This is a genomic window from Stenotrophomonas sp. STEN038 (assembly GCF_056759895.1).
Genome location: NZ_JBRRDW010000006.1, coordinates 1 through 57,671, shown reverse-complemented (window position 1 = coordinate 57,671; position 57,671 = coordinate 1). Strand labels below are relative to the sequence as shown.

Here is a 57,671-nt window from a genome sequence, read left to right as displayed (position 1 = left end):
CTTCGGATTCGCCATCGTCCAAGGTGATGCCGCGCATGGCATCGCGCGATTCCTTCACCCGATCGAAACCGCTCAAGACTTCGTAAGCCCCCTCAATGACCAGACCGGCCACGTCGCCTTTATGGGGCACTCGCACATCGGCCACGGTGTTGCCGCAGACAAGGCCATTGCTGCACACGAACCGGAACATTCCGGCCAGCATCTGATAGCTGCTGGTGCCGTCGTGCGAGTTCAGCAGCACGATTTCGTTGGCCTCCGCGCCGTTGATCTGGCTGGCATGGCGCAAGCGAATCATGTGTTTGGTGTGCTCGCGCTTGCCTTCGTCGCGCACGCGGGTTTGCGTCACCATGAAAGGCTGGAAGCCTTCTTTGCGAAGCTCGGTCAGCACGGCGGCGGTGGGGATATAGGCGTACCGCTGCGAACGGCTCTCGTGCGGGGCATCCGCGAAGATGGACGGGGCCACGCGGTGAATCTGGTCGTCGGACAGCGGGTAATCGCTGCGCAGCGAGGGGGAGCGGAAAGCGAAACGGGATGCGAGTTGCATGGTCTTTCTCCTGACAAAAGAGGTTTGCTGTTCACACCGCACACCGGATTTCTAGATTCGGAGCCCAGCCTTTCGGCTGTTTGGTGCGGTCGGCACGAGGAACCCGGTTGGCCCTGTTGCCACCGTCTTTCCTGAGTTCATCGCCCGCGCCCAAAGGAGCGCGCGGACGGGGGCCGTCAAGGAGCCAAGCGCAGGGTTGGTGCGGCCCGCAGGCGCAGCCGAGGACACGGCCCTGCGCGCCTTGACGGCACACGGTCGCGGGCTACGGTCGCGGGTAAGGTGATGAAGTCAGGGGAGACGGCTGGACAAGGCAACGGCCATCCCTTTGTGCTGACCGCACGCAAGCGAAGCGCGCAGGCCCGAAGCTGGAAGCCGGGCCGTAGGCGTCAGCGATGCGGAAGGCTGGCGAAGCCAGTCCCGCCAGGGATGAGCGACTAGCGAACCTGGAGCAGCGCGATCCGCGAAGCGGAGACGCAAGAGGACTCTTCGTTTACCATTTGTTTCGCAAGCAAATGATGGGAAAGCAAGAACACGGAGATATAGAGATGATTGTCTGCATCAACCGCCTCAAACAGTTCGGAATCTTCAGCGACTTCAATGGAACGAAGATCCAAAAGTTCGGCCGGTACAACCTGGTCTATGGTTGGAATGGAACAGGCAAGTCAACGTTATCGAATCTATTCTCTTGCTTTGAGCTTCGCTCGATGGTTCCCCGCTTCAGCACGGGCCAATTTTCAGTAGTTCTGGAGGATGGCTCAACGATCACGGAATCCACACTCCACTCATCCCAATTGAATATTCATGTTTTCAATCAACGCTTCGTGCATGAGAACATTGATTGGGACAAATCCGTAAAGAGCATCCTTCTTATTGCGAAAGAGAAGATTGATGACTTGCAGAAGCTGGAGAAGCTGAAGAGCGAGCTTCAGTCGAAAAAGAAGGCTCACGACGACAAGCAAAGCGATATCAAGAAGCAGCGTGAGGCATTAGAGAAGTTCCTGACCAATGCTGCCAAGAAAATGAAGCTTGGACTTCAGGCGATTGATACGAGCGACAGTTATTACTTGAATTACGACCGCCGCAAGCTCTTCAACTTCATACAGAATAACGGCGAGACAATTATCAAGGCGGAGTCGGTTCTTCCAGATGAGAGGGTTATCGACCTTACGAATGCCGCCAAGCCAGATCAGCTTCCAAGCATTGCTTTCGCCTCAACGGCCATTGAGCCGGACTACTTTAAGAAAGCGGCGGGCCGCATCAGAGATTTGATTGGGACTACGGCGGTCAATCAAGCAATCCAGCGGCTGACCGATAACCCGGAAATCCGCGAATGGGTTCAAGCAGGCTTGGAAATCCATAAAAACCACGACTCGCAATCCTGCGAGTTCTGCGGCTCTCCGTTCGCCCAGCTTCGTGCCGAGGCGCTTGCTGCCCACTTCAGCAAGGAGTTCACGGAGTTTCAGAGCCGACTTCAGAACGCGGCGACATGGATTGAATCTCAAGGCGCTCCAGCTAATCAGTTTCCCGCATCGACCGAGTTTTATAAAGAACTATCGGCCGAGGCAGAGAAGCTTCAAAAGGACTACGCAACTGCTGCTGAAAAGATCGACCAGCAAATCGACGCCTGGCGGGAAGCCCTGAAGGCCAAGATCACAGACCCTGGGAAGACAGACATTCAGATCTCGGATGTGGTTGAAGACGATGTCACCAATTTCAATGACATCCTGAAATCGATTGTTGCTCTCGTTGGAAAGCACAACAATAAGACTTCAAATTTCAAATCTGAGACCTCAAAAAGCAAGGTGGCACTGGAGCTTCACTTTGCTGCGGCTGAGGTGCAAGAGTTTGACTATGCTGGAAGTGAGAAGAAGTGCAATGACCTTGAGTCAGAAGCAAAGAACGACCATAAGGAAATTGAAAAAATTAGTCTAGAGGTCGGAGCCATAGAAGCGGCGCTCTCGAATGAAACGGTCGGGGCAAAGGAGTTCAATGACATCCTGCATCGCTTCATTGGCCGCTCTGAGCTTTGCCTGAACTTCAATCAGAAGAAGAAAGGCTATGAGATCATCAGAAACGGGGTTGGTGAGCACGATGGGAATTTGAGCGAAGGTGAGAAAACTGCGATTGCATTTGTCTATTTCATCACGAAGCTCAAAGAAAATGGAAATAACATCAAGGATACGATCGTCGTCGTTGACGATCCGGTCTCAAGCTTTGATTCTAATCACTTGTTTCACGCCTACTCGTTTTTGAGAACGCAATGCACTGAAGCCAAGCAACTTTTTGTGCTGACTCACAACTTCACTTACTTTAAGCTAGTGAGAGACTGGTTCACTGGCACCAATAGGAATCGAGTCAAAAAAGGCAACGCCGAGAATTGCTTCTTTTATCGCCTGGATGCGCCACCTGGCTCCCCTCGTCACTCCCTACTTGTGGATGCCGACGACTCACTCAAGAACTACGGTTCCGAGTACCACTATATCTTCAAGAAGCTCTACGAATATAGGGCGCACACAACACTCAATCGAGATGAGGCGTTCTTGACCGCCAACCTCGCCCGAAAGCTTGTTGAATCGTTTTTCACCTTCAAATATCCAAGGCGTCGAAGCGACATTAGTCAATTGATGGAGGCTGGCCTAAAAGATTGCACCATCACGACACCAGAGCTTAAAGAAAAAATCTACCGCTTTATCAATAAGTATTCACATAGCGACGTTATTGAGATAACAGAGGAATCCGCAGAAAACTTGGCAGGCGAAAGCCACAGCGTCATCGGGAACATCTTCCAGTGGCTGGAAGAGGTGGACAAGAAACATTACGACGAGATGATTCAGGTTGCGACGGCCTGAGCATCAGGCCGCGAGGGCCATAGCTATGCCACCAGGCGCAGCAAAAAGGGGCCGAAGCCCCTTGGGCTAGATCAGCCCATGCTCGGCGAACGATGCCGTTTCGTTGCCCGCAACGATGATGTGATCGAGCACGCGCACGTCCACCAGACCCAACGCTTCCTTGAGCCGCTGGGTCAGCGCCCGGTCAGCCGCGCTCGGCTCGGGGTTTCCGCTCGGATGGTTGTGCGAAACGACGACCGCCGCCGCATTGAGCCGCAGCGCCTCCTTGACCACTTCGCGCGGATACACCGACGCACCGTCAATAGTGCCGTGGAACATCTCCCTGTATTCGATCAGACGATGGCGCGTATCCATGAACAGCACTACGAACACCTCATGCTCGAAGCTGGCCAACTTTGTACGCAAGTATTCCTTGACCGCCGCCGGCGAAGTGAACTCTGCTCCGCGCCGCATTTTCCGGTCAATGACCTGGCGCGCAGCTTCCAGAATGTCGTCGGCCGATGCCGGTAGATAGCGCCCGTGCGCGTCGCGCACCAGCAGACAGGAATCGAACGAGGGAAAGGACAGTTGCGACATGATCGTGCTCCGGTTGCTCGGGCGGAATTGCCCGGAACCGGCGGCAGCACGGCGCAGCGCAAGCAGTCAGGGGTCGCAGACGGCCGCCAGGACGCAAGCGCGCATGGCGCGCGCCGCCCTTGACGGCGAGAACGCCGTGATACGGTGAAGGGAACAGCAAGACCGCCCACACCCGCCCACTGCACAGAGTCGATTTTTGGCAAGCGGAGCGCGCAGGCCCGGATCAACGAGCCGGGACGGAGGCGTCAGTGATGGAAGCCCGACAGGGGCGAGACTCGCGCAGCGAAGCTCGATGCGCAGCACGACAGCGCGACGGCGGCACGCCGGGACGCCCGACTGCTTGGGACAGGACTACTCGTTGTCCGTCTTGCGCTGCTCGATTTGCAACTGCGCCCGTTGCGTTGCCTGTTGCAGCCGCTCCACCAGCACGCCCCTCGGCGGCAAGGCGGTCAGATACTCGGCAACGTGGATGCCGGACTTGTCCAGCTCCAGCAATTCGATCTGCTCGCGCTTCTTGCCGGTGCAAAGGATGATCCCGAGCGGCGAGGCTTCCTCCGGCTCCCGTTCGTGCTTGTCTAGCCACCGAAGGTAAAGCTCCATCTGCCCTTTGTAGGCCGCCTTGAAGTCACCTACCTTCAACTCCACCGCAACCAGCCGCCGCAGCTTGCGGTTGTAGAACAGAAGGTCAAGGTGGAAATCCTCGTCGTCGATCGGAATGCGCTTCTGCCGGGCGACGAATGAGAAGCCCGCGCCCAGCTCCAGCAGGAAGGACTCCATTTCACGGATGATCGCCGCTTCCAAGTCGCCTTCCTGCCAAGTGTCCCGCAGGCCCAGGAAGTCGAGGATGTACGGGTCGCGCATGACCAGGGCCGGCGACATGCGCTGCGCATCGCGCAGGGTCGCCAACTCCTGCGCTATGGTTTCTTCCGGCTTTTGGGAAAGCGCCGTGCGCTCGTACAGCATCGAGTCGATACGCTCGCGCAGCGTCCGCACGCTCCAGCGTTGGGTGCTGGCCATCTGTGCGTAGTAGTCCCGCTGGAGCGGGTCTTTCAGCGGCATCAGGGCGATGAAGTGCGTCCAGCTCAATTCTCGTATCAGTGATACGAGAATTCGCTCGTCGGGGAAGGTGGCGGCGAACTGCACCATGCGGCGCAAGTTCTGCTCTGCAAAGCTGCTGCCGTACTCCTCCACCAACTGCGCAGCCAAGGTGGGCAGAACTTCCTTGCCGTAGGCGCCCCGGCGCCTGTCCAAGACCTGCGTGTGGATGCGTTGGCCGATGCGCCAGTAGAGCATCGTAAGCTCGCTATTCACCGTCGAGGCGGCGCGCAAGCGCGCCGCCTCGATCAGTGCCCGAATGTCGCCCAGCAGCGCCGCGGGCGCTGCGAGCGATGCTGCTGATGGCCGGCGCCCGTTCATGCCACCGCCTCCGCAAGCTGCCGCGCGCCCGTGATGGCTTGGCGGCGGCTGGCCACCAGCTCGGCCGCCTCGCGCACCGGCTTGTCCTCGGTGTGGACGTAGTGCATGAACATCGCCACGGTCTTGTGGCCCGTCAGCTTCATTCCCACTTTGGTCGGCACACCGGAATTGGCAATGTCGGTGGTCGAGCGATGACGGATGCCGTGCGTGCCTACGTGCGGCACGCTGGCGGCCTTGAGCGTCCGGCACCAGCCGCCATAGTGCTCGCCAAAGGTCAGGTGCTTGGCCGGGTCGTTCGGCGACGGCAGGACGTAAGGGCAGCCTTCCAGACGCGGCGCCGTCGAAAGCAGCCGATAGGCTTCCTCGCTCATGGGCTTGGAAATGCCGCCAACCTTGCTGTCGGGCCACACCACGCGCCGGTTCTCGAAGTCCAGCCAGCTCCATTCGAGCGGGCAGATTTCGGAGCGCCGCGCCGCAAACTCGAATTGCAGCCGGATCGCCAACGGGATGACGTAGTTCTCCAGCCCCTCCGCCTCCAGTTTCTCCAACTGGCGGAAGATCCGCACCATTTCCTCGTCCACGATGAGCCGGGTTTCCTTGCCCGGCGGGTACATCGGGACGTGGCGGCACGGATTCGTGCCGTCCGGGCGGAAGCCCCAGACTTCGGCCAAGTTGAACATCTTGCGCAGCACGCCGAAGGTCTTGTTGGCCTCGGTCGGCTTGTAGGCCAGCTTTTCCATGAGCCCCGCAATGTCGGGCCGCTTCACGTCATGCACCTTCTTGCGGCCCAGCAGCGGGATGATGTTGCGGTCGATGACGCCCTGGTAGCCGTCCTGCGTGCTGACCTTGTTGCGCTTCTTGGAGTAGTCCTCCATGAACTTTTTGCACAACTCGGCCATCGTGGGCGCCTTGCGCGCCTCGGCCTTGGCACCGCCGGGATCACCACCCCGGCGAACCTCGGCCAGCCAGTCCTGCGCTTTGACCCGCGCCTGTTCGACGGTTAGCTCCCCGTAGAGTCCCAGCGAGGGCTTGCGGGGCTGGCCAGAGTTCGTGCGGTACTGGAGCATGAACACCCGGCGTCCCGTCGAGGTAATCTTGCAAAGGAAGCCGGGCACGACGGTATCCCGTAGTTCGATGTCCTTCGCCTGGGGTTGCGCCGACTCTACGGCGGTCTTGGTGAGCTTGATCTTTGCCATGATGACTCCTTGGAACGACCCGGATTCCAGGAGCCAGATAGGAGCGGCGCGAGGGAGAACCGGGTCAAGTTTCAGAAAGCACCGGCATATGATGGAAGCGCGTAAGCTATTGATAAACCTGCTGTATCGGGCTACGTCGCAGTCCAGCGAACTACCGGGCTGGAGTCATCGTGAAACAAAAAAAGACCCGCATCTCGCGATGCGGGTCTTCAATCAAATCTTGGCGCCCGAAGTTGGACTCGAACCAACGACCCCCTGATTAACAGTCAAGTGCTCTAACCGGCTGAGCTATTCGGGCGGGGAGGCGCATTCTATACGTTAATTACGCGCGATGGTAGGGGTGATTGGCCAACATCGCTGCTGCGCGATACAACTGCTCGGCTACAACAAGCCGAACCAGCATATGCGGCAAGGTCAGCGGGCCTATCGACCACTTCTCATCAGCCACCGCAGATACTTCCGCCGCGTGCCCTTCAGGGCCGCCAATCAGGAACGCCAGATCGCGACCCTGCGTGCGCCAATGTTCCAAGCGCTGTGCCAACTGCTCGGAACTGAGCTGCCTGCCAGGCACGTCCAGGGCCACCACATAGGGATTCTTGGGCAGCGCGGCCAATACCCGCTTGCCCTCGTCCTCGATTGCGCGCTTTGGATCGCGGCCCTTGCCGCGCAGGCCCGGTTCAATTTCAACCAACTCCAGCGGCAACCAATGCGACAGCCGCTTCTGGTACTCGGCAAAACCCTGCGCAACCCAGGATGGCGCGCGTTCGCCGGTGGCGATCAGTCTGGCTTTCATGCGTGGCCTCCTATCAGGCTGCACAAACGAAGACGGCGCCCTGCGGCGCCGTCACAGAAACAGAAGCTGCGGCCGTCAGGCTCAGCCAGCATCCTGCTCGTCTTCATCGTCGTAGGCCGAACGCGGCTGGTCGCCGACGGTCCACAGACGCTCCAGCGCATACAGTTCGCGCACGCGCGGCAGCATGACGTGGACGATGACATCACCCAGGTCGACCAGCACCCACTCGGCTTCGCGCTCGCCTTCCACGCCCAGCGGCATCACGCCGAGGTTCTTGGCAAAGCGCACCACTTCCTCACCGATGGACTTGACGTGACGGGTGGAGGTACCGGAGACCACCACCATGTAGTCAGCCACGCTGGACTTGCCACGCACATCGAGCTCGACGGCATCCCGGGCCTTGATCTCCTCAAGGGCGGAGTGAACGGACGCCAGCAGGGCCGGTACGGAGGGTGCCGGGCTGGGCATTTGGGTCTTGATGACTTGGGCTTCGGTGGTCAAAGCAGCAGAACTCGATGAATTAAGGGGGACGATTATAGAGAACATGCCCGCCGCCGGCATTCACGCCGGCGCGGCACTGCCATACAGGCCTTGCGCAAGGATGTACCCGGCCACCGCCGAAGGCAACAAATCCCGCCATTGCCCGCCGCTGGCGATGGCGGCACGCACCTCCGTCGCGGACTCGGCATGCAGCGGCTGGCGCAGCCGCCAGACCCGTCCAGCCGGGCTGGCGGCCAGAGCCTCCGCCGAGCTGGCCCAGGCCCCTTGCAGGCGTTGCGCCAGTTCTGCTGGCAGATCGCCATCCAGACCGCTGCCCGGTCGTTCAGCCACCACGATATGCGCCAGATCCAGCAGATGCTCCCATTCATGCCAGCTCGGCAGGCCGAGCAGGCTGTCAGCGCCCATCAGCATCGCCAGGGGTCGTTGCGGGCCGATCTGGACACGGATGTCACGCAGGGTGTCCACCGTCCACGATGGCACACCGGGCTTGCGCTCAGCGCGTTGCAGCTCGCGGGTATCTACCAGCAGATTGGCCTCGCCAGCTACCGCCAGCGCCAGCATGTGCGCGCGCTGGGCGGCATTGGCACCGGGCGGCGCACGGTGCGGCGGGTCGGCGGCGGGCATCAGGTGCACAGGCACCTGCAGCTCGGCTGCGGCGCAGCGGGCGATGGCCAGATGGCCGTTGTGAACCGGATCGAAGGTGCCGCCGTACAGCAGCCACAAGCCGTCGTCTGCGGCAGCGTCTGCCGGCGACAGCACAGCACTCACTTCAGCGCACACCACGGACAAGCAGGCGCACCGCACGGGCTTCGGCCAACGCAACCAGCAGACGCTCCAGCGCAAGCCACGGATCGCCTTCAGCCCGCCCCTTGGCCATGCGGTCAACCTGCGAGGCCTCGGCGACAAAGCGCTCCCAGCGGCGAGGATCGGGGTGACGCTGCAGGGCGCGCTTGAACGGCGCCTGGCGCGACTCCCAGATGCCCTTGGATTTCATTTCCGCGGCCAGATTGCCACCACTGGCCTGCACCCGGGCCAGCCCGGCGGTGATCAGCAATTCGCGGATCAGGATCGGCATCAATGCTGCCACCGCCTCACCCTCGGCACGCAAACCAGCCACCATCCGCAGCACAGCCTGGGCCTGCCCGGAGAATGCCGCCTCACTCAACCTGAAAACGTCGTAGCGGGCGGCATCTGCGACCAGCGACTCCATCCTGGCAACATCCAGCGGCTGGCCATCGGCCAACAACGCCAACTTGTCGATTTCCTGGGCTGCGGCCAGCAGATTGCCTTCCACCCGCTCGCTCAAGCGTTGCACGGCAGCAGGATCGGCACGCAAACCCTTGCTGCGCAGGCGCCGCTCGATCCAATCCGCCAGCTCATGCGGCTTGATCGCCCAGGCCACCGACAGCACGCCAACCTTGTTGACTGCCTCGGCCCACTTGCCCTGGTGCGCCTTGCTCCATTCGCCAGCAGTGATCAGCAGCACCACATCCGGAGCCGGCCGCGCGCAGAAGTCGCTGATGACCTCGGCGCCCTCCTTGCCCGGCTTACCGTTGGGCAGGCGCACCTCGACCAAGCGGCGCGCACTGAACAGGCTGGGCGCGTTGAAGCTGGAAGCCAACTGCCCCCAATCAAAATCGCGACCATCAGCATCAAATACTTCACGCTCGCCAATGCCATCGGCACGCGCCTTGGCGCGTACTGCATCGGCGGCTTCAATGACCCGCAACAGCTCGGGGCCGGCGATCAGATACACCGGCGCCAACGTCTGGGAGGCTATCTGGCTGGCCAGTTGTTCCGGTCGCAGCTCCATTGTTCAGCCCCTGTGCGTCTGCGTCGCGCCAGAACGCGCCAACTCAGTGCACCTCACCCGCGGCGTCCTCCGCAGGCTTGGGTGCCTGCAGGGCTTTCTCCACATCGGCGCGGACCACGCTGTCGATACGACGCAGGATCGAGGCCGACATTTCCCGACGCAACTCATCGGCAAGGATTTCCCGCTCGGTGGTGGTGCCGGTGGAATCCTGCGGCGGCGACACATAGTCACGCGACAGCTCCACCGCCTGTTCCGGCACGATCACGCTGCCATCCGGGCGCAGGAACGAGAACACCACCGCGTAGCGCAGGCTGTATTCCTGGGCACGGCCTTGGCCGTCGATGGCGATGGGCAGGTCACCCCAACGCTCGGAGCGGATCAGCAGCCGGGCGACGCCTGGCGTCTTGCCAGCCACAGCGAGCGTGTCGCCGGCTTCCACCACGGTGGCGCCGGAGGAGCGCAGACCGCGGTTGAGGATCTTGACCAGTTCGCTGTAACGCACCGCTGAATCCACCTGCACCGCCGGCATATCGGCAGGCAGCGCGAGCTTGTTACGCAGATGGAAGCCGCACCCGGTGAGGGTGGCAGCGAGAATCAGGGCAGTCAGGTATCGAGTCATGCACACAGTCTGGAGGAGCCGGCCGGGAGCGGCAACAGGCAGCAAGCCTGCCTGATGCCGCGTGAACTGCACTTGAGATACCCGTTGCGGCTTACGCCGCAACGATATTGACAATCTTGCCCGGCACGATGATGACCTTGCGGATCGTCAGCCCGACCAGGAACTTGGCCGTGTTCGGCTCGTCCTTGGCCAGGGTTTCGATCTGCTCGCGCGAGGTATCGGCGGCTACGTCGATGGTGCCGCGCAGCTTGCCATTGACCTGCACCGCCAGGGTCAGCGAATCCTTGACCAGCGCAGCCGTATCCACCTGCGGGAACGGCTGGTCCTCGAGCAGGGTCTGCGCGTGGCCCAGCAGCTGCCACATCGCATGACAGGCATGCGGGGTGATCGGATTCAGCAGCAGCACTGCCGCCTGCAGGGCTTCCTGGCGCACTGCACGGCCCTGTGCGCTGGCATCGTCGAACTTGGCCAGGGTATTGAGCAGCTCCATCACCGCGGCGATGGCGGTATTGAAGGCGTGGCGGCGACCATAGTCGTCACTGACCTTGCTGATGGTTTCGTGGGTCTTGCGACGGATCGCCTTCTGCTCGGCGCTCAGTGCAGCAACATCCAGCGCCGGCGCAATGCCATCGGCGGCGTGCTTGTGCACCATCGCCCACAGCCGGCGCAGGAAGCGCGCCATGCCGTCGACACCGGCCTCGTTCCACTCCAGCGACTGTTCCGGCGGCGCGGCGAACATCGAGAACAGGCGCACGGTGTCAGCGCCGTACTTGGCCACCATGGTCTGCGGGTCGACGCCGTTGTTCTTGGACTTGGACATCTTCTCGACGCCACCGATCACCACCGGCTGACCGTCTTCGCGCAGGGTCGCGCCGGTGATGCGACCGCGCTCGTCGCGCACCGTGTCCACATCGGCCGGGTTGAACCAATCCTTGGAACCGTCGCTGTTCTGGCGGTAGAAGGTTTCAGCGATGACCATGCCCTGGCACAGCAGGTTCTGCGCCGGCTCGTTGCTGTCCACCATGCGCGCATCGCGCATCAGCTTGTGGAAGAAACGGAAGTACATCAGGTGCAGGATGGCGTGCTCGATGCCACCGATGTACTGGTCGACCGGCAGCCAATAGTTGCCGCGCTTGTCCACCGCCTCGCGTGCCCCCGGCGAGGTGTAGCGGGCGTAGTACCAGCTCGACTCCATGAAGGTGTCGAAGGTATCGGTTTCGCGCTCGGCCGCGCCGCCGCAATCCGGGCAGGTGGTCTTGCGCCATTCCAGGTCGGCCTTGATCGGCGAACCGGTGCCGTTGAGCGTCACGTCCTCGGGCAGGATCACCGGCAGCTGGTCTTCCGGCACCGGCACCGCGCCGCACTTGTCGCAGTAGATCACCGGGATCGGGCAGCCCCAGTAACGCTGGCGGCTCACGCCCCAGTCGCGCAGACGGTAATTGACCCGGCGCTGGCCCTGGGCCTTGCGCTCGAAACGCTCGGCCAGTGCCTCGAAGGCGCCCTGGAAATCCAGTCCGTCGAATTCGGCCGAATTGACCAGCTCGGTTTCGCGGGTCTTGTCGCCGTACCAGTCCTGCCAGCGGCTGTCGTCGTAGCTGCGCTCGTCGTCGTTCTTCGGCGACTTCAGCGCGATGACCTGCAGCTTGGGCAGCTTGTACTTGGTGGCGAACTCGAAATCACGCTGGTCGTGGCCCGGAACGGCCATCACCGCGCCGGTGCCGTAGCCCATCAGTACGAAGTTGGCGACCCAGATCGGCACCTGCTCGCCGCTGACCGGATGGATGGCCTTCAGGCCGGTGTCCATGCCGCGCTTTTCCTGGGTTTCCAGTTCGGCCTCGGAGACACCGCCCTGCTTCAGCTCGGCCAGCATGGCGGCCAGCTGCGGGTTGTTCTTTGCGGCATGCACGGCCAGCGGGTGTTCGCCGGCAATGGAGACGAAGCTGACGCCCATCACCGTGTCCGGGCGGGTGGTGAACACGCGCAGCGGATCCAGTGCAGCGCCATCCACGTCACGCACGTCGAACTGGATTTCCAGGCCTTCGGAGCGGCCGATCCAGTTGCGCTGCATGGTCTTGACCGACTCCGGCCAACCCGGCAGCTCGTCCAGGCCGTCCAGCAATTCCTGGGCGTAATCGGTGATGCGCAGGAACCACTGCGGGATCTCACGCTTCTCGACCAGTGCACCGGAACGCCAGCCGCGGCCGTCGATGACCTGCTCATTGGCCAGCACGGTGTTGTCGACCGGGTCCCAGTTCACCACCGAGTTGCGGCGGTAGGCCAGGCCCTTGCGCATCAGGCGGGTGAACATGCGCTGCTCGTGGACGTAGTAGTCCGGCGTGCAGGTGGCAAATTCGCGCGACCAGTCGATCGCATAGCCCAGCGACTTGAGCTGGCTGCGCATGTGGCCGATGTTGGCGTAGGTCCACTTGGCCGGCGCGGTCTTGTTCTTGATCGCAGCGTTTTCGGCCGGAAGACCGAACGCATCCCAGCCCATCGGCTGCAGCACGTTATGGCCGGTCATGCGCTTGTAGCGGCTGATGACGTCGCCAATGGTGTAGTTGCGCACATGGCCCATGTGCAGCGCACCGGACGGGTACGGAAGCATCGACAAGCAGTAGAACTTGGGCTTGTCCGAGGTTTCGTTCACCTCGAATGCTTTCTCGGCCTCCCAGAATTTCTGGGCGGCGGCTTCAACCTGCTGGGGATCGTAGATATTCGGTTCGACGCTGGACATGTCAACGCTGGGCAACGGCAAAGCGGCAAAGGGTACCGCAGTGCATCATTGCACTCCAATCGGGGCGCAGCCCAGCATCAAGCAACAACCGCAGGTCATTGAAATATAGGGCTTTTAAAAAACCACCGGTTTTCCAAGCCAGCGCCAGACGCGATGCTTGCGCGTACCCTGCCCCCCAGCACCATGATTGTGCTGCGCCGCTCAGCTGCGCGGCGGTGCCAGCCGGGCCGCGCCCAACAGCCATAGCAGCCAGCCCAGGAACGCCAAACGTTGCGCCATTGCCACCGGCATGGCGATCTCGAACAGGAAGGCACTGCAGACGGCCCAAAGCGCACAGACCACGGTCAGCGTCGACAAGGCGCGCCAGCCACTGGCCTTGCCCGCCCCAAAGCGCAAAGCGATGGCGGCGGCAGTGAACGCCAGCAACCACAGCAACCAGGCGCTGGCGTGGAACTGGCTGGCGCGGTTCTCGATGTCATCAACATCGAGCGGAAACAGGCCCATCGCGGCAAAGGCGATCGCAGCCAGCAACAGCATCTGTCCACCTACCCGCAGCGGACGCGGCGCGCTGGCCGGCATGCGCAGGATCAGGTCCAATGCCGCCACCGCAGCCAGCAGGCCCGGCACCACGAAGCCCAGCAGGCTGAAGGCGCTGCCAGCGGGGATGCCACGCGCCCCGAGCAGCGACACCGGGTGGCGCATCTGGTCATAACCCTGCAGCTGCGTGCCGAAACCAACGACTGCCGCCACGAAAACCACTGCCGCCAGTGGGCCGGCCCAGCCCATCAGATTGTTCCGCCTCAACACAGCACACCTTGTCCCGCTCTGGCCGGGGCACAGCCGCCACGACTACCGGCCGCTATTCTGAGGGCTGCGACCGACAATGACATCGGTCGCCAACCTCGGCAGCCTCAGCTCAAGCACCGGTCACCACGATTTCGACCCGGCGGTTCGGCGCCAGGCAATCCAACAATGCGGTGCCAGCACCCTCATCACATTGCACCAGCGGCGCACTGTTACCGCGCCCCTCGGCATGGATGGCAGCAGCAGGGATGCCCCGCTGCACCAGGTAGTTGCGAACGCTCTGCGCGCGCCGCCGCGACAATTCCATGTTGTAGGCATCACTGCCGATGCGATCGGTGTAGCCGATGATGTTCAGTGTCTGCGCCGCGTTGCTGGCGCGGAGATCCTGCGCAAACTCATCCAGCTTCGCCTGACCAATGGCTGAGAGGCTGGCGCTGTCAAAGGCGAACAGGGCGTCAGCCGACAACCGCAGCGGCGCTACTACCGGTGGTGGCGGGGGCGGTGCCGGCGCAACGGGGGCGGGAGCCGGTTCCAACAGGGCGGCACAGCTGTCCGGTTTCCAGCGCTGTCCACTGGCTACCCCCTTGGAATCGAAATTGACCTGGAACTGGCATTGAATCGGCTCAGCCCCGACCGAGCGGCGGAAGTTGAACACGTAATTCCAATCCCGTACGCCCCACAAGCCCTCGTTGAACTGCGGCGTGCCCAGCAACTCCTGGATCTGGGATTTGTTCATGCCTGGCGCGTACTGGCGCAGATTGTCCAGGTTCACGTAGGTGCCGCCCGCCGGATAGGCACGCGCAGGGTCCGGAAATTCCTCGCGTACCTGGCCTTTGCCACAGGCGGCCAGCATTGCCAGCAAAGCAAGTACGGTCCATTTTTTGTTCATAGCATCCTCGACGCGTAGCCAGGGTTGTATGCCTGCAGGTTCCCGTTGCACCACCTACCACTGGAAACCAGCTCCCAAGGTCACCCCGCCATCGCCGCGGGTATTGGCCGAACCACTGAGTTTGTAGATCCAGCGGCCGCCATCGGTGACCCCGGACACGCCCACCGCCATGCTCGACTCGCCGTGGAAGGTGCTGGCCGCCATCGACGCCATGCGCTTTCCTGCCTCGGTGGGTTGCGGCAACCCCGCCATCGCCATCGCCGAAGCGACACCTGCGGAGGCACGGTCATCGATGCGCTTCATGTCGCGGCTTACGTCATTGAAACGTTGATCGGTGTAGTTCTTCGACCAGTCCATGACCTCCCCCATGCCCTTGTTGAGCTGCGCGACATTGACGGCGTCGGTAGGCGCCACGCCCGTCCCCACGTTGTGGATGACGGTACTGGTGCCTGGGCGCCCCATCGTCACGCTTGCGTAGTTGGTGCTGCCGTCGGTGTTCTGGTCATAACGCACGGTGCCCTGCTGCGAAGCCTGTAGCTGACGCACATTGACCGCGTCCGTGGCCTCGGTGCCATCGCCTACGTTGGTGATCTGCCGTTCGGCACCTGCGGCACCCACCGACACGGTGTTGGCACGAGTAGCCACCGAGCCTGCACCCAACGCCACACTGCCGGCGGCCGACGCGTTGGCACCGTTGCCGATGGCCACCGCCTGGTTGCCACTGGCAGTTGCCTGTGGTCCGGCGGCCACACTGTCCTGGCCAGTGGCCGAGGCGGCTGCCTTGGTTGAGTTGACGGAGAAGTACTGGTTGCCGGCGCCTCCGTTCTGGATGTTGTCGATGCGCTTGTTGACGTTGACGATGGAACCATCCATCGCCGCCAGTGCGTCGGTGACATTGCCCAGCGTTTGCTGGGTGCCAACACCGCTACTGTTGATCGAAGTGACGTTGAAGCTGGCGGCGCTCCACTGCCCGGTGCTGCTGTTGTACTGCAGCGTGCCGCCGATGGTCGACGCAAGCGCCTGGTTGGTTGCGGCCAGTTGCCCACCGTTGATTGCATCCAGGCTGCCAGTGGTGACACTGCCAGCCGCCACATTGCCCAGGGCCACTGCGGCACCGCTGCCATCGCCGGTCAAACGTACCGCGTTGGTTGGATTGCCGGCAGCGTCGGCGATGTATTTCACCGCCAACGGATCGCTGCTGCCCGGGACATTGCCCGGCAACAGATTGCGCAGGTTGAGCAGCGAATCGCTGATTGAACTGAACGCACTGCCGATGTTTGCATACGACTGCAGCGAAGCCGCACCCAGTACACCAATGCTGTTGATCTGGTAATTCGGCGCGCCGAGCACACCACCGTTGAATGTCGCGCCGCCACCCAAGTAGGTCGCCATCGAGCTGCCCAGTCCAAACAGCTGCCCACCGTTGACCGCCTCCATGCTGCCCGCTGCAACCGAGCCGGCCGCAAGGTTCGCCAGCACCGTGCCACTGACTGCCTGACCGCTGCCCAGCGTGACCTTGCTGTAATTGACAACACCATTTGCGTCTTCGTCATAGACCACGGCGGCCAGCCCCAGATCATCGATCTGATCCAGCGCACCGCGCAGTTGCATGACGTTCACCGCATCGGTGTCCTGGCTGCCGGCGGCAACATGGGTGATCTGGCGCTCACGCCCCGCAGAACCCACCGCAACTTCGCCGATGGAGGTTTGGGTAGCGGTCAAGCCGAACGCGGTGTAGTTGTCCTGGCCACCGCGGGCAGCATTGGACTTGAAGCCCAGCGCCACACTGTTGGCCTTGTCCGAGGTTGCACCGGCACCGAGCAGGGTCTGTGCGTTGGCCGTGCCCTTGGCGCTGTCACCAACCACCACCGAATGACCCAACCGTGCATCGTAGTCAGCCGTCGGCAGACCGGTCTTGCCACCTGCGGCATCGATGAACACCTGGTCTGCCGTCTGCGTTGCCAACCGATGCTCGGCGTTGCTGCCGATCACCACTTCCTTGGAGCCATTTGCAAACGCGCCGTCACCGATCAGCACCTGGTAGTCCTGTGCTGCGGGCACCGCCCAGCACTTGGCAGTCACCGCTCCCAGCACGTTGAGGCAGTCGGAGGCCCAGCCCGGGGCGCCGTCCGGCAACACCAGGCCAAGCAGACCGCCCGGATCGCCATTGTTGATGTTGGTGATGTAGCTGTCAGAGGTCACCCCGCCGATCAGGGTCAGGTGCGAGTTGCCGCCAGTGCTCAAACCGCCCAGCCCATCCAGCAGGCTGCCTACCGGACTCAGGTTCACCACCGGCAAACCCAGCACCGATACCTCGGAATAGGTCTGCATCACGTTGGTGCTGTTGACCTTCAGACTGCCGCTGTTGATATAGCCATTGCCTCCGAGGATGGAGGTAAGCGGTGAATCCACCAATTGGTTCACCGAGCCGACCAGACCACCATTGCCGACGATCAGGCCTGATGGCCCTGCGCTGGGTGCCGGCGGTGCAGCGGGCACTACCGGATTGCCGGTGAGGCCGCCAACAACGTTCGACAACCCGCCGGTCACACCGCCGATCACGCCACTCAGTGCGCCGGTCACACCGCTCACACCCGACCCGGAGCCGGCGATGCCACCCAGCGTATTACCGGTTGCACCCAGCAGCGTGGACGCGGTGTTGTCGACCGTTTCCAACAGGTTCTGCACCGTGCCAGTCACGTCGCCGTTGGCCAGCGCGCCGGTCGTGTCCTGCAGACCGCCGGTCAGCGTGCCTACCGTATTGGTGACACCTGTGCCCAGCGTGTTCGAGCCTGTCACGCCGCCAACCACCGCACCGAGAAGATCGCCGACGCCGTCCAGCACCGGCGCAGCGCCATCGACCACGCCGTTCACAACACCACCCAGACCCGTGCCCGCGATCAGCCCGCCGGTCAGATCTTCGACGGCGCCCACCGCGCCGGTCACGGCACCATGCACCGGTTTGCCCCCCTGCCCTGCGCCTGGCAGCAACAGGTCACCCACACCAGCAACGCCGCTGCCCAGTTGGCCGGTAACCGAAGTCACCGTGGTACTGACGTGTGAAGTGAGCGTGTCCACCGCAGCGACGGACTGGCCTGCCAGCACCTCGCCAGTCACTTCCTTGACCGCTCCAACCGTCGAAGCCAGCGTGCCCTGCAATGGGCTTCCGCCCTGCTGGCCCGGCAGCAGCCCGCCGAGCAAGTCTTCAACGCCGCTGCCCAGATGCTGGCCAAGCGGCGTCAACGTCGCTCCCACGTGCGAGGTCAGCGTTTCCACCGCAGCCACGGGCTGGCCCGCCAGCACCTCGCCAGTCACTTCCTTGGCCGCTCCAACCGTTGAAGCCAGCGTCCCCTGCAACGGGCTTCCACCCTGTTGGCCCGGCAACAGCCCGCCGACCACAGCTTCGACGCCGCTGCCCAGATGCTGGCCAAGCGGCATCAACGTGGTTCCCACATGCGAGGTGAGCGTTTCAACCGCAGCCACCGGTGTTCCGGTCAGCACTTCGCCGGTGAGTTCCTTGACCGCACCAGCCGTTGAAAGCAATGTCCCGTGCAACGGGCTTCCACCCTCTTCCTTGCCCGGCAGCAGCACCGCGGCGATGCCTTGCAGTCCTGCACCGGTTCCGGTCAGCGGGCCAACCGTTGCAGTAACCGCAGCATTGGCCGAAGCCGCCAGCGGCTTCACTGCGAGCGCGGCATCCGTTACGACGGCCAGCGCTGCAGCAGGTGCATTTACCCCGCCATGTGGATGCAGCTTCGGCAGCGAGGCGCGCACACCCAGCCGTGCGCGCACCACGGCTGGCACAGTGGCAACCTGCGGCTTGATCGCGGCTGCCGCCGACACGTCCACCTGCAGCAACGCTGGCAACGTCACCGAAGCACCAAGCGCAGCACCGGCACCTGCTGTCGGCAGGGTGGTGGCGACGATCTGCTGCGCGTCGGTGTTGCTGTACTTTGCGACCAGGTCCTGCAGGTCGGCGAGCCTGGCGTCGGTTGCAGATGCGGGCCCGGCCATGGCCAGCGCGATGGCGCTGCCCAGGCCAGCCAGGCTCCACGACACCGACGGCGACAGCCTTGCCGGACCAGAACGTTTCCCCTGTGCGCTGGCCAGCTCGGAACCTACGACGAAGGCGTTGAGTGTGCGGTTCCAGACCAAACGATAGATGCGGTTCATGCGGAGCCTCCGGTTCGACCCTTCCAGGAGCGGACAGGTCTTGGTTCGTGAGGCCAGTACAACGCTTACATGCCCGCTTGTTTGCCCGCATCCGGCACATCCATACGGCAATTTGGCAAAGCGATACCCGTTAGCGGCACGCAAATGCACGTATTCGGCAACCACTGCAGTTAAGTGATGGGCATCACGCAGCAGCTCGACACAGCTCAGGCCGTGGAGTAGGTGCCGCGCATCAAGGTCTCGCTCGGCAGCTCACCAAAAACCTTGCGATAGCTGTCGGCAAAACGCGACAAGTCCCACAGGCCACAGCTCAACGCGATTGACTTGACCGACTTGCGACCAGCATCCGCGCTGGACAGGCTGCGGCACGCCTCGCACAGGCGCAGCATGGACAGATAGCGCACCGGGGAGATCCCTACCAGTTCCTCGAACGCATAGCGCAGCGCCCGCTCACTGACGCCTGCGGCGTCGCATAGTTCGTGCATATAGATATGGCGTCGAAGATTGGCATACATCATGTCCTCGGCGCGGCGAAAAATAAGATAGCGGGCGCGTCGACTGCGATTGCAGCCAGCACGTTCGGGCACGCCATTGGTCACCACTTCCTTGACGTGCGCATCGAGCATCGCATCGATCTCATCGCTACCGACTTCACCTTGGTGTATGCGCTCATGCAAGCCTTGGTAATAAGCCTGCAGCGGCACATGTGGGCGGTTGCTCAACACCGGCACGCCAGCCGCCTCCTCCAGAAGACCGCCCAGTCGTTGCGCTGCCGCTCGCTCCTGGAAACGCTTGAGCGGAACCAACACAAAGGTCATCCGACTGCCTGCACCCAAGGCGAATTCGGTAACACCTTCAGGCATTACCGATACGATGTTTCCCGATACCAATGGCACGCCATGGCACCAGCTGGTTTCCGGGTCCACGGTCTGCAGGCATCCAAGCAGGCACCAATCCAGCGGCAACATGAAGCGGCCACGTGTACGTGCGCCGACCTCGAAAGTGCACAACAAGGCCTGATCGTGAACAAAGGAGGTGATCGATGCCGTAGGTGGCTGATCATCGAGCAACACCAATTCAACGTGGCACACGCGAAGCGTGCCGCTCAGCGACGCCAGATCAAATGATCGCAAACCGTTTCCGCCGACTACCGCATCCATGTGAACGCCTTTGCGCCCCCGAGTCAGGGACGCGCTTCAGAAGCCCAGCCATCCATTGCAGGTAAACAAACAAAACCTGCAATCCCCTGCCGCACAGCCTGAAACTCGTATTACGGAATCGCAATGAAAGACGCATTCAACTGCCCCTGCGTCATGGATACTGACAAAAAAAAATGGCCTTCACGCCGGCTCCGCCACTACCTAATAGCGAAGTCCATCACATATATGAAAAACAATTCGTTCTTGCCGAATTTGCGCATCCGCGGCCGGGGCCGATTGCAATGATGTTTCCGGGCATGCCTTGCATGCCGACAGGGGACAACGGAAGCAAAGGTAGGGAACTGCCGGCACTGCCCGGCAACCTGAGCGACCGTCGGCACACTCTTGCCGGTGTCATGTGCATCCCAATGACCTCAATCGGGCAGCAATGCCCATCGCCCGGCTTTCTGTCGGTGCAACACCGACACCGGGTCATCAGGGAGAACACCATGAACGCACAGCTGCGCAGGTTTTTCCGGGAAGAAGACGGTGTTACCGCACTTGAATATGGGCTGCTGGCAGCCGTCGTGGCGGGCCTGATCATTTTCTTCGCACGCGATGGCCTGAGGGTCGTTTTCCAGACCGTCCTCACCAAACTTACCGAACTGGTTAGTGGCGCCGGCACCGGCACCGGCACCACCTGAGCCAAGGCTGCGGCCATGACCATCGCCTATCTGACGGCGTTGCTGCTTGGCGCACAGGTCGCGATCAGCGACCTGATGGCCAGGCGCGTCTCCAATCGGGCACTACTGGCCGTGCTGGTGTGTGTCATGGCGATGCAGCTGTTGAAGATGGGCAGCCCGCCGCCGCTTGCCAGTTGCCTGCTTGGTGGTGTGATCGGGCTGGCAGCACTGCTGCCCTTCTATGCCATCGGCTGGATGGGCGCAGGCGATGTGAAGCTGTTTTCGGTGATCGGGTTCCTGCTGGGCGGCAATGCCCTGCTACCCATCTGGATCATCGCCAGTCTGGCTGCCGGGGCGCACGCACTGGTCGCCCTAAGCTGGCCTACGGCATCCTCCTGCGCGCCGCTGCGCCTGCAACGGATGGTGCAGTCACTGCAGGGCTCCAGCCTGATGACGGATTGGCAGATGGATCTGCGCTCTGCGCGCGGTGGCCGCCGCGGCATTCCTTACGCCGCGTATCTGGGTCTGGCGATGATCATCATCGTGATCACCGGAGGTGACCATGTCTAGGCTGAGAGCCACTGCGCGACGGCGTGCGTACGGCGTTGTGACCATCGAATTCGCGCTGATGATGATGTTCGGCGTACTACCGTTGCTGTTCATCACATTCACCGGCGTAATGATTTTTGCCGCCCAGCAATCACTCGCCCTGGCAGCAGGTGAAGGGGCACGCGCGTCCTTGCGCTACGGCAATACCGCCGAACGGCGCAGCAATGCCTGCCAGGCAGCGGCACGCTCGATGCAGTGGCTGTTGAATTACTCCAAGACAGCGGCCAGCTGCAGCAGCGCCGATGCGGCACCGATCGCCGTGTCTCAACCTTATGCCTGCGCCGCCGATAGCAATGTCAAGTGCATCAAGGTAACCACGTCGTACAACCATGATGCACATCCCTTCATGCCGGGTACCGGCACGCTGATGGGCTGGACCATGGGCAAGTCATTGAGCAGTACCGCCGTTGTTCAACTGGATCTAGGCGACCGCTAAACGCGGACTCCAAGGGGGAGGAGCTTCGAGATGCCCAAGGCAATACGCATAGCTGCAATCCTGCTGCTGGCCGTGGCGGCACTGCTGATGGTGCTGGCCTTCGGGATCGGCCGGCGCGCAACACAACCCGCCGAAACCAGCAGCGCAGCGCCACCGGCCAATCCATCCAAGCGAATGATGGTGGTCGCCAGCAAGGAGCTGCCCGCCGGGCAACCGATCACCGCCGCGGATCTGGCCGTTGCCGAGATGGCCTTGCCACCGGCCAACGGCTACACCGCCATCACCGAGGTGGAGGGGCGCACGCCGGCAAGGAGCATCGCAGCCGGCGCGATGATCACCAGCGAACAATTGCTCAAGGGCATCGCCATCGGCATCAAACCCGGCGAACGCGCGGTGGCGGTGCCGGTTGACGAGCTTGCCGGGGTCAGCAACCGCGTCACGCCTGGCGACTACGTCGATGTGTTCATGAGCCTGCAGGACCCTTCCAGCACTGGCAGCGGCCAGAGCAACACACAGGCACGGCTGCTGCTCTCACGCCTGCAGGTATTGGGCTACGGCAACACCGATGTAGGGCAAGTGAGCAACAGCGCTGACGAACAGAGCAACGAGGTCGGTGCTTCCCCGCCGGAACCGGGCAGCCGCGCGGAGACCATCGCGTCGCGCGACAGCCGTGGCAACGGCGCAACAAACGCAGATGCCGCGCAGGCACGCAGCGCGATCCTCGCTGTTCCGGTGCAGGATGCCGGGCGCCTTCTATTGGCCGCACACAGCGGCAAATTGTTCCTGGCACTGCGCAATCCCGCTGACACCGGCCTGGCCGATGAAGGCATTTTCACCGCGCCCGCAGCGGTGCTGGCGCTACGTGGAAATCTTGACCAAGCAGCTGCCGAAGCCGCCTCCCGCCCGGAAAACCGCGCTTACGCCGGTATCGACCTGAACGCACTGGCCGGCGGCAGCCGCCGCCCAGTGCCGGCCGCGAGCACTGCGTCGGCCGCGCCGCAACGCCAGCGTGGCACACGCCCCTCCCGCCAAGGCATCGAAATCATCCGCGGCACGACCCCGTCCAATCAGCAGTCCTCGCCATGACCGGAGGAATCCTCTTGCACCAGCGTTCTTCCATCACCGCATCTGCGTTGTTCACCTTGGCGCTGTTGGGGCTGGGTGGTTTCATGCCACCGCTGACCCAAGCCGCACAGGCGCAAGCGAGCAGCAACACTGTCGTGCTCGAGCTCAACGAGCAACGCCCCTGGAACCTGCCCGTCGGGGTCGAACGGATAGCCATCGCCGACCCTTCCATCGCAGACATCACCCGCATCGGCCGCAACAGCGAAGCCTTGCTGGTAGGCAAGTCCGCCGGCAGCACCACCCTGCTGTTGTGGCTGCAGAAGCAGGCTGCACCAACGCGCATCCGGGTGGACGTGCGCAACGCAGTACAGGGCGGGCTACTGGATGGCAGCGCCAATGGGCTCACCGTGCAGGCGGGCCAAGCCCTGCTATCAGGCAGTGCGGGTTCCCTGCTTGAGCATGAAGCGCGCCGCAAGGCCGCGGCTTCGGCAGTTGGCGAAAAAGGCATGATCAGCGACGCAACCACCATCAGCAGCGGCGGCGTCGTGCAGGTCGAAGTCAAGGTGGTGGAGTTCAACAAGAGCGTGCTGCGCCAGGTCGGCATCAGTTTCAAGAACATCAATGGCGGCTTCAGCTACGGCATCACCTCACCAAGCGGCAGCAATGACGGTGGCGCGCTTTCATCGGCATTCAAGCTGGTAGCCAAGTCCATCCCGGGCGCCTGGGATGCGAATATCGATCTGCTGCAGGCCAATGGCATGGCGAGGGTACTGGCGGAGCCGACGCTGGTGGCGTTGTCCGGCCAAAGCGCAAGTTTTCTGGCCGGTGGTGAACTGCCCATCCTTGAACCACAGGGGCTTGGCACCACCACGGTGAACTTCAAACCCTTCGGCATCGGCCTGACCGTCACCCCGACTGTGCTGTCGGCAGATCGCATCGCGCTGAAGGTGGCACCGGAAGCCAGTGATCTGGACTACACCCGCGGCATCACCCTGGACGGCACCCAGATTCCGGCTATCTCCACCCGTCGCGCCGACACCACGGTGGAACTGGGCGACGGTGAGAGCTTCGTCATCGGTGGCTTGGTCAGCAGCCAGCTGTCCTCGAACGTCAACAAGATCCCGTTGCTGGGCGACATTCCGATACTTGGCTCGTTCTTCCGCAACCTCAGCTACAAGCGCGAAGACAAGGAGCTCGTCATCGTGGTGACGCCGCGTCTGGTGAAGCCATTGGCGCGTGGCACCGAAATCCCGTTGCCTGGCCAACGCGAAGCACAACCCAAACTGCCGGTCTGGGGTGCATGGTTGCTGCACCCGGCCAGTCCCGACCAACTCCCTGGCTTCTCACGCTGAAGTGCCCCCATGCCCCCGGTGATGCCCTTGCCCCAGACCCAGAGCCATCCCGAATTGAATCTGCTGCTGTACGCACCGGATAACCGCCACATGGCGCGTCTGGGTTCCGTACTCGCGGGGCAGGCCAATCTGCGGTGGGTCGATAGTCGCGAAACCAATCCGCGCCAGCTGCTGGACGCCGCAGCCGGACCGGCATTCGTGTTGCTCGACTACTGTGGCGGCAATGCCGCTTACTCCACTGATGTCGCCCGCCAGCTGCACGCCCTGCCCGCCTGTCCGGCAATGATCGGATTGGGCACCACCGGCCCGGAACAGGCTGCAAACCTGCTGGCGGCAATGCGTGCAGGGGTCTGCGATTTTGTCGATATCGACAACAACACCGCACAGATGCTGGAAGTGTTCGAGCGTGTCGGTGCAGCCCCCCGCCCGGTACGCGCAGCCGCCACACCGGAACTGCGCCCTGACGGTCGCCTGATCGTGTTGTTGGGGGTGCGCCCTGGCGTGGGCACCAGCACCTTGGCCACCCATCTGGGGGTGAGCCTGGCCGAACAGAACCCGGTCTCGCCCGATGTCGCTGCGCTGCAGGGTTGGCTGCTACTGATCGATCTGGGTCAACCCGCTGCCGATGCCGCACTCTACCTGGGCATGGAAAGTCACTTCAGCTACGAAGAAGCACTGCGCAGCGTCGAGCGGATGGATCGAACCTTCGTCGGCACCGCGTTCGCCCACCATGCCAGTGGCATGGCTTTGCTAGGCATCGCCAGCGGCAGTCTGCTTAAAAAGCATGAGCCTATTTCCCTGCTCGACCGTCTGCGCAGCGTATTTCCACTGAGCCTGTGCGATGTCGGCGGCCTGCCGGTGCAGCTGCTGCCCACCACCCTGCTCAAGAGCGCGTCCGAAGTCTGGCTGGTCACCGATCAAGCGATTGGATCGCTGGTATCGCTGGACCAGACCATGCGCGAACTCGAAAGCCGCGGCCTGCGCGACGAACGCCTGCAACTGATCGTCAACCGATTCGATGCCAACGGCGGGCTGGCCGACACCCAGATCGCACAACGCTTCAACCTGCCACTGTTGGCCACGCTTCCGGATCGTTCAAGGGTGCTTCGCTCCAACGCAGGGCTGGGCCGCTTGCTGACCGATGCGGCTCCACGCGACCCCTATCTCAAGGCACTGCAGCCCCTGCTGCAGCGTTTGGAGCGGCGGCGGCTGGCAACACCACCCACCACCGCACCGTCCTCACCGCTGGCCCGTCTCGCCAATCTGCTGGGTAGATAACAATGGAAGACAAAGTCACCCCCTTGTCCCCGCGCATCGCCGCAGCAGCACTGTCAGTGGAACCAGTGCCGAACGTGCCGTTCGAACAGACCGAGCAGTTCCAGACCGTGCTGTCGGCTGCACACGAGTACCTGTTGAACCACGTCGAGGATCAGCGCGTCGATATCGACTCCTGGTCGCCGGAGACCATCGGCAAGTTCGTCCGCACGCAGACCGCGGCCTTCGTCAAGGAGTGGAAGATCCCGGTCAACGCCCACGAGATGGAAGCCGTTGCCAGCGCCCTGCAGAAGGAGCTGACGGGTTTTGGCCCGCTCGACGATCTGCTGCATGACCCGGAGATCGAAGACATCCTGATCAACGGTTACAAGGATGTACATGTGTCTGCCGGCGGCATATTGCGCCGTTCCACCCAGCGTTTCGGCGACGATCGCCACCTGCTGCGCATCCTGCGCCGCATCATCGCGCCACTCGGCCGCCGCCTGGACGACTCCAACCCCATGGTCGACGCGCGCCTGCCCAATGGCGGCCGCCTCAATGCCATCATTTCGCCCTTGGCCGTTGACGGGCCGATGGTGTCGATCCGCAAATTCCGCAAGGACCCGTTCACCCCCGATGAGCTGCTGGGTCGTGGGGCATTCGACAAGCCGATGTACGCCCTCCTCAACGCGATGGTGCGCGGCCGCTGCAACATCCTGATCTCCGGCGGCACCAGCTCCGGCAAGACCTCGCTACTCAACGCACTGGCGACCTTCATCCCGCACAACGAGCGCGTCATCACTGTCGAAGACACCGCTGAGCTGGCCCTCAATCACCCGCATGTGGTGCGACTGGAATCACGCTTGGGCGGCTTTGATGGCAGCGGTGCGGTCAGCATCCGCGAACTGGTTCGCAACAGTCTGCGCATGCGCCCGGACCGCATCGTGGTTGGCGAAGTACGTGGCGCCGAGGTGCTGGAAATGCTGCAGGCGATGAATACCGGCCACGACGGCTCGATGGCTACGGTGCATGCCAACAACGCCCGCGACTGCCTGTATCGACTGGAAATGCTGGCTGGTTTTGCCGGCTTCCAGGGCAGCGAAGACAGCCTGCGCCGGCAGATCGCTGGCGCCATCGACTTCATCGTGCAGATCTCGCGCCTGGGCAGTGGCCGCAGGGTGATCGTCTCCATCACCGAGATCACCGGCGTCAGCGACAACGTCATCACCAGCCAGGAACTGTTCAAGCACGAAGCCTGGATCGACCAGGAGAGCCGCGAGCGCGACCGCTGGATAGGCTTGGGCTTTCACCCGCACTGCCACAAGCTCGAACCGTTCCGGCAGGAACTGCGCGAGGCCAACATGGGGAGTTTCCCTTCATGATGCTGCCCTTGCTGCTTGGGAGTTTCGCAGTGCTGCTGGTGGCCCTGGCCATGGGTTTGTGGTGGGGCCTGGCAACCCGCGTGCAGCAGCGTGCTGCCGCCAGCCACGCCGACACCCGGCTGTCACAGCCCGATCCACAACGCGCCGCCGATGAAGCCCGCAACAGCCGCCCACCGAGCAGGCGCTGGGCCGAGCTGCTGCGCCGGGCCGGGCTGAAAGACTCCGTGCGCACGCTGATCCTGATCGCGTTGCCCGGCATCGCCCTCACCATCGGTGCCGGCCTGCGCCTTGACAGCGCCTGGTTCGGCGCGTTCGTGCTGGCGCTGTATCTGCTGGCCGTGGCGCTTTGGTTGTACCGGCGCATGGACAAGATCCAACAGCGGCTGGTCGCGCAGATGCCGGACTTCCTGGAAAACATGGTGCGCATGGCCGGCATCGGCAACAGCTTGTCGATGGCCTTCCAGAGCGCCACCCAGAATGTCGATCCGCCACTGCGTCCCATCCTCGACAACGCACTGACCTATACCCGTGCAGGCATGGACCTGGACCGCGCCCTGCAACACGCCGCGCAGGCCTATCGTTTGCGTCCTTTGGAGATGCTGGCGGTGATCCTCGGCACCAGCATCCGCATTGGCGGGCGCAGCGACCAGATCCTGCAGCGCATGAGCGACTTCATGCGCGATCTGGAAGAGGTGCAGCGCGAATTGCAGGCAACCACCTCCGAGACCCGCATGTCTGCCTGGGTACTCGCGTTGCTGCCAGTCGGCGCGGCCTTGTCGATGGCCTTGATGAGCCCGGACTTCTTCCAGCCCATGTTCCATGAACCGCTTGGCAAGAAAATCCTGCTGATCGCGGTGCTGCTCGAACTATGCGGAGGCTTCCTGCTGTACCGGTTGGCCAAATCGCTATGACGCCGTCAATCGCCCCTCACCTTCGTCGGAGAGCCGCATGAACCAGCTGTACGCCATCGCCATGATGCTGGTCGTACTGGCCCTGGTCCTGGCCGCGGCCGGCCTGCTCTACCGTGGGCGGCGCAGCCAACAGGCAGGCGCGGCATTGCAGACCGCACTGGACACCGCCCAGCACCTGGAACACGACAGCGCGCCGAAAGCCGGCTGGTGGCGGCAGCGTCTGGGTGACCTTGCCGCCATCGGCCAGCACTTCGACGGCAGCCGCGTGCAGAAAGCACTGCTGGCACCCGAGGACAAGCTGCTGTTGGAACAGGTCGGTTGGAACCACAACACCGGCACCGCCGCCTTCCTTGCCACCCGCCTGCTGCTTGCCTTGTTGATGCCATTCATCGCCGTGCTGCTGCTACGGCCGCATGGTGGCGACATGATCATCATCGTGTTGGTCGGCTTTGCGCTTGGCATTCTGTTGCCGAAGCTGCTGCTGCGCAGCTGGGCCAGTCGCCTGCGCAGGAAAGTGGATGAGGAATTGCCCTTGCTGATTGATCTACTGCGCCTGCTGCAAGGTGTTGGCTTCAGCATCGACCAAAGCCTGCAGATGGTTGGGGAGAAGCTGCACATCGCCATCCCGGTACTGGGCCGCGAACTGCAGATCGCAAATGCCGGCTACAGCCGCGGCCGTAGTCGCGCGCAGTCGCTGCGCCGGCTCTCCGAATCCTTCGACAACGACGACCTGCGCAGCCTCATACAGATGATTTTGCAGGTGCACCAACACGGCGGCGCCGTGCAGGAGCCGCTCAAGCAGTTCGGCATGCGCCTGCGCGAGCAGCGCCGCATGAAGATGAAGGAGAAGGTCGGCAAGCTCTCGGTGAAGATGACCGTGGTGATGATGATCACCTTGCTGCCGGCGCTGATGCTGGTACTTGCCGGGCCGGCCATCATCTCGCTGGCTGCTGCAATCAAGGGAATGTGATGGGAGCCGACCTGATGAAGACCAAAGCACTGCTACTGATCGCACTGGCCCCTGCCCTGCTCGCTGGCTGTGGCGGCAATCGTGCTGCCTACAAGCAACCGCCAGTCGAACCAGCGCTGGTGGAGGCCGTACAGGACGACCGCGGCATGTACCTTGGCCTGCTCAAGCAGATGCAGGAACAAGGTGCCTACTACGCGTCATTGGCGCATATCGACGCCTTCCGGCAGCGCTTCGGCGATAGCCCGGAACTGCGCATCCTGCAGGCCAACGCACTGCGCGAAACCGGCGATGACGCAACCGCAACCACCATCTACCGTGGTTTGACCAAGGGCCCGCAAGCCGCACCGGCGTGGCACGGGCTTGGGCTTATCGCAGCAACCGCGCGTGACCATGCCGGTGCGCGACTTGCACTCGACAATGCGGTGCGTGCCGATCCGTTGAACATCGCCTACCTCGGCGACCTGGGCTTCGCACTGCTGCAGGCCGGTCAAGTCGAACCGGCACGGGCACCACTGGCCAAGGCCGCCGAACTGGGTCCGGACAATATCCGCGCCATCTCCAATCTTGCGCTGTGGGCGTTGCTGTCCGGCCAGGCAACAACCGCAGAAAGCATGATGCAGCGAGCGAATCTGCCGCCGGCAACCCGAAACGAGATCTATCGCCTGGCGCAGACTCTGCGGCAACCGGTTGCCGCTGCCATTCCTGAAGCAGCGGCAGCGGGCAATACGACCGCGTTGGCCGCCCAGCAGCCAGCAGCCAGGGCCACGCATGTGCCGCGCCCACCCGGCTCGATGCTTGATCGTTTCAGCCCCTCGTCGACCACTTCGCAGGAGGTAACGCCATGATCCGAACGGCAGCCATCGCCGCAGCAGTGCTGCTGTGCAGCTTCGGCAGCTGCGCATCAGCCGCGGCCCAGCACGCACCGTTGATCGAACGCATGGCCGATACCAGCACTGCAGCCAGCGCAAACACCGGCAGCACGGCAAGTGCGACAACCGCTGCTACCACAAGTCCTCCAGTTGCGGCCACCAGCTTTGCCGACCTGCCACGTTCACAAGTGGGCGACACCACCCGCGCCCTGTTGCAGCTACAGGCTGACAGCACCCGCCCCGGCACCGCCTTGCCGATGCTCGGCGAGGCCGCCAGTCGCAGCTACCAGCGCTATCTCAACAGCTTTGATCACCCCATCCCCGAGTACTTCGAAGCAGCGCTCCCCAATCCAAAGCAAGGCGGCGGTAGCCGCTGAGGCCCACCATGTACAGCCCGCGGCGGTCATCACTTTCAGTGTCACGCGCGCTACGCGATCCATCCCTCAGCGCGCGCCAACGTGGCGGCGCAGGCCTGCCAATGCTGTTGCTGCTGCTCGGCCTGGTGGTGATACTCGGCCTGGTCGAGGTGGGCTACCTGTACTGGAGCAAGCGTGATGTTCAGAAGACCGCCGATCTGGCCGCGCTGGCCGGCGCGCAGCGACTGGAACTGTGCACCACCGATTACAAAGACAATCTGGCAGCACGCAACAACGCGGTCACCGACAATCGGTTCGCCGGCCAGTTGGCAATCAACTGTGGCTACTGGGGTGCCGAGCTTGCACCCGGCGCGCGCTTTGTCGGTGTCGCCAGCAACCGCCCACTGAATGCCGTCCAGGTTACCGCCTCGCGGCAAGCGGTGCCGCTGCTGGGCCAGCTCACCTCCCTGCCACGTATCAGCGCCACCGCCGTGGCCAAACGCACAGCACCGCAAGCTGCTTTCAGTGTGGGCTCGCGACTGCTCAACACCAACAGCAATGCGCCACTGCAGGGGATACTTCGACTGGTCGGTGTCGATCTGACCCAGACCCAGATCGCCAGCTACCAGGGCCTGGCCAACCTCAAGATCACGCCACGCGGCCTGCTGCAGGCGTTGGACATCCCGGTGGCCACCGACGTCAACGTTGGCGACTTGAACAACCTGCTGGCCGCCAACCAGGTGTCCGTCGGCAGACTGCTGGAAGTGATGGCCAGCTTGGCCAGCCAACAGGGACTGGCCGGTGTCGACCTGCGCCTGCTGCAGCAGAAGCTGCTTGGCGCCGGCCTCAGCAACGCGCTGGTGCAGCTGGGCTCCACCGCCAGTAGCGCGGGCCTGTTCGCCAAGATCGCCGGCGGCAGCGAAGCAGCCAACGGCGCACTGGATGTGGATCTCAACGCGCTCGACCTGCTCGGCACCAGCATCTCCATCGCCAATTCCAAGCACGCCGTCGAGGTACCGCAGCTGGACGTGCTCGGCCTGCTCAAAGCCAAGGCCAGCATTGTCGAGCCTGCGTCGATCGGGATTGGCCCGGTCGGCACCACCGCTTACAACAGCCAGGTGCGCCTGTTCCTGGATATCGACTCGCAACGGATTCCCGCACTCGGCACGGTACTGAACTGGTTGGGCACGCGCATCAAGCTGCCCACCTACATCGACGTGATTGACGGCTTCGGCCAACTCACGGCCATCGATTGTTCGACCCAACCGGCGACGGCCAAGGTCGACGTGACCAGCGCCATCGCCAACGTCTGCATCGGCAAGGCCACCACACCATGGGACTCCACCCGTGAGCTGTGCCGCACCGGGCTGGGCAACGAGACCCTGGTCAGCCTGCTCGGCCGCGATGTGCTCAACAAGAAAATTTCGCTGGAAGCACTATCACAAAGCGATCAGCTGACCTTGAGTGCAGGCCAGACCGGCACCGTCAAACCCAATGATCTGAAGGTGGGCAAGCTGGTATCGGACCTCGTCGATGCCTTGCTCGGCACCGTGCAATCACTGTTCGCACCACAGGGCAACAGCAGCGATGCGGCCAAGGATCTGGCCGTGCAGTACCTCGAAGCCACCAAGAAAAACGGCCTGTACCAGCCCGCCGTCGTGGTGCAGGCCCTGACCAACGGCAACAGCGGTGCCAATCTCCCGGCACTTGGCAGCTGGACCACCGAAATCCCAACCTGCGAGAGCTGGCTTCTGGGCTGCACACCGAAAAAAGTGCAGGGCGACGTCTGGCAGGGCTTTCTCTACGAAACCACGATCAGCAAGCCCAGCGTGCTCGGCGGCCTGCTCGACGTACTCGGCCTGACATCCTGTCAAGGCCTGATCGCCGGCCTCGCATTCAACGATTGCGTCAGCAACTCGCTGGCCAAGTACCTGCAAACCAAACCAGGCGGCCTCAGCGGCAGCGGCGGCTACAACCCTGTCACCGGCAGCGGCAACTGTGCCAGCGTGCTGTGCCTGCTGCTCAAACCCGTCATCGACAACACCTTGCGGCCGCTGCTCGATGGCGTCGGCAACCTGCTGGCAACGCTGCTGTCGGACGTCCTGGGCCTGCAGCTGGGCCGTACCGACGTGCATATGCAGTCGATCCAATGCGGCCGCAGCCAGCTGGTCGAATGAGCGCCTGCCCAAACAGTGCAGAGGCCCACGCCGCAATGCTTTCCAGCGCCAGATCGCGTGCTATGCTCGGGTACGAACAAGGCGCATTCATGAAATGCGACGGCCATCGCAATTCGGGGGAATTACGGGGACTTATGAGAAGGATCGAAATGCTTCCGAGCCGGTTTGGCTGTGTACTACTCCTGGTCATTGGCGTGCTCACGGCACCCGCCGCGATCGCAGGCCGTTGGCAGCGCGGTGAAGCCGAGGTACCGGCCGCCCCCGCCAACAGCGAAGACAGCGCAGTGGGCAATACCGTCGCCGAACTGAAACGCTTGATGGGCAACCAGGAACTCACCGAGCTGCGTACTACCTACAACGGTAACTACGGTGCCAGCCTGCTGTTCCATACCGATTCGCTGAACTACTACGTGGCGCTGTTCCACGAGAAGGAATTCTGGCGGGTTATCCGCACCGAATCGGTCGAGAACGCCGAAACGCTTTATCTCACCTTCGCCGACCAGACCAAGCAGCTGGCCCAGGTCTATCTGGACACCATCCGGTTGCAGGCCGGCAAGGCTTACAGCGAGAAACTGGTCGCGATGAACGAGCGCCGCCTGCGCGGCCTGCAACAGGAAGTGGAGCAGCAACGCCAGCAGTCGCTGCAGGTCAGCAACGCGCTGCAGGAGCGCAAGCAGCAGGCGGTGGCGCTGAGCTCGGACCTGCGCGCCACCAACACCCAGCTGGAAGCCCTGAACCAGCAGATCAAGGCCCTACAGGCGCAGCAGGTCAATCCCGAGTTGACCCTGCCAGCCACTCCCAGCGTCGCCCCGGCTACCGCAGCCACCCCAGTGTCCCCCGCCAGCCAGGAACCGGCCAGCCACCCCTGAGGTCCAGGTTTCAGCGCAACACACGAACGCCGCCTTCCCTCAGGAAAGGCGGCGTTTTTGTAGTGCCGAGCCATGCTCGGCAAGGGCTCGCCCAGCAACACTTCAGCCCCGGACCATCCGCAGGAGCGGTGCAGGGCGCCCTCGACCACAAGCCACGAAGCCACGAAGCCACCACGGTATCAGCCCGCGAAGCGCGTACCTCTCCTCAACCCTCCCCTTCGCTGCCGAAAGGAGGCAGCAGGACATGGTGCCAAGCCGTGCGCGGCAAGCGATTGCCCGGTAATGCCCCTGCCGAGCATGGCTCGGCACTACTTGGCATTGTCGGTAAAGCCCCTGCCGAGCATGGCTCGGCACTACCTGGCATTGTCGGTAAAGCCTCTGCCGAGCATGGCTCGGCACTACCTGGCATTGTCGGTAAAGCCCCGTGGCTTATGCCCTGCAGCCTGCCTCGCCTGGTATTTGCTGCACCAGTCCCCGCAGAGGTTGAGAACCCGCCTCACCGTCGCCATAAAGGATGTTCCTGACAGCAACGTAGCCAGCCATGAGCGATCTTCCCCACGTATTCGAGGCAACCACCGAAACCTTCGAGGCCGAAGTCCTGCAGAAATCCATGCAGACCCCGGTGCTGGTCGATTTCTGGGCCACCTGGTGCGGGCCGTGCAAGAGCCTTGGGCCGCTGCTGGAAAAGCTCGCTGGTGAATACAACGGCGCTTTCGAGCTGGCCAAGGTCGATGTCGACAAGGAACAACAGGTCGCCGCCGCCTTCCAGATCCGCTCGGTACCCACCGTCTTCCTGATCAAGGATGGGCAGATCGTTGATGGCTTCCCCGGCGCGATGCCGGAGGGCCAACTGCGCGAATTCCTGACCCAGCACGGCGTAGTGCCCGCTGAAGCGGCTGCTGCCGTCGAAGACGAGATCCAGGCCTTGCCACTGGACCCGCAAGCCGAGGTCGCGGCATTGCGCGAGGCCATCGCCGCCGAACCGGACAAGGCCGAGCTGAAACTCGATCTGGCCCTGGCGCTGCTCAAAACCGGTGCAACCAGCGAGGCCGGGCAGCTACTGGACGGCCTGCCGGCCAACCTTGCCACCGACGACCGCGCCATCCGCGCGCGCGCGCGTCTGGACTTTGCCGCCGCCTTGCAGGACGCACCGGCCGCCGATCTACTGGCAGCGCGCCTGCAGGCCGACGCGAATGACCTGGAAGCGCGTTACCTGCTGGGCATCCAGCACCTGCTGGCAGGCGAAGATGAAGCAGCGCTGGAGCAGTTCATCGAGATGCTGCGCATCGACCGCAGCTTCCGCGACAGTCTGCCCAAGAAGGCCTTGATCGACGCGTTCCGGGTGATCGAAGACGAAGACCTGGTGGGGCGCTTCCGCCGCAAGATGTCTTCGCTACTGTTTTAACTTAACGCCATACAGTTCAATTTGCGTGTCAATTGCACGAAAATTGGGCACCGATCGTTGGATGATCCCGCCGTGGCCCTCATCACGGCGCTATGGATCGTATGACGATGAAGTCGCAACCAGCACGATGTCAGCGTAACGGACACGCGTTTTTGGAGCCGAAGTGGCCGTGAGTAACATCGACGTTCGCCCATCCTTCCTGCAATTGCTGGTAACTGTGTTGTTGCTGTGTTGGACAACACTGGCAAGTGCCCAGGACTGGAACTACCGCGCACGCCCGGGCGACACCTTGTGGGACCTTGGCGCACGCTACCTGAAGGCCGACGTGCGATGGCAGCAACTGCAGGCACATAACAGGATTGCCGATCCGTACCGGCTCGCGCCCGGCCAGACCCTGCGCTTCCCTATTGCCTGGTTGCGCGTACAACCGGCACCGGCCCGGGTGGTCGCATTGCGCGGCCAGGTCCGGGTCAGCGATCCGGTCAACGGCACGCGCGCCTTGCAGGCCAACATGCTGCTACCGATCGGCAGCCAGTTGCAGACAGGTGACGATGCCAGCGTCACCCTCAGCTTTGCCGACAACTCACGCCTGCAACTGCGTGAGAATTCGCTGCTGCAGCTGGATCAGCTCAGCAGCTATGGCGCTACCGGGATGGTAGATACCCGCATGCGCCTGCAGCGCGGACGCAGCAGCAACCAGGTCACGCCAGCGCGCGGGCCGGCATCGCGCTACATCATCACCGCGCCGACCGCGACCAGCAGCGTGCGCGGCACCTTGTTCCGGGTAAACGCCGGCGACCAGGACAGTCCGGCAGCCACCGAAGTCGTCGAAGGGCGTGTGCAGGTTGGCAATCGCGCCGGCCAGCGGGTGATTGGTGGCGGCCACGCAACCCTGATCCGCGCCGCGGGCAGCGCGCCTGCACAGCCGCAGCCATTGCTACCGGCGCCACAGCTGCTTGAATCGCACATGCGGCTGCAACCACTGCCGTTGCTGGCTGCCTGGCAGCCGCTCGGTGCGGCCAAACGTTACCGGGTAGAGGTAGTGCTGGCGGCGACGCCGGACGTCGTGTTGTTCGCCCGCGAGCTGGCAGAACCGCAGATTCGCATCGACAGCTTGCCGCCAGGCCAGCTGCGCCTGCTGGTACGCGCCATCGACACCGATGGCGTCGAAGGCCTGGATGCCGAACATGATTTCTCTGTACCGGAGGGCCTGCCCGCACCCTTGACGCTGACGCCGCTGCATGGGCAAACCGTGCATCAGCTGCAGCCACGCTTCCAATGGGCCAAGGTTGCCGGCGCCACTGGCAGCGTGCTTCAGATCGCTGACAACTCGGACTTCCTGCACCCCTTGGTCGAACAACAGGCAAGCAGCCAGCAGTTGCGCATCCACAGCCCACTGCCGGCCGGGAACTATTTCTGGCGACTGGCCTCAATCGATGCTGACAACACCCCCGGCCGCTACGGTCAGGCATTACCGTTGCAGCTCAGTGATGTGCCCGTTGCGACACCTCTGGACTCGGCAAGAGACCACAAGGGCTTGCTGACCCTGCGCTGGCCGGCCGACAACGCCGCCCAGCACTATCGCGTGCAGATCTCGCGCAAGGCAGACTTCTCCCGACTGCTGCTGGATGAACAAGTGGGCATTCCCGAGATCGCATTCAAGCAACCCTGGCGTGGCGGCACCCTGCATGTGCGCGTGCAGAGCATCGAAGACGATGGCTATGCCAGCACGTTCTCCACACCGCAGCAGATCCAGCTGCGCTGTCGTCTCTGCTATGGCGTCGGCGCAGGCGCCTTGTTGCTGCTCGCCTTATGAGGCCACTACGGCCGCGCTGGCAGGTAAGGCTGCTGTTTGTACTCGGCTGCGCACTGGTAGTGGGCTGGCTCAGCCATGCCCGGGTGTTCTGGCAACAGGATGTCGCCAGCTACGATCTATTGGTGGGCGACTGGGAGTACCCGCCCGACCCCCGCCTGGCGATCATCGCCATCGATGACCGCAGCCTGCAGCAACTGGGCCAATGGCCGTGGCCACGCAGCACCCATGCACAGCTGTTGGATCGCCTGCACCAAGCGGGCGTGGAGCGTGTCGCACTGGACCTGATGCTGCCCGACGCCGATCGCAAGGACGCCAGCCAGGACAACGCCTTGGCCGCCGCGATCCGCCGCAATGGGCGGGTCGTGCTGCCGGTATTGGCTGCGCCAGCCAGTGACGAAGCGGTGCCCGAGGAACTGCTGCCCGTACCCACCATTGCCAAGGCAGCAGCCACGCTCGCACACACCGATATCGAAGTGGATGGTGACGGCGTTGCACGCGGCGCCTATCTCAAGGCCGGTATCGGTTCGCCACATTGGCTCGCCCTGGGTGCCGCACTGGCAGGCATCAACGAGCCGTTACCGGGCATGGCCGATCCTGCGCCGCGGACCCGTTCTCCTTATCAATGGCATCGCGATCATTACGTACGGCTGCGCTATGCCGGGCCGCCGGGCAGCTTTCCGCAGATGTCCTATGTCGACGTACTGGAAGGCCGGATACCCGCCAACCTGCTGAAGGGCCGGCTGGTCATCGTCGGCATGACTGCCAGCGGCATCGCCCCACGCCTGCTCACGCCGACGTCGCGCGACAACTGGATGAGCGGCAGCGAGTATCAAGCCAATGTCGCCTCGATGTTGCTGGCCGGCAACGCCATACGTCCGCTGCCACCGCTGCTGCAGACCGCAATCACCATGGCGCTTGTGGTTCTGGGCGCGCTGGGCATCACCTCCGCCATTCGCCAACGCTGGCTGTTGGGCGCACTGGCTATCCCCGCCCCCATATTGCTGAGCCTGGCTCTGCTACATGGCGCCAATCTGTGGTTCGCACCCGTTGCGGCGACCGCAGGCTTCATCGGCATGCTGTTGTTCTGGACGCTATGGCAGATGCGCTACTGGCGCCGCCAAGCCAACCGTGACCCGCTTACCGGCCTGGCCAACCGCATGCGCTTTGAAGAGACGCTGCGGCGGGAAACCGATGCCGCCCGCCGTAGCGGCCGCCCTTTGACCCTGTTGCTGATCGATGTGGATCACTTCAAGAGCTGCAACGACAGCCACGGGCATTACGTCGGCGATCGCCTGCTGCGCTATCTGGGCCGCACCATTGAGGACATGGCGCGGCGTCCTCGCGACCTTGCCGCGCGCTTCGGTGGTGACGAATTCGCCTTGATCCTGCCCGACACCCCCCCGGCCGGCGCCGAGCAGTTGGTGCAGAGCTTGATCAGCCGCGTACGCCAGCTCAGCATTCCGGTCGACAAGGCGCAGCACAGCAAGACCCGAACCACCGTCACCATCGGCGTGTGCAGCGTGCTGCCCGGCCCCGACGACGGCCCGGCACGCCTGTTCGAAGCCGCCGACGCCGCCTTGTACCAGGCCAAGCAGGCTGGCCGCGACGGCTACCGCATCGCCCCACCCTGGCCACACTGAGCCTTTCCATACGCATGCGAATGCTAGACTCCGGTTCCCCTGTCAGCCCGCATTCGCAATGAAAGCCAGCCTGTTCCGCCGCGGCATCAACCTGTGGCCACCATTCCTGTTCGCCGGCATCCATGTCACCGCCATCAGCGCCGACTACCGCTACGTGCGGGTCGAGCTGCGACAGCGACCGTGGAACGTGAACTACGTGCGCACCCACTTCGGCGGCAGCCTGTTCGCGATGACCGACCCGTTCTGGATGTTGTGCCTGCTGCAGAACATGGGCAGCCGCTACTTCGTCTGGGACAAGGCCGGCACCATCGAGTTCCTCAAGCCCGGCCGTGGCGTGGTGTGGACCGACTTCCGGCTCGATGACGCCACCCTGGACGAGGTCAAGGCCGCCACCGCCAATGGCGACAAATACCTGCACTGGTTCGAGAACGACGTGCTGGATGCGAACGGCGAGGCGGTCGCGCGGGTCCGCAAACAGGTCTATGTGCGACTCAAGCCGGAAGCTCGCGGCCAGGTCTGAATCACTGCCGGACGCGCGTTGCCGGCAGCGGCAGGCGCAACGGTCCTTCGCTGCCGGCCTTTGCGTACAGCGCAACCTGCAGGTCCCGACCGTCATCGCTCAGGTGCAGCGGCCGTTCACCGTCACGCAGGTGCGCCGGCATCGCCGCCAGTGCTTCGGCAGCATCGGCATGTGGATTGGCGCGCAACCACAACAGTGCTTCGGCCAGGCGCAGGCTCGCACCGGCATCCTGCAGGCGCAGCGCATAAGACCGGTAAGCGGGCGCAGCGATGTCACCCAGGACACAGCCAACCATATTGGCAACGCATTCAAACCGCCACGACGACGGCGCCGGCGGCTCGATGAACAAGGCTCGATCAGCAACCAGCACCTGCGCGGCCGCATCGGTACACGCTCCCTGCATCGCCAACGCGGTGCGGGCCTTGCTTTTGTCGGGGTCCCAGACCAGCACGGCCAGCGGTTGCTCCATCCGCGACAGCCCTTGGGTAACAAAACGGAACTCACCCCGCATGGCCGGACACAGGCTCAGTGCAGAGGCTGGCGGGGTAGTGAAAACGCCATCGCAGGAGGCAGGCAGCGGATGCTCAGCAGGCAGTTCGGCCAGCACCTGCGCCAGCACACCCACATTGCCGCGGACCATGGATGCCCCCATAACCGCCGACATCAGCCCATCGCCATGCGTCATCAACATCTTCGCCGTGCGGGTGTCGTTGCACAGGCCTGCCAGCGCGTCGGCGCTGCGCCCCTGCACATGCGCCAAGGCGTGTGCGGTCAACGAGCGCTGCAGCAATGCCCAGTTCGGCATTGGGGCCCGCGCATCAGGCGTGAACGGATTCTGGTAATGGTCGTAAGCCGACAATGCCGCGATCCGCGTCAGCAACGCCTGCTGGCCGAGCAACGCTGCTTCAGCCGAGGCAGGGTCCGCACGCAACTGGGCAACGCAGTCGTCGCCGGTCCAACGGCATGCTGGCTGCAGCGGCGGCGCGCTGACATAGCGCTCCTGCGCCGCGCGCAGCATCGTAGGCTGCACCTGGTCATCGGTCAGTGACTGCTTGGCCAAGGCTGCGACGCGCTGGCGGTCTTCTTCGATCAAGCCCGGCCGCTCTGCCGCCGGAACATCGTCGAAGTCCAGCAGCCAGAGGGCCTCGAAGGCATTGCGCCCGACAAAATGGATGGGTTGCTGCATCAGCGCCAGCGCGTCGCGCTCCGCCTTGGGTACCGGCATCAATCGCGAAGCACTCCACGCCGCAACAACCACGATGATTACCAGCAACATTCCCCCCAGCACCCAACGCAGTCCTCTCAACACAGTGTTCCTCCCCTACGCATTCGTCCCTGAACGTCAGGAGGTTAACCGGCTGCGCCATCCCGCTACAATTCGCGGATGTCGCCTGAAGCCGTCTCCCCCGCCCCCCGCCCCTCCCTGCAACGTCTTTTCCTCACCGGCCTGCTGACCCTGCTGCCGATCTGGTTGACCTGGGTGGTCGTCAAATTCGTGTTCGTCCTGCTCTCGGGCATCAGCAGCCCGCTGATCGTGCCGCTTTCCGAGCGTATTGCCGCCTCGTTCCCGGATTATCTGGGCTGGATCAAGGTCGAGTGGATGCAGGACATCACCGCCCTGCTGGCGACCCTGCTGGTCATCCTGCTGGTCGGCATCCTCAGCCGCCGGGTCATCGGCCAGCAGCTGCTGCGCTGGTTTGGCGCAGTAATCCGCCGCATCCCGCTGGCCAGCATCATCTATGACAGCGCCAAGAAGCTGCTGGATATCCTGCAGACCAAGCCCGGCAGCACCCAGCGGGTGGTGCTGATCGACTTCCCACACCGCGACATGAAGTCCATCGGCCTGGTCACCCGTGTCCTCAAGGAACAGGGCACCGGCCGCGAACTGGCCGCCGTGTACGTGCCCACCACCCCCAACCCGACCTCCGGCTACCTGGAAATCGTCCCGGTGGAGATGCTCACCCCCACCGACTGGACCGTGGACCAGGCCATGAGCTTCATCATTTCCGGCGGTGCGGTCGCCCCGGACAGCGTGCCATTCACCCGCTCCGTCGACCGGTAAGCCCGATCCCATGCCCAGCGGTAATCACCGCTGGGCTTGGGACATAACGTGAGCTGTATCACTGGCGCGTGTTCATCCGCGCCACGGCTGGTCGTCACCGCTGATATCGGGCAAGCTCCCGGGTCGATGTATTTGCGGAACACCTGATGCCTTACAGCCCGTTGCGCCTGCTAGCGCTTGCTATTGCCTCGATCATGACGCTGTCCGTTGCGGCCCCTGCCGATGCGGCGAAGAAGAAAACCCAGCGCCAGTCAGCGCCGCAGAGCCGCGCCGCCAAGCCCCGCACCACGCCGCGCCCGGCCCCGCGCCGCCCGGCCGCAGTGCCGCTGCCGATCAAGCAGGACAACGCCGCCAAGCTCAACCGCATCTATGACGAGTACTGGGACGCCTCGATGCGGCTGAACCCGCTGCAGGCCACCTTCCAGGGCGACCCGCGCTACAACGACCAGCTGCCCAACTTCCTGTCCGCGGCTTCACGCCAGCAATCGCATGACTTCATGGTCGAATGGCTGGGCAAGGTCCAGGCGGTCGGCGCCACCGGCCTGCAGGGCCAGGACCTGTTGAGCTACGAGATCTTCGTGCGCGATGCGCAGGTCTCGCTGGCCGGCGAGCAGTACCCGACCTGGATGCTGCCGATCAACCAGTACTACAACCTGTCCAGCATCATCGCGGTGCTGGGCTCGGGCGCTGGCGCGCAGCCGTTCCGCACGGTCAAGGATTACGAGAACTGGTCCAAGCGCTCGCTCGGCATCCCGGCCCTGTTCGACCAGGCCATCGCCAACATGCGCGAAGGCAAGGCCGCCGGCGTGGTGCAGCCGCGTGCGTTGATGGAGAAGGTGCTGCCGCAGTTGGATGCGGTGATCAAACCCACCGCGGAGGAAAGCCTGTTCTGGGGGCCGATCCGCAACATGCCGGAGGAGTTCTCCGCCGAGGACAAGGCCCGGCTCAGCGCCGAGTACAAGCGCATGATAGAGAACCGGATCATGCCGGCCTATCGCTCGCTGCGCGGTTTCATCGCCACCGAATACATGGCCGCCGCGCGCAGCACCGATGGCATGGCCGCCCTGCCCAATGGCAGCGCCTGGTATGCGCACAATGTTGCCAGCAGCACTTCGCCTGCACGCACACCGGCGGAGATCCACGCGCTGGGCGAGCAGGAGGTCAAGGACCTGCAAGCCCGCATCGACGCGGTGATGAAGCAGGCCAAGATCCGCGGCTCGCAACAGAAAGCCTTCAACGCGATGCGCAACGACCGCCAGTTCGTGTTCCGCGACGCCAATGCCCTGCTGGCCCGCTATGCCGAGACCGGCCAGCGGGTAAACGCAGCGGTGCCGGCCCTGTTCAACGAACGGCCCAAGGCCAGCCTGGAAATCAAGGCGGTCGAAGCCGAGCGCGCCGCCACCTCCAGCGCCGCCAGCTACCAACCGGGCAGCGCCGACGGCCAGCAGCCGGGCGTGCTCTACGTGAATACCAGCGACCTGCCCTCGCGTAAGCGCTGGGCAGTCACCATGCAATACCTGCATGAAGCCATCCCCGGCCATCACTACCAGCTGGGCGCGCAGCAGGAGTTGACGGCATTGCCGCGCTTCCGCCGCCTCGGTGGCGATGTCGCCTACGTGGAAGGTTGGGGCCTGTACGCCGAATCGCTGGGCCAGGAACTGGGCCTGTACAACGACCCCTACGACCAGCTCGGCTATCTGCAGACCACCTTGCTGCGCACCGTGCGGCTGGTCGCCGATACCGGCCTCAATGCTGCCGGCTGGAGTCGTCAGCAAGCCACCGAATACATGGTCAAGAACGCCGACATCCCGGCCGCCGATGCCGCGTCGGAAGTCGAGCGCTTCATGGCCTTGCCCGGCCAGACGCTGGCCTACCGCGTCGGTGAGATCAAGATCCGGCTGCTGCGCGACAAGGCCAAAGCCGAACTTGGCGAGCGTTTCGATCCGCGCGAGTTCCATCATGAGATTCTCAAGGACGGCTCCATGCCACTGGACATCCTTGAGACCAAGATTGACCGCTGGATCGCCAGCAAGAAAGCCTGATCCCCTGCCCAGGAGCCGCCATGCACCGCTGGAAACCCCGACTCGCCCTGCTGTGCCTGTTCGCGTGCTCCAGCCTGGCCGCTGCCGCCCCCTTGGCGCCGCCTGATCCAGGTATCGATGGCTTGATGCAGCGTTACGACGGCCAGGTGCCTGGCGCCTCAGTGCTGGTATTGAAAGACGGCCAGCCCGCATTCCGTCGCAGCTACGGCCTTGCGGTGCTGGAAGACGGCACCGCGGTCACGCCGGCCAGCAACTTCCGGCTGGCCTCGGTCAGCAAGCAGTTCACTGCTGCGGCAATCCTGCTGCTGGCCGAAGACGGCAAGCTGGGCATCGATGATCCACTGAAGAAGTGGCTACCTACGCTCCCTTCCGTCGCCGACACAATGACGCTGCGGCAGCTGCTCAGCCATACCAGCGGCCTGCTCGATTACGAAGAGCTGATGGACCCGGCCGACACCCGCCAGGTCCATGACGCCGACGTACTGCAGCTGCTGCAGAAGGAAAACCGCAGCTACTTCACGCCGGGCAGCGCCTATCGCTACAGCAACAGCGGCTACGCCTTGCTGGCACTGGTGGTGGGCAAGGCCTCGGGCAGCGACTTCGCCAGCTTCCTGCGCCAACGTGTTTTCCTACCACTTGGCATGCACAACACCTACGCGCATCAGGACGGCGTCGATGAGGTGCCCAATCGGGTCTATGGCTACAGCCAGATCGACGGCCGCTGGCAGCGTACCGACCAGAGCACCACCAGCGCGGTGCTCGGCGACGGCGGCATCTATTCCTCGACCGATGACCTGGCGCGGTGGGATGCGGCGCTGTACGACGAGCGCCTGTTGAAGGCCAGCTCGCTGCAACTTGCCTTCAGCCCAGCGACAAAGACCGGCGAACCCGACGTGCCTTTCTATGGCTTCGGCTGGCGCATCAATGGCGACGCGCTGTGGCATAGCGGCGAGAGCATCGGTTTCCGCAACGTGATCGTGCGTTACCCCAAGCAGAAGCTGACGGTGATCGTGTTGAGCAACCGTAACGAACCCGAACCCTATGCGCTGGCCATCGACATCGCCCGTCGCTGGCTGGATGCCGCGCGATGAGCCTGCTTGGCATCCATCATGTCGCGGTGATTGCGGCGGATTACGCGCGTTCGCGGGATTTTTATGTGCGCATTCTTGGGCTTGAAGTGATTGCCGAGAACTACCGCAGCGAGCGCGACTCGTGGAAGTTGGACCTGCGCCTGCCTGATGGCAGCCAGCTCGAGTTGTTTTCCTTCCCCAACCCTCCTGCACGCCCCAGCCGCCCGGAAGCCTGCGGACTGCGCCACCTCGCCTTCCGCGTTGCAGCGCTGGATGAGGTGGTCGCGCACCTGCAGCGCGAAGGCGTTGCCTGCGAGCTGATACGCGTGGATGAATTCACCGGCCGCCGTTTCACCTTCTTCGCCGACCCCGACGATCTGCCGCTGGAACTCTACGAAACCACAGCCCGGTAGTGCCGAGCCATGCTCGGCAGGGGCTTTCCCAGCGAAAAGCAGCCCTCACCCCAACCCCTCTCCCACGCACGGGAGAGGGGCTAAAGCGCGCAATGACGCGGCCCTGTAGTGCCGAGCCATGCTCGGCAGGGGCTTTCCCGGCAACACGTCAGCGCCATGGTTTGTGGGAGCGGCGTAAGCCGCGCAGCCAAAGCAAGGTCAGAAGCGATAAAGCCAACCCCTCCCCACCCCTCCCCCTTGGCCTTCGGCCAAAGAGAGGGCGCAACATCAGGTCACATTCCGACCGTAACCACGTCCCTGGACCTAGTGACTTCCGGCGCATTGCCGTAAGCGCGGCCGTAGCTGAATGATGCGGTCATCATCCAAGGAGAGGTTCGGTCCCCATGCTGCAGATCCGTGGTCTGTCGAAAACCTACGCCAATGGCGTACACGCACTGAAAAATGTCGATCTCGACATCCCCCGCGGCATGTTCGGCCTGCTCGGCCCCAATGGCGCCGGCAAGTCCTCCTTGATGCGAACCTTGGCCACGCTGCAGGAAGCCGACGCTGGCAGCGCCACCTTGACCACCGCCGATGGCGCCACCATCGACGTCCTGCGCGACAAGGACGCGCTGCGCCGCAAGCTTGGCTATCTGCCGCAGGATTTCGGCGTCTACCCGAAGGTCAGCGCACTGGATCTGCTCGACCATTTCGCCGTGCTCAAGGGCCTGACGACGCGCAAGCAGCGCAAGGAAGTGGTCGAAGCGCTGCTGCAGCAGGTCAACCTGTGGGATGCACGCAAGCGCAAACTCGGCACCTACTCCGGCGGCATGCGCCAGCGCTTCGGCATTGCCCAGGCCCTGCTTGGCAATCCGCAGCTGGTGATCGTCGATGAGCCCACCGCCGGCCTCGACCCGGAAGAACGCAACCGCTTCCTCAACCTGCTGGCCGAGATCGGCGAGAACGTGGCGGTGATCCTGTCCACGCATATCGTCGAAGACGTCACCGACCTGTGCCCGACCATGGCCATCATGAACAAGGGCGAGGTGCTGCTGACCGGACGCCCGGCCGAAGCGATCAACGCACTGCAGGCACAGGTGTGGCGCAAACAGGTAGCCAAGGCCGCGCTGCCGGATTACGAAGCCCGTTTCACCGTGCTGTCGACCCGTCTGGTTGGCGGTCATCCGGTGATCCACGTGTTCGCCGACAACTGCCCTGAAGCCGGCTTCGAACCGGTCGCGCCGGGGCTTGAGGACGTCTACTTCCAGCGCCTGCGCCTGCAGGCGCAGGCCGCCTGACGGAGACGACCATGACCCTCGCCTTCCTGCGCTTCGAGCTGCGCGAGCAGCTGCGTTCCCCCTTGTTGTGGCTGCTTGCGGTGTTGTTCGCGCTGATCGCCTTTGGTGCCGCGTCCAGCGACGCCGTCCAGATCGGTGGCGGCATCGGCAACGTGCACCGCAATGCACCTTCGGTGATCGCAACTTTCATGACCTCCTTCACCCTGCTGGGGCTGTTGGTGGTCACCTTGTTCGTCAGCAACGCATTGCTGCGTGACTTCGAACTGGGCACCTCCGAGCTGGTGTTCTCCAGCCCGATCAAGCGCCGCGATTATCTTCTTGGGCGGCTTGGTGCGGCCCTGCTGGCCAGCCTGCTGATGTACGTGATCATCGCGACAGGCCTGTTCATCGCCCAGTTCATGCCCTGGATCGATGCGGCCCGGCTTGGCCCGATGTCGCTGCAGCCCTACCTGTGGTCGTTTGTTTTCATGGTGCTGCCGAACGTACTGTTCACCACCGCCTTGTTGGCGCTGCTGGCGGTCACCACCCGCAACATCCTGTGGGTCTATATCGGCGTCATCGTGTTCTTCGTGCTGTATGGCGTCAGTCGTGCACTGCTGGCCGATATCGACAACATGCGTATTGCCGCCCTGCTCGACCCGCTCGGCATGCGCGCGATGAGCCAGGCAATGCGTTACTGGTCGGCCGAAGAGCGCAATACCGGGTTGCCCGCGTTCACCGGCTACCTGCTGGAGAACCGCGTGTTGTGGCTGGCAGTGACCGGCGCGTTGTTCACTGCGACGTTCGCCCTGTTCCGTACCGAGCGCAGCGGCACCGGCCGCAAGCGCGGCAAGAAGGTAGTCAGCGTCGCTACCACTGACAGCAAACGCAACAACGTGGTCGCGCCCAAGGTCACCCCGAACTTCAGCGCGGCGACCGGTTGGCGGCAACTGCTGCGCCAGGTCGGGTTTGATGCCTTTGGCGTGTTCCGGAGTGCGCCGTTCCTGGTGTTGCTGGTGCTGGGCATGGCCAACTTCATCCCCACCGCCCTGCATCGCCGCACCATGTACGGCACACCGAGCTGGCCGGTGACCTCGCAGATGCTGGAAGCACTGCAGGGCAGCTTCAGCTTCCTGCTGATCATCATCGTGTTGTTCTACGCCGGCGAACTGGTGTGGCGTGAACGCAGCGCCCGCATCGCCGGCATCAGTGACGCCATGCCGGTTCCGAACTGGGTGCCGCTGCTGGGCAAGTTCCTTACCTTGATTGCGGTGGTGTTCGCGTTCCAGGCCGTCGGCGGGCTCACCGCCATCGCCATCCAGCTGAGCAAGGGTTACACCCAGATCGAGCCACTGCTGTACGTCAAGACGCTGGCGCTGGATTCGGTGGTCTACATCCTGATGGGCGGCATGGCCTTGGTGCTGCAGGTACTGAGCAACAACAAGTTCATGGGCTATGCGCTGCTGATCCTGCTGCTGATCGGGCAGTCGGTGCTGGGTATGCTCGACTACACCCAGAACCTGTACAACTTCGGCAGCTGGCCGATCGCCCCGTATTCGGACATGAACGGCTACGGCCATTTCCTGACCGGGCAGTTGGCCTTCCAGGGCTACTGGATGCTGTTCCTGCTGGCATTGCTGTTGCTGTGCGCGGCCTTGTGGGTGCGCGGCGTGGATTCGGGTTGGCGGCAGCGCCTGCGATTGGCCAAGCAGCGCCTGCGCGGTCCGTTGGGTGCCGGCCTGGCAGCGGCCACGCTGGCCTTCATCGCCTGCGGTGGCTGGCTGTACTGGAGCACCAACATCCGCAACGAGTTCGTCTCGCCGGACCAGCAGCTGGACCGCCAGGCCCGTTACGAGCGCGAATACCGCAAGCACAAGGACCTGCCGCAGCCGCGCATCGTCGCCATCGACAACAATGTCGACCTGCACCCGGAAACCCAGTCGGTACGCATCGATGGCGTCTACCGCGTGCGCAATACGCATTCGGCGCCGATTCCGGACATCCACGTCGCGATGGGCAATGACAAGACCCTGGCCAGCATCGAGATGGGTGGCGCAAAGCTGACCAGCCACGATGAGGAACTGGGCTACCGCATCTATCACCTCGATGCACCGATGGCACCGGGCGAGGAACGCGATATCCGCTTCACCGTCGATATCCATCCCAACGGCATCACCTCCAACCAGGCGCAGAGCCAGATCGTCGACAACGGCAGCTTCTTCAACAGCCGCGTGTTGCCTGCGTTCGGCTATGACACCGGCGCGGAGATCGGCGACCGCAACGAACGCCGCAAGCGTGACCTCGGCGAACCGACGCGCATGCCCAAGCTGGAGGATGAAGCCGCACGCGCCAATACCTATATCTCCAACGATTCGGATTGGCTGGATTTCCGCAGCACCATCTGCACCGCACCGGACCAGATCGCCTTGGCACCGGGCTACCTGCAGAAGGAGTTCGAACGTGATGGCCGCCGTTGCTTCAGCTACGCCATGGACCGGCCGATGCTGAACTTCTACGCCTATCTGTCGGCACGCTGGCAGGTGAAGAAGGCTACGTACAAGAACATCCCGATCGAGATCTATTACGACGCCAAGCATCCGTACAACGTCGATCGGATGATCGAGGGTGTGCAGAAGTCACTGGCCTATTACGAAGCCAACTTCAGTCCGTACCAGCACAAACAGGTGCGCATCATCGAGTTCCCGGGCTACCAGTCGTTCGCGCAGAGCTTTGCCAACACCATCCCCTACTCGGAGTCGATCGGTTTCATCGCCGACCTGCGCGACAAGGATGATGTCGACTATGTGTTCTATGTCACTGCGCATGAAGTCGCGCACCAGTGGTGGGCACACCAGGTGATCGGCGCCAATGTGCAGGGCGCGACCGTACTGTCCGAGTCCTTGTCGCAGTACTCGGCCTTGATGGTGATGGAGAAGGAATACGGACGCGGCCACATGCGCCAGTTCCTGAAGGATGAGCTGGACAACTACCTGTCGGGCCGCGGCGGCGAGGATGTGGAAGAGCTGCCGCTGTACCGCGTGGAGAACCAGCAGTACATCCATTACCGCAAGGGCTCGGTGGTGTTCTACCGCCTGCGCGACGAGATGGGCGAGGAAGCGTTGAACCGCGCGTTGTCCCGTTTCATCCAGGCCAAGGCCTTCCAGCAGCCGCCGTACACCACCTCGGCCGAACTGCTGGAGTTCATCCGCGCCGAAGCCAAGCCGGAGCAGCAGGCCTTGATCACCGACCTGTTCGAGAAGATCAGCTTCTACGACAACCGCGTGGTCGAGGCCAACGCGAAGAAGCGTGCGGACGGCCGCTACGACGTGACCCTGCAACTGCACGCCGACAAGCGCTATGCCGACGGCATGGGCAAGGAGACCGCGGGCACGCTGGACGACTGGATCGAGGTTGGCGTATTCGCCAAGGGTGCCTCCGGCAAGGAGCGCGATGAGAAGGTGCTGTACCTGCAGCGCCACCACATCACTGCCGCTGCGCCCAGCATCACGGTCACTGTGGACCAGAAGCCCGATGAAGCCGGCTTCGACCCGTACAACAAGCTGATCGACCGGGTATCGGCCGATAACCGTAAGCGGGTGACGGCGCAGTAGGCAAGATGCGAGCGATCCTCAGCTTGAGCCCCTCTCCCGTTTACGGGAGAGGGGTTGGGGTGAGGGCAGCTTTGGGGGCATTACCGGGAAAGCCCCTTGCCGAGCATGGCTCGGCACTACATGTCGGAAATCTGCTGCACTGCGGATTCCGTACGGGACCGAATGCGGTTACATTCGGCTCGTAACAGCGCCACCGGCCGCTGACCAAACCCACCCTGGGAGGGGACACATGCGTACTACCTTCAAGACCCTGTTGCTGGCCCTGCCGCTGCTGGCCGCCGGCTTCTCCGCCAGCGCCAGTGACAGCGCCGCCGGCCGCTGGCGCACCATCGACGATGAAACCGGCCGGGTGAAGTCCATCGTCGAAATCAGCCAGGCCGCCAATGGCACCCTCAGCGGCAAGGTACTGCAGGTATTGCAGTCCGAGCAGGGCCCGCACCCGGTCTGCAACAAGTGTGAGGGCACCAACAAGGGCAAGCCGATCGAAGGCATGACCATCCTCTGGAACGTCCGCCCGGACGGCACCAACAAGTGGGCCAACGGCACCATCCTCGACCCGGCCAAGGGCAAGACCTACAGCTCCAAGGTCGCCCTGGTGGACAACGGCCGCAAGCTGGATGTGTCCGGCTGCATCGCCTTCATCTGCCGTACCCAGACCTGGCTGCGCGACCAGTAAGCCGCTCAAAGCCTTTGCTTGAAGCCTTTGCCTGAAAGCCCCTCTCCCGCCTGCGGGAGAGGGGTTGGGGTGAGGGGAAGCTTCTAGCTGAGCAAAGTCAAAGGCCCCCTCATCCGCCCCTTCGGGGCACCTTCTCCCGTAGACGGGAGAAGGGAAGGCCCAGGTTTCGCTCCCTGTCCGGCTAGCTCCCAGCCCCAGCCCCGGCCTCCCGGGGCTGCTTCTTTTCAGCCATGCGATAATCACCAGTCCCCTGCTGCAAACCATCGCCATGACCCGCAACGCCCTAGTCACCAATGCCCTGCCCTACGCCAACGGCCCGCTGCACCTCGGCCACCTGGTGGGTTACATCCAAGCCGATATCTGGGTGCGTGCGCGGCGAATGATGGGCGAGAAGGTCTGGTACGTCTGCGCCGATGACACCCACGGCACGCCGATCATGCTGGCCGCGGAGAAGGCCGGGGTTACCCCGGAAGCCTTCATCGCCAACATCCAGGCCGGCCATGAGCGTGATTTCGCCGCCTTTGGCGTGGATTTCGACCATTACGACTCGACCAACTCGGCCACCAACCGGGAGTTGACCGAAGCCCTGTACGCCAAGCTCGACGCCGCCGGCCATATCAGCCGTCGCTCGGTGGCGCAGTTCTACGACCCGGCCAAGGGCATGTTCCTGCCCGACCGCTACATCAAGGGCACCTGCCCGAACTGCAAGTCGCCCGACCAGTACGGCGACAACTGCGAAGTCTGTGGCGCCACCTACGGTCCCACCGACCTGATCGAGCCGAAGTCGGTCGTATCAGGCGCTACCCCGGAAATGCGCGATTCGGAGCATTACTTCTTCGAAGTCGGCCGCTTCCAGGAGTTCCTGCGCGAATGGCTGGCTGGCGACGTGGCCCTGCCCGGCGTGAAGGCCAAGCTGGCTGAGTGGCTGGATGCCGAAGGCGGCCTGCGCGCGTGGGATATCTCGCGTGACGCGCCCTACTTTGGTTTCGAAATCCCCGGCGCACCGGGCAAGTACTTCTACGTGTGGCTGGACGCGCCGATCGGCTACCTGTCCAGCTTCAAGAACCTGTGCGCCAGGACCGGCGACGACTTCGACGCCGTGCTCGCCGCCGACAGCAATACCGAGCTGCATCACTTCCTCGGCAAGGACATCGTCAACTTCCACGGCCTGTTCTGGCCGGCGGTGCTGAAGGGCAGCGGCCTGCGCACCCCGACCAAGTTGCACGTCAACGGCTACCTGACCGTGGACGGCGCCAAGATGAGCAAGTCGCGCGGCACCTTCATCATGGCCCGCACCTACCTGGATGCCGGTTTGGCACCGGAAGCGCTGCGCTATTACTTCGCCGCCAAGTCCTCCGGCGGCGTCGACGATCTCGATCTGAACCTGAGCGACTTCACCGCCCGCGTGAACGCCGATCTGGTCGGCAAGTTCGTCAACCTGGCCAGCCGCTGCGCCGGTTTCATCGCCAAGCGCTTCGACGGCAAGCTGGCCGACGCGCTGCCGGACCAGGCTCAGTACGACCGTTTTGTCGCTGCACTGGCGCCGGTTCGCGAGGCCTACGAGCGCAACGACGCGGCTGCCGCCATCCGCCTGACCATGGCGCTGGCCGATGAAGCCAACAAGTACATCGACGACACCAAGCCCTGGGTTATCGCCAAGCAAGAGGGTGCCGACGCCGAACTGCAGGCGGTCTGCACGCAGGGCCTGAACCTGTTCCGCGTGCTGGTCACCGCTCTCAAGCCGGTGCTGCCGGCCACCGCGCTGCAGGCAGAAAGCTTCCTCAACGCCCCGGTCCACGGCTGGGACGACATCACCACCCCGCTGACCGCACACAGCATCGCTGCCTACGTGGCGCTGTTCACCCGTATCGACACCAAGATGATTGACGCAATGACCGACGCCTCCAAGGACACCCTCACCGCCCAGCCCGCTGCCGAAGCTAAGCCGGCCAAGGCTGAAAAGCCCGCCAAGGTCGAAGTGAAGGCCGAGGCCAAGGCCGAAGGTGAAGCTTCCGCGTACATCGGCATTGATGATTTCGCCAAGCTCGACCTGCGCATCGGCAAGGTGCTGGAATGCGGTTTCGTCGAAGGCTCGGACAAGTTGCTGCGCTTCCTGCTGGATGCCGGCGACCTCGGCCAGCGGCAGATCTTCTCCGGCATCCGCGGCAGCTATGCCGAGCCGGAAGCGCTGGTCGGCCGCAATGTGGTGTTCATCGCCAACCTGGCCCCGCGCAAGATGCGCTTCGGCCTGAGCGAAGGCATGATCCTGTCGGCCGGTTTCGACGGCGGCGCACTGGCGCTGCTGGATGCCGATGGCGGTGCATTGCCGGGCATGCCGGTACGTTGATGGCAACGGGTGCGCCGCTGGGCGCACCCTACCCGAACGGAGTGGACCATGCAGCTAGCCCTCTTCGACTTCGACCACACCATCACCGTCTGTGACACCTACAGTCGGTTCCTGCGTCGCGTGGCCACACCGGAGCAGCGCGCGCAGGGATGGTGGCGGGTTGGGCCGTGGGTGCTGGCCTTCCGGCTGAAACTGATCTCGGCCGAACGCGTCCGCCGCCGTGTCACCGCGCAGGTCTTCACTGGCCGCCATGCCGGTGAGATCACCCAGATGGCACGCGACTATGCACGCGAGCAGCTGCCGGAGATGGTGCGGCCGGAAATGCTCGAGCAGATCCAGTGGCACAAGACCCAGGGCCATACCGTGGTGGTCGTGTCCGGCTCGCTCGATCTGTACCTGCAGCACTGGTGCGAGCGGATGGGCCTGCAGATGATCTGCAACCGGCTCGAGGTGCAGGACAACCGTCTCACCGGCCGCTACGCCGAGGGCGACTGCGGCGCGCGCAAGGTCGCCTTGATACGCAAGCGGTTCGATCTGGGCAGCTACCAGCGTATCCACGCCTACGGCGACAGCAGCGAAGACAAACCCATGCTGGCGCTGGCGCACGAGCGCTGGTATCGCGGCAAGTGCCTTTCATGAGCCCCTCCCCCTCCGGGAGAGGGCTTGGGGTGAGGGCGAACAGCAGGACTCCCCAATGATTACCCAACCCACATCCGACGCTGCGCACCACCTTCTCTTGCAGGGAGAAGGAAGGGCTGCGCTGATCGAACGCCTCGACCGGCTGCTGCCGCAGACCCAATGTGGGCAATGCGGCTATGACGGCTGCCGTCCCTATGCCGAAGCCATGGCCGCCAACGCTGCCGCTGTGGACCATTGCCCGCCAGGCGGCGATGCTGGCGCACGTGCACTGGCGCATGTGCTCGGTGTGCCCGCCCTGCCCTACGACCGCAGCCGCGGCGAGCACAAACCGGCGCAGGTCGCGGTAATCGTCGAAGCCGACTGCATTGGCTGCACCAAGTGCATCCAGGCCTGCCCCGTCGATGCCATCGTCGGCGGCGCCAAATACATGCACACGGTGCTGGCCGACCTGTGCACCGGCTGCGAGCTGTGCATCCCGCCCTGCCCGGTGGATTGCATCGATCTGAAGGCAGTGACGAACCATGCAGCTGTAGGAGCGGCGTAAGCCGCGAAGCTCGTAGCAAACCAGCTATCGGAGATCCCGATCATCGGCATCAAACCGAAAGAGCGCAGCTGCTCCAGATCATGTTGAACGCTGCAATCCTGACGACACCGGCTTCGCGGCTTACGCCGCTCCTACAAGCCGGCGGAATCCTGCGGCCTCAATACTCGTCATCCTCGCCTTTCGGCGGCAATGGCGGCACGGTGTACTGGTGCCCGTGCGCACGGCAATCCGCAATCAAGGCCTCCGCATCCGCGCGCACTATCGCGCGCGTGCCCAGCGGATAGCGATCGTCCTCTACCAGGTCGGTGCGCAGGTCGGTGACCGGTGAGAACGACGCAGATACGGCATAGCGCTCCTCCGAGACAGCCAGCGCATCACCGCCCCACCAGCGGATCAACCAGTGCGCGTTGTCCCAGATCAACACCGTTTCCACCGTGCCGCCGGCGAGCTGGTAGCCCACCGCACAGAAACCATTGGGAACACTGCGGTCACCATGACGGCGCACCGTATTGCGCAGCTCTGCCTCAATCAGCTTGAACTGCGGGTACTGCAGCGGCTCGATGCGCTGCACAGGCACCTGCGCGTAAATCAACTTCGACAACGGCGCAGGCGCCGGCGCCGCAACAGACACAGTCGCGCTGCCGCCAACCAACGCACAACACACTGCAAACAACAGACGAACCTTCATTCCTTTCCCTTGCCTCCCTGCAAAGCCATCAACAGCCTCAAGGCTTGATCTGCCCGGATGCAAAGACACCCAGAGCAGATCAGCGGTGATCACACAGGTCGCTTACGGCACTGCAGCGGTGATCACGATCTCGATCTTCCACTCCGGGTTGGCCAGCTTGGCCTGCACCGTGGCGCGCGACGGGGTTGCGCCCTGTGGCACCCACTTGTCCCAGGCTTCATTCATGCCGGCGAAATCGGCCAGGTCGGCCAGGAATATCTCGGCACGCAGGATCTTGGTCTTGTCGGTCGGTGCCAGACGCAGCAGATCATCAATGGCCTGCAGCACCTGCTCGGTCTGGCCGACGATATCGGCGCTGGTGTCTTCCGGCACCTGCCCGGCCAGATAGGCCACGCCGTTGTGGATGGTCATTTCCGACATGCGCGGGCCGGTATCGAAGCGCTGGATCATCAGGGTGACTCCGTGTTGTGGATGTAGCCGCCATTGTGAGGGCAAGTGGAAGTTTCAGGCGTTTCTTTGCGTGAACGCCGCCACGATGCGAGCGCCACCAACAGCAGCCAGCCCACCACGACCGCAATCACCAGCTTCTGCCCCAGTCCGCGCGGGCTGCCACGCCACAGCACGTGCACCCACAACCCCGCAAAGGCCAACCACGCCCAGGCCCAGGTCAGCCAATACAGGCTCCGCCAGCGTGTGTCGCGGCCGAAGCACCAGGCCTGCAACAGCATGGCCACGGTCACGCACAGGAACGCGGTCTGTGCCGCCAAGCCATGAACCAGCGGCGCCAGCAGCGGTGCGTACTGCGGCAACCAGCTGTCGCCTATCGCTACCGTCGCCAAACCAAGCCCGGCCACGGCGAAAAGACTGGGCGGCAAGCCGCGCCGTGCATTGCCGTGCGCTTGCCGGTACAGCATCACGCCAAGCACGGCGATGGCCAGCGCCAGCAGGCAATAGACGCTGCGCAGCACAAGCCCATAGGGGCCATGCAGATACAGACTGAGGGTTGCCCGTACCCAGTCCAGGTCATCACGCGCAAACTGCAGGCCGATGGCAACAGCCAGGAACACCAGCAAGGCCAGCACCACGGCCAAGGCCAGCGCTGGCGATTGCCGAGCTCCCTTGTGCGAACCACTACCCATGTCCACTCCCCGCCGTTCGAGCAGCCAAGTCTAGTTCGCCTGTGGCCAGTGCGTTGACTGAAGGCGGTGAAAACGCTGCGCCGCGTACATGCAGCCATCATCACGCCAGGGGGCTAGTCTTATGCGTCCGCGCCGCACCAGCGCATAGCTCCCTCCCGTCTGCATGACCGCGTCTTCCACGTCTTCGGAATCTTCCATGCCGGGATGGCGGCGTGTTGCCGCCATCCTCGTCACCCTCGCCATCATGGCGATGGCGCTGCATGCCTTGGCCGGCGAGTTCAGCGACCATGGCTACCACCAGATCCGCGCCGCCGTGCGCGGTCTCTCCTGGTCGCAACTGGGCATGGCGACGCTGCTGGGCATGGCCAGCTACGCCTGCCTGATCGGATTCGATGCCATCGGTCTGCGCCGTGCGAAGCATCCACTGCCTGCAGCCCGCGTCGGCATCACCGCCTTCCTGGCCCACGCCGCCGGGCAGACCCTGGGCTTTGCCGCGCTGACGGGTGGTGCCATCCGCGTGCGCAGTTACGGCCGTGCCGGGCTCAGCCTTGCCGAGATCGGCCAGGTGGTGCTGATGAGCACCCTGGGCTTCGTGTTCGGCGCCTGGCTGCTGCTTGGCCTGGCCTTGCTGCTGGAACCGGGTGCCGCCGCGCTGGCATTGCCGATCTCGGCCACGGCGGTGCATGCGCTCGGCATCGGCTTGCTGGTCGGTTTCGCCGCGCTGCTGCTGTTGGTCGGTCGCGATGGCCGCAGCGTTGGTTGGGGTACGCACCGGATGTGGATTCCTGACCGTCGCACGGTAGTGGAAGTCACTGCACTGAGCGTGGTCGAGCTCTGTCTGGCCTCGGCCGCGTTCTACGTGCTGTTGCCGGCACAGGCCGAGGTCGGCTTCATGGGTTTCGTCGGCCTGTATCTGGTCGCGGTGGTGGCCGGACTGTTGTCCACCGTGCCGGCAGGCTTGGGCGTGTTCGAGTGGAGTCTGCTCAAGCTGCTGCCGCAGGTGGCGCCGGCCGCCATCCTCGCTGCTGCCGTGGCTTACCGCATCACCTACTACCTGCTGCCCTTGTTCCTGTCCGCGCTGTTGGCGGCCCTGGCCAGCGTGCGCCGCCCGCTGCGCAGTGGCGCCGGGACTGCGTGGTCGGTAATACGGCCGTGGCTGCCGCAGTTGATTGCGCTGGCGGTGTTCGCTGCCGGTGCATTGCTGCTTATCGACGGCACGCTGCCAGTACCCCATCAGCGGGTGTTGCCAGCATCACTGCCGATCGTGGAAACCTCGCACCTGCTCGGCAGCCTGGGCGGTGTGTTGCTGCTGCTGATCGGGCAAGGCCTGCAACGACGCAGCCACGCCGCGTGGATGCTGGCACTGGCGCTGTGCATTGCACTGCCGGTGCCGGCCTGGCTGCGTGGCGGCCATCTGACCGTGGCCCTGACCTTGCCGCTGGTAGCGGTGGCGCTATGGGCGGCACGTCGTGAGTTCTACCGCGAAGGTGCCCTGCTCGACGAGGCATGGTCCTGGCCGTGGCTGCGCAACGTCGCGCTGGTGCTGGTGGCGACCGTGTGGCTGCTGTTCTTTGTCTACAGCCACGTCGAATACCAGAACGAGCTGTGGTGGCAGTTCGCCACCTCCGGCAATGCGCCACGTGCATTGCGCGCCCTGCTGCTGGTCTGCATCGCGCTGATCGTGTTCGGGTTGGCGCGTCTGCTGCACAGCACCCGCAGCCCACTGCCGTTGCCGGACGCGGCAACACTGGAGCAACTGCGTCCGGTACTGGCCTTGGCCCAGGACACCCAGGCCTGCGTGGCAATGACCGGCGACAAGGCGATCCTGCGCAGCGAGGCCGGCGATGGCTTCGTGATGCTGCAGCGTTACGGCGGCTCGCTGGTGGCGATGGGCGACCCGGTTGGGCCACCGCAGGTGGCAGCCGCGCTGATCTGGAAATTCCGCGAGGAAGCCGACCGGCTCGGCCTGCGCCCGGTGTTCTACCAGACCAGCGACAAGTACTGGCAGCACTATCTGGATCTTGGCCTGACCCTGGTCAAGCTGGGCGAAGAAGCGATGGTGCCACTGCAGGATTTCAGCCTGGCCGGCAGCGAACGCGCGGACCTGCGCCAAGCCTGGAACAAAGGCAAGCGCGCTGGACTGAGCTTCAGGCTGGCGCCGGCCAGCGAGGTGCCGGCCCTGCTTGGCGAACTGGAAGAAATCTCGGACGCGTGGCTGGACGAAAAGGCCGGCGAAGAGAAAGGCTTCTCGCTGGGCAGCTTCGAGCCCGGCTACATGAGCCGTTTCCCGGTGGCGCTGGTCGAAGCGGAAGGGCGTATCGTCGCCTTCGCCAATATCTGGCAGGCACCGGCCGGGCATGAGTTGTCGGTCGACCTGATGCGGCATCGCCCGGATGCCCCCAAGGGCACGATGGATTTCCTGTTCATCGAGCTGTTCCTGTGGGGCGCGGCCAATGGCTATACCCGCTTCTCACTGGGCATGGCGCCACTGACTGGCCTGGCCCAGCACCGGCTGGCCGGCCGCTGGAACCGCTTCGCCAATCTGGTCGCGCGCCATGGCGAGCGCTTCTATGGCTTCAGCGGACTACGCCGCTTCAAGTCCAAGTTCGCACCGGAGTGGCGCCCGCGTTATCTGGCCGCGCCGGGTGGCGTGCACCTACCAGCGGCACTGCTGGATGTGACCCGGTTGATTTCGCTGGATCCGAGCAGGAAATAGCCATCTGCTTTTGTAGGAGCGGGGGGGGGGGGGGGGGGGCGCGGGGGCGGGCGGGGCGCCCGGGGCGGGGGGGGGGGGGGGGGGGGGCGCCCCCCCCCCCCGCCAGCA

General features: G+C 63.6%; 47 protein-coding genes and 1 tRNA gene (1 of these 48 running past the window's edge). 29 read left to right on the top strand and 19 right to left on the bottom strand.

Annotated elements, in window-relative coordinates; translation table 11 throughout:
- Positions 1–544: the 5' portion of a DUF932 domain-containing protein gene (locus ACVOLS_RS03870; RefSeq protein ID WP_003092327.1), read on the bottom strand. 284 nt of this gene lie to the left of the window's left edge; only the first 544 of its 828 coding nucleotides appear in the window; its start codon is at positions 542–544; the stop codon falls past the left edge of the window.
- A gap of 392 nt (positions 545–936) precedes the next feature.
- Between ACVOLS_RS03870 and ACVOLS_RS03865 the strand changes: the two genes are divergently transcribed.
- Positions 937–3,393, top strand: a complete 2,457-nt coding sequence (locus ACVOLS_RS03865; RefSeq protein WP_001223964.1) for an ATP-binding protein — start codon at positions 937–939, stop codon at positions 3,391–3,393.
- A gap of 66 nt (positions 3,394–3,459) precedes the next feature.
- Here the strand turns inward: ACVOLS_RS03865 and radC are convergent, their stop codons facing one another.
- The 14 genes from radC to ACVOLS_RS03795 all read right to left on the bottom strand — a co-directional run bounded on the left by radC (position 3,460) and on the right by ACVOLS_RS03795 (position 20,067).
- The gene (radC, locus tag ACVOLS_RS03860) at positions 3,460–3,969 is read right to left on the bottom strand and encodes a RadC family protein (protein WP_003092330.1); all 510 of its coding nucleotides are present in this window, start codon (positions 3,967–3,969) and stop codon (positions 3,460–3,462) included.
- A 351-nt stretch (positions 3,970–4,320) separates the two neighbouring features.
- Complete coding sequence (locus tag ACVOLS_RS03855; RefSeq protein WP_003092331.1) at positions 4,321–5,385, bottom strand: PDDEXK nuclease domain-containing protein; 1,065 nt, start codon at positions 5,383–5,385, stop codon at positions 4,321–4,323.
- On the bottom strand, positions 5,382–6,581 hold the full coding sequence (locus ACVOLS_RS03850) for a tyrosine-type recombinase/integrase (RefSeq protein WP_001062689.1): 1,200 nt from the start codon (positions 6,579–6,581) through the stop codon (positions 5,382–5,384). Before ACVOLS_RS03850 ends, ACVOLS_RS03855 begins: the two co-directional genes overlap by 4 nt.
- A gap of 221 nt (positions 6,582–6,802) precedes the next feature.
- Positions 6,803–6,879, bottom strand: a tRNA-Asn gene (locus ACVOLS_RS03845).
- A gap of 24 nt (positions 6,880–6,903) precedes the next feature.
- The gene (gene rlmH / locus ACVOLS_RS03840) at positions 6,904–7,374 is read right to left on the bottom strand and encodes a 23S rRNA (pseudouridine(1915)-N(3))-methyltransferase RlmH (protein ID WP_282269795.1); all 471 of its coding nucleotides are present in this window, start codon (positions 7,372–7,374) and stop codon (positions 6,904–6,906) included.
- Positions 7,375–7,455: 81 nt separating this feature from the next.
- On the bottom strand, positions 7,456–7,875 hold the full coding sequence (gene rsfS, locus ACVOLS_RS03835) for a ribosome silencing factor (protein ID WP_282269796.1): 420 nt from the start codon (positions 7,873–7,875) through the stop codon (positions 7,456–7,458).
- Positions 7,876–7,935: 60 nt separating this feature from the next.
- Complete coding sequence (gene nadD / locus ACVOLS_RS03830; RefSeq protein ID WP_481544564.1) at positions 7,936–8,643, bottom strand: nicotinate-nucleotide adenylyltransferase; 708 nt, start codon at positions 8,641–8,643, stop codon at positions 7,936–7,938.
- 1 nt (position 8,644) lies between these two features.
- Positions 8,645–9,688 (bottom strand): DNA polymerase III subunit delta, encoded by a 1,044-nt coding sequence (holA, locus tag ACVOLS_RS03825; RefSeq protein WP_481544563.1) that lies wholly within the window; start codon positions 9,686–9,688, stop codon positions 8,645–8,647.
- 43 nt (positions 9,689–9,731) lie between these two features.
- Positions 9,732–10,307, bottom strand: coding sequence for an LPS-assembly lipoprotein LptE (locus ACVOLS_RS03820; protein WP_481544562.1), 576 nt, complete (start codon positions 10,305–10,307; stop codon positions 9,732–9,734).
- A gap of 91 nt (positions 10,308–10,398) precedes the next feature.
- Complete coding sequence (leuS, locus tag ACVOLS_RS03815; RefSeq protein ID WP_481544561.1) at positions 10,399–13,041, bottom strand: leucine--tRNA ligase; 2,643 nt, start codon at positions 13,039–13,041, stop codon at positions 10,399–10,401.
- 201 nt (positions 13,042–13,242) lie between these two features.
- Positions 13,243–13,848, bottom strand: a complete 606-nt coding sequence (locus tag ACVOLS_RS03810; protein ID WP_481544560.1) for a DUF998 domain-containing protein — start codon at positions 13,846–13,848, stop codon at positions 13,243–13,245.
- Positions 13,849–13,957: 109 nt separating this feature from the next.
- Entirely contained in the window at positions 13,958–14,734 is a 777-nt protein-coding gene (locus ACVOLS_RS03805; protein WP_481544559.1) for an OmpA family protein, read from the bottom strand.
- Between the two features lie 54 nt (positions 14,735–14,788).
- Entirely contained in the window at positions 14,789–18,907 is a 4,119-nt protein-coding gene (locus tag ACVOLS_RS03800) for an ESPR-type extended signal peptide-containing protein (protein ID WP_481544558.1), read from the bottom strand.
- Between the two features lie 206 nt (positions 18,908–19,113).
- The gene (locus ACVOLS_RS03795) at positions 19,114–20,067 is read right to left on the bottom strand and encodes a helix-turn-helix domain-containing protein (protein ID WP_481544557.1); all 954 of its coding nucleotides are present in this window, start codon (positions 20,065–20,067) and stop codon (positions 19,114–19,116) included.
- 488 nt (positions 20,068–20,555) lie between these two features.
- On the opposite strand from ACVOLS_RS03795, the gene ACVOLS_RS03790 reads away from it, so the two are divergent.
- The 17 genes from ACVOLS_RS03790 to ACVOLS_RS03710 all read left to right on the top strand — a co-directional run bounded on the left by ACVOLS_RS03790 (position 20,556) and on the right by ACVOLS_RS03710 (position 38,360).
- Positions 20,556–20,750, top strand: a complete 195-nt coding sequence (locus ACVOLS_RS03790; protein ID WP_282265478.1) for a Flp family type IVb pilin — start codon at positions 20,556–20,558, stop codon at positions 20,748–20,750.
- Positions 20,751–20,765: 15 nt separating this feature from the next.
- Positions 20,766–21,299, top strand: coding sequence for an A24 family peptidase (locus ACVOLS_RS03785; RefSeq protein ID WP_481544556.1), 534 nt, complete (start codon positions 20,766–20,768; stop codon positions 21,297–21,299).
- 1 nt (position 21,300) lies between these two features.
- The gene (locus tag ACVOLS_RS03780) at positions 21,301–21,774 is read left to right on the top strand and encodes a pilus assembly protein (protein WP_481544592.1); all 474 of its coding nucleotides are present in this window, start codon (positions 21,301–21,303) and stop codon (positions 21,772–21,774) included.
- 30 nt (positions 21,775–21,804) lie between these two features.
- On the top strand, positions 21,805–22,860 hold the full coding sequence (gene cpaB / locus ACVOLS_RS03775; RefSeq protein WP_481544555.1) for a Flp pilus assembly protein CpaB: 1,056 nt from the start codon (positions 21,805–21,807) through the stop codon (positions 22,858–22,860).
- A gap of 83 nt (positions 22,861–22,943) precedes the next feature.
- Positions 22,944–24,191 (top strand): type II and III secretion system protein family protein, encoded by a 1,248-nt coding sequence (locus ACVOLS_RS03770; protein ID WP_481544591.1) that lies wholly within the window; start codon positions 22,944–22,946, stop codon positions 24,189–24,191.
- Between the two features lie 27 nt (positions 24,192–24,218).
- A complete protein-coding gene (locus ACVOLS_RS03765) occupies positions 24,219–25,469 on the top strand; it encodes a CpaE/TadZ family protein (protein ID WP_481544554.1) in 1,251 nt (416 codons plus the stop codon).
- Between the two features lie 2 nt (positions 25,470–25,471).
- Positions 25,472–26,827 (top strand): TadA family conjugal transfer-associated ATPase, encoded by a 1,356-nt coding sequence (locus ACVOLS_RS03760; protein WP_481544553.1) that lies wholly within the window; start codon positions 25,472–25,474, stop codon positions 26,825–26,827.
- The gene (locus tag ACVOLS_RS03755; protein ID WP_481544552.1) at positions 26,824–27,738 is read left to right on the top strand and encodes a type II secretion system F family protein; all 915 of its coding nucleotides are present in this window, start codon (positions 26,824–26,826) and stop codon (positions 27,736–27,738) included. The genes ACVOLS_RS03760 and ACVOLS_RS03755 overlap by 4 nt, the downstream gene beginning before the upstream one ends.
- 37 nt (positions 27,739–27,775) lie before the next feature.
- On the top strand, positions 27,776–28,708 hold the full coding sequence (locus ACVOLS_RS03750) for a type II secretion system F family protein (protein WP_481544551.1): 933 nt from the start codon (positions 27,776–27,778) through the stop codon (positions 28,706–28,708).
- 14 nt (positions 28,709–28,722) lie between these two features.
- Positions 28,723–29,553, top strand: coding sequence for a tetratricopeptide repeat protein (locus tag ACVOLS_RS03745; RefSeq protein WP_481544550.1), 831 nt, complete (start codon positions 28,723–28,725; stop codon positions 29,551–29,553).
- Positions 29,550–29,954 (top strand): DUF3613 domain-containing protein, encoded by a 405-nt coding sequence (locus ACVOLS_RS03740; protein WP_481544549.1) that lies wholly within the window; start codon positions 29,550–29,552, stop codon positions 29,952–29,954. The genes ACVOLS_RS03745 and ACVOLS_RS03740 overlap by 4 nt, the downstream gene beginning before the upstream one ends.
- Positions 29,955–29,962: 8 nt before the next feature.
- The gene (locus tag ACVOLS_RS03735; protein WP_481544548.1) at positions 29,963–32,110 is read left to right on the top strand and encodes a pilus assembly protein TadG-related protein; all 2,148 of its coding nucleotides are present in this window, start codon (positions 29,963–29,965) and stop codon (positions 32,108–32,110) included.
- A gap of 134 nt (positions 32,111–32,244) precedes the next feature.
- On the top strand, positions 32,245–32,979 hold the full coding sequence (locus ACVOLS_RS03730) for a DUF2968 domain-containing protein (protein WP_481544547.1): 735 nt from the start codon (positions 32,245–32,247) through the stop codon (positions 32,977–32,979).
- A 541-nt stretch (positions 32,980–33,520) separates the two neighbouring features.
- Positions 33,521–34,384, top strand: coding sequence for a thioredoxin (gene trxA, locus ACVOLS_RS03725; RefSeq protein WP_481544546.1), 864 nt, complete (start codon positions 33,521–33,523; stop codon positions 34,382–34,384).
- A 169-nt stretch (positions 34,385–34,553) separates the two neighbouring features.
- On the top strand, positions 34,554–36,200 hold the full coding sequence (locus tag ACVOLS_RS03720) for a FecR family protein (protein ID WP_481544545.1): 1,647 nt from the start codon (positions 34,554–34,556) through the stop codon (positions 36,198–36,200).
- On the top strand, positions 36,197–37,840 hold the full coding sequence (locus ACVOLS_RS03715) for a CHASE2 domain-containing protein (RefSeq protein ID WP_481544544.1): 1,644 nt from the start codon (positions 36,197–36,199) through the stop codon (positions 37,838–37,840). The genes ACVOLS_RS03720 and ACVOLS_RS03715 overlap by 4 nt, the downstream gene beginning before the upstream one ends.
- Positions 37,841–37,898: 58 nt before the next feature.
- Entirely contained in the window at positions 37,899–38,360 is a 462-nt protein-coding gene (locus tag ACVOLS_RS03710) for a DUF4442 domain-containing protein (protein ID WP_481544543.1), read from the top strand.
- A gap of 1 nt (position 38,361) precedes the next feature.
- Here the strand turns inward: ACVOLS_RS03710 and ACVOLS_RS03705 are convergent, their stop codons facing one another.
- Complete coding sequence (locus ACVOLS_RS03705) at positions 38,362–39,636, bottom strand: hypothetical protein (RefSeq protein WP_481544542.1); 1,275 nt, start codon at positions 39,634–39,636, stop codon at positions 38,362–38,364.
- A gap of 108 nt (positions 39,637–39,744) precedes the next feature.
- Between ACVOLS_RS03705 and ACVOLS_RS03700 the strand changes: the two genes are divergently transcribed.
- From ACVOLS_RS03700 to rnfB, 10 genes are all read left to right on the top strand, one after another.
- Complete coding sequence (locus ACVOLS_RS03700) at positions 39,745–40,422, top strand: DUF502 domain-containing protein (protein WP_296245975.1); 678 nt, start codon at positions 39,745–39,747, stop codon at positions 40,420–40,422.
- A gap of 146 nt (positions 40,423–40,568) precedes the next feature.
- On the top strand, positions 40,569–42,464 hold the full coding sequence (locus tag ACVOLS_RS03695) for a DUF885 domain-containing protein (RefSeq protein ID WP_481544541.1): 1,896 nt from the start codon (positions 40,569–40,571) through the stop codon (positions 42,462–42,464).
- Positions 42,465–42,484: 20 nt separating this feature from the next.
- The gene (locus tag ACVOLS_RS03690; protein WP_481544540.1) at positions 42,485–43,555 is read left to right on the top strand and encodes a serine hydrolase domain-containing protein; all 1,071 of its coding nucleotides are present in this window, start codon (positions 42,485–42,487) and stop codon (positions 43,553–43,555) included.
- Complete coding sequence (gene gloA2, locus ACVOLS_RS03685) at positions 43,552–43,947, top strand: SMU1112c/YaeR family gloxylase I-like metalloprotein (RefSeq protein ID WP_481544539.1); 396 nt, start codon at positions 43,552–43,554, stop codon at positions 43,945–43,947. Before ACVOLS_RS03690 ends, gloA2 begins: the two co-directional genes overlap by 4 nt.
- Before the next feature lie 383 nt (positions 43,948–44,330).
- On the top strand, positions 44,331–45,224 hold the full coding sequence (locus ACVOLS_RS03680) for an ABC transporter ATP-binding protein (protein ID WP_481544538.1): 894 nt from the start codon (positions 44,331–44,333) through the stop codon (positions 45,222–45,224).
- A gap of 11 nt (positions 45,225–45,235) precedes the next feature.
- Positions 45,236–48,814, top strand: a complete 3,579-nt coding sequence (locus tag ACVOLS_RS03675) for an ABC transporter permease/M1 family aminopeptidase (protein WP_481544537.1) — start codon at positions 45,236–45,238, stop codon at positions 48,812–48,814.
- Positions 48,815–49,043: 229 nt separating this feature from the next.
- Entirely contained in the window at positions 49,044–49,490 is a 447-nt protein-coding gene (locus tag ACVOLS_RS03670; RefSeq protein ID WP_481544536.1) for a DUF2147 domain-containing protein, read from the top strand.
- A 268-nt stretch (positions 49,491–49,758) separates the two neighbouring features.
- Entirely contained in the window at positions 49,759–51,837 is a 2,079-nt protein-coding gene (metG, locus tag ACVOLS_RS03665; RefSeq protein ID WP_481544535.1) for a methionine--tRNA ligase, read from the top strand.
- A 48-nt stretch (positions 51,838–51,885) separates the two neighbouring features.
- Positions 51,886–52,476, top strand: coding sequence for an HAD family hydrolase (locus ACVOLS_RS03660; protein ID WP_481544534.1), 591 nt, complete (start codon positions 51,886–51,888; stop codon positions 52,474–52,476).
- A gap of 55 nt (positions 52,477–52,531) precedes the next feature.
- Complete coding sequence (rnfB, locus tag ACVOLS_RS03655) at positions 52,532–53,020, top strand: Rnf electron transport complex subunit RnfB (protein ID WP_481544533.1); 489 nt, start codon at positions 52,532–52,534, stop codon at positions 53,018–53,020.
- 157 nt (positions 53,021–53,177) lie between these two features.
- On the opposite strand, the gene ACVOLS_RS03650 is transcribed toward rnfB, so the two are convergent.
- The 3 genes from ACVOLS_RS03650 to ACVOLS_RS03640 form a co-directional block, all read right to left on the bottom strand.
- On the bottom strand, positions 53,178–53,708 hold the full coding sequence (locus ACVOLS_RS03650) for a hypothetical protein (protein ID WP_481544532.1): 531 nt from the start codon (positions 53,706–53,708) through the stop codon (positions 53,178–53,180).
- A 102-nt stretch (positions 53,709–53,810) separates the two neighbouring features.
- Positions 53,811–54,158, bottom strand: a complete 348-nt coding sequence (locus tag ACVOLS_RS03645; RefSeq protein WP_313170746.1) for a RidA family protein — start codon at positions 54,156–54,158, stop codon at positions 53,811–53,813.
- Positions 54,158–54,847, bottom strand: a complete 690-nt coding sequence (locus tag ACVOLS_RS03640) for a DUF998 domain-containing protein (protein WP_481544531.1) — start codon at positions 54,845–54,847, stop codon at positions 54,158–54,160. Before ACVOLS_RS03640 ends, ACVOLS_RS03645 begins: the two co-directional genes overlap by 1 nt.
- Positions 54,848–55,010: 163 nt before the next feature.
- Here ACVOLS_RS03640 and mprF point away from each other — a divergent pair, with 163 nt between their 5' ends.
- Positions 55,011–57,563 (top strand): bifunctional lysylphosphatidylglycerol flippase/synthetase MprF, encoded by a 2,553-nt coding sequence (gene mprF, locus ACVOLS_RS03635; RefSeq protein WP_481544530.1) that lies wholly within the window; start codon positions 55,011–55,013, stop codon positions 57,561–57,563.
- Positions 57,564–57,671 lie beyond the last annotated feature (108 nt).

Excerpts from the sequence above, each read along its gene's own strand:
- ACVOLS_RS03865 (WP_001223964.1), top strand. The coding sequence starts at position 937 with ATGCGGAAGGCTGGCGAAGCCAGTCCCGCCAGGGATGAGCGACTAGCG.
- radC (WP_003092330.1), bottom strand. The coding sequence starts at position 3,969 with ATGTCGCAACTGTCCTTTCCCTCGTTCGATTCCTGTCTGCTGGTGCGC.
- ACVOLS_RS03855 (WP_003092331.1), bottom strand. The coding sequence starts at position 5,385 with ATGAACGGGCGCCGGCCATCAGCAGCATCGCTCGCAGCGCCCGCGGCG.
- ACVOLS_RS03850 (WP_001062689.1), bottom strand. The coding sequence starts at position 6,581 with ATGGCAAAGATCAAGCTCACCAAGACCGCCGTAGAGTCGGCGCAACCC.
- rlmH (WP_282269795.1), bottom strand. The coding sequence starts at position 7,374 with ATGAAAGCCAGACTGATCGCCACCGGCGAACGCGCGCCATCCTGGGTT.
- holA (WP_481544563.1), bottom strand. The coding sequence starts at position 9,688 with ATGGAGCTGCGACCGGAACAACTGGCCAGCCAGATAGCCTCCCAGACG.
- ACVOLS_RS03820 (WP_481544562.1), bottom strand. The coding sequence starts at position 10,307 with ATGACTCGATACCTGACTGCCCTGATTCTCGCTGCCACCCTCACCGGG.
- leuS (WP_481544561.1), bottom strand. The coding sequence starts at position 13,041 with ATGTCCAGCGTCGAACCGAATATCTACGATCCCCAGCAGGTTGAAGCC.
- ACVOLS_RS03805 (WP_481544559.1), bottom strand. The coding sequence starts at position 14,734 with ATGAACAAAAAATGGACCGTACTTGCTTTGCTGGCAATGCTGGCCGCC.
- ACVOLS_RS03800 (WP_481544558.1), bottom strand. The coding sequence starts at position 18,907 with ATGAACCGCATCTATCGTTTGGTCTGGAACCGCACACTCAACGCCTTC.
- ACVOLS_RS03795 (WP_481544557.1), bottom strand. The coding sequence starts at position 20,067 with ATGGATGCGGTAGTCGGCGGAAACGGTTTGCGATCATTTGATCTGGCG.
- ACVOLS_RS03790 (WP_282265478.1), top strand. The coding sequence starts at position 20,556 with ATGAACGCACAGCTGCGCAGGTTTTTCCGGGAAGAAGACGGTGTTACC.
- ACVOLS_RS03785 (WP_481544556.1), top strand. The coding sequence starts at position 20,766 with ATGACCATCGCCTATCTGACGGCGTTGCTGCTTGGCGCACAGGTCGCG.
- cpaB (WP_481544555.1), top strand. The coding sequence starts at position 21,805 with ATGCCCAAGGCAATACGCATAGCTGCAATCCTGCTGCTGGCCGTGGCG.
- ACVOLS_RS03770 (WP_481544591.1), top strand. The coding sequence starts at position 22,944 with ATGCCACCGCTGACCCAAGCCGCACAGGCGCAAGCGAGCAGCAACACT.
- ACVOLS_RS03760 (WP_481544553.1), top strand. The coding sequence starts at position 25,472 with ATGGAAGACAAAGTCACCCCCTTGTCCCCGCGCATCGCCGCAGCAGCA.
- ACVOLS_RS03755 (WP_481544552.1), top strand. The coding sequence starts at position 26,824 with ATGATGCTGCCCTTGCTGCTTGGGAGTTTCGCAGTGCTGCTGGTGGCC.
- ACVOLS_RS03750 (WP_481544551.1), top strand. The coding sequence starts at position 27,776 with ATGAACCAGCTGTACGCCATCGCCATGATGCTGGTCGTACTGGCCCTG.
- ACVOLS_RS03745 (WP_481544550.1), top strand. The coding sequence starts at position 28,723 with ATGAAGACCAAAGCACTGCTACTGATCGCACTGGCCCCTGCCCTGCTC.
- ACVOLS_RS03740 (WP_481544549.1), top strand. The coding sequence starts at position 29,550 with ATGATCCGAACGGCAGCCATCGCCGCAGCAGTGCTGCTGTGCAGCTTC.
- ACVOLS_RS03735 (WP_481544548.1), top strand. The coding sequence starts at position 29,963 with ATGTACAGCCCGCGGCGGTCATCACTTTCAGTGTCACGCGCGCTACGC.
- ACVOLS_RS03730 (WP_481544547.1), top strand. The coding sequence starts at position 32,245 with ATGAGAAGGATCGAAATGCTTCCGAGCCGGTTTGGCTGTGTACTACTC.
- trxA (WP_481544546.1), top strand. The coding sequence starts at position 33,521 with ATGAGCGATCTTCCCCACGTATTCGAGGCAACCACCGAAACCTTCGAG.
- ACVOLS_RS03715 (WP_481544544.1), top strand. The coding sequence starts at position 36,197 with ATGAGGCCACTACGGCCGCGCTGGCAGGTAAGGCTGCTGTTTGTACTC.
- ACVOLS_RS03710 (WP_481544543.1), top strand. The coding sequence starts at position 37,899 with ATGAAAGCCAGCCTGTTCCGCCGCGGCATCAACCTGTGGCCACCATTC.
- ACVOLS_RS03705 (WP_481544542.1), bottom strand. The coding sequence starts at position 39,636 with ATGTTGCTGGTAATCATCGTGGTTGTTGCGGCGTGGAGTGCTTCGCGA.
- ACVOLS_RS03700 (WP_296245975.1), top strand. The coding sequence starts at position 39,745 with ATGTCGCCTGAAGCCGTCTCCCCCGCCCCCCGCCCCTCCCTGCAACGT.
- ACVOLS_RS03695 (WP_481544541.1), top strand. The coding sequence starts at position 40,569 with ATGCCTTACAGCCCGTTGCGCCTGCTAGCGCTTGCTATTGCCTCGATC.
- ACVOLS_RS03690 (WP_481544540.1), top strand. The coding sequence starts at position 42,485 with ATGCACCGCTGGAAACCCCGACTCGCCCTGCTGTGCCTGTTCGCGTGC.
- gloA2 (WP_481544539.1), top strand. The coding sequence starts at position 43,552 with ATGAGCCTGCTTGGCATCCATCATGTCGCGGTGATTGCGGCGGATTAC.
- ACVOLS_RS03680 (WP_481544538.1), top strand. The coding sequence starts at position 44,331 with ATGCTGCAGATCCGTGGTCTGTCGAAAACCTACGCCAATGGCGTACAC.
- ACVOLS_RS03675 (WP_481544537.1), top strand. The coding sequence starts at position 45,236 with ATGACCCTCGCCTTCCTGCGCTTCGAGCTGCGCGAGCAGCTGCGTTCC.
- ACVOLS_RS03670 (WP_481544536.1), top strand. The coding sequence starts at position 49,044 with ATGCGTACTACCTTCAAGACCCTGTTGCTGGCCCTGCCGCTGCTGGCC.
- metG (WP_481544535.1), top strand. The coding sequence starts at position 49,759 with ATGACCCGCAACGCCCTAGTCACCAATGCCCTGCCCTACGCCAACGGC.
- ACVOLS_RS03660 (WP_481544534.1), top strand. The coding sequence starts at position 51,886 with ATGCAGCTAGCCCTCTTCGACTTCGACCACACCATCACCGTCTGTGAC.
- rnfB (WP_481544533.1), top strand. The coding sequence starts at position 52,532 with ATGATTACCCAACCCACATCCGACGCTGCGCACCACCTTCTCTTGCAG.
- ACVOLS_RS03650 (WP_481544532.1), bottom strand. The coding sequence starts at position 53,708 with ATGAAGGTTCGTCTGTTGTTTGCAGTGTGTTGTGCGTTGGTTGGCGGC.
- ACVOLS_RS03645 (WP_313170746.1), bottom strand. The coding sequence starts at position 54,158 with ATGATCCAGCGCTTCGATACCGGCCCGCGCATGTCGGAAATGACCATC.
- ACVOLS_RS03640 (WP_481544531.1), bottom strand. The coding sequence starts at position 54,847 with ATGGGTAGTGGTTCGCACAAGGGAGCTCGGCAATCGCCAGCGCTGGCC.
- mprF (WP_481544530.1), top strand. The coding sequence starts at position 55,011 with ATGACCGCGTCTTCCACGTCTTCGGAATCTTCCATGCCGGGATGGCGG.